This is a genomic window from Frateuria flava, assembly GCF_017837635.1.
GTDB lineage: Bacteria > Pseudomonadota > Gammaproteobacteria > Xanthomonadales > Rhodanobacteraceae > Frateuria_A > Frateuria_A flava.
This window is the reverse complement of the sequence record NZ_JAGJRS010000017.1, coordinates 56208-112407: the sequence shown is the minus strand read 5'-3', so window position 1 is coordinate 112407 and position 56200 is coordinate 56208. Positions and strand designations below refer to the sequence as shown.

The following is a 56200-nucleotide window of genomic DNA, read 5'->3' as shown; positions in this document are numbered from 1 at the left end:
TTCGGGCTGGCCGACACCCCGCGCGTAGCGGCCGGCCGCGTGCCCGCCACCCTGCATCTGCTCTCGCCTGCCGGGCGACCGATCCAGGTGACGCAGGACCTGAAGGGCTTCTGGGAGCGCACCTACCCGGAAGTGAAGAAGGAACTGAAAGGCCGCTATCCGCGCCACCCGTGGCCGGACGATCCGTGGTCGGCCACGCCGACCCACCGGGCCAAACCGCGCGGAACGTAGGCCGGATTAGGCCGACAAAAAAAGCGCCCTGACGCGCATGGATCCTTCCCCCGTTCCACGGGGGAAGGTGCCCGAGGGGCGGATGGGGGCAATCGTGCGGCAAGCCCCCTTCCTTCGCCCGCCATCGAAAGATCCCCATCAGCGCCGGTACTAGACTTCGCGCATGCCCCCCACCTCGCTCACCCCGTACCAGCTCGCTGAAATCGGCGCCCTGCTTGCCGAGCCCGCACGCGCGGCGATGCTGCTCGCCCTGGTGGACGGCACCGCGCGCCCCGCCGGCGAACTTGGCCGGATGGCCGGCGTCGGCGCACCGACCGCCAGTGCGCACCTCAAGCGCCTGCTCGAAGGCGGCCTGCTCGCCGTGCAGGTGCAGGGACGCCATCGCTACTACCGCCTGGCCAGCGACGAAGTGGCCGGCTGGCTCGAAGCGCTCGCGCTGCCGCGCCGGCCGATCGCGCCGCCGACCGGGGACACCGCGCTGCGGCGCGCGCGCAGCTGCTATCGCCACCTTGCCGGCGAGCTGGGCGTCGCGTTATGCGCCCAGCTGCTTCATCGCGGTCACTTGGAGACCACCAGCGAAGGTCTCGCACTGCGCCCGGCGGGGGCCGCGGCGTTGATCCAGGCGGGGCTCGACCCGCAGGCCACGGCGCGCTTGCCGACGCTGCGCGGCCGCGGTTGCCTGGATTGGACCGAGCGGCGCCTGCACGTGGGCGGGCCGCTGGGCGTGGCGCTCACCGGCGCCATGCTCGACGCGGGCTGGCTGCGTCATGCGCCGCACGGACGTGCGCTGCTGCCCAGCGTGGAAGGGCTGCGGCGGTTCGGCCTGCTGGGGGTGCGCTTGTCCGGCTGAACCGGTCGCGGCTTGGCACCCTCTCCCCTCCGGGTGCTGGAGCATGCGGCAGCATGGCGGGTGGGTCGGGTTGGCCGGGCCGGTTGGCAAGGAGAACTCCTCGTCCGGTTGAGGCGGTCGAAACGCTCCTCACCGCTGAGCGCCCCCCCCCCCGGAGGGAGGGACCAAGGCGAGCAGCGGTCAGCGCCCCAGCACGAACCCGGTCAGCACCTGTGCGGTGGCCTCGGGCTTTTCCATCATCGGCATGTGGTTGCAGCCGTTGAGCAGGCTGGAGCTGATCGCCGGCGCCTGGACCAGGCCGTTGCGCAGGCTGTCCAGCGCGGAGGGATCGGCTATCCGGTCACCGCTGCACCAGAGCCCCAGCACCGGCATGGTCAGCTGGGCCAGCCGCTGCTGCAGCGAAAGGTAGTTTTCCGGTTGGCGCAATTGGGCGAGCGTGCGCTCGATGAAGGCGCGGTCGCGGCGGTTGCGCGCGACAAAGACGTCCTCGATCCGGCCGGGCACTTCAGGCGGGTGCACGAAGGCGAGCGCGAGCGCGCGTTCGAAACCCGTGCGGTCCTCGTAGACGAACGGATCCTTGCCCGCCGCGACGGCGCGGTCGAAATCGTTCGGCTGGGCCTTGAGGCCGTACGCGTCGACCAGCGCCAGTGCCGCCACGCCCTGTGGGTGTTCGGCCGCATAGACGCCCGCGATCGCGCCGCCCATGGAGTGGCCGACCAGCACGAACCGCTGCAGGTCCAGTGCGGCGAGGAAGGCCTGCAGGCGCTCAACCTGCGCCTGGACGCCGTAGCTGGCGTCCGGGTTGCGCGAGGACTCGCCCCAGCCCGGCAGGTCCGGGATCACCACGTGGAAGTGCGGCGTCAGTTGCTCGGCCAGCGGCAACCAGATCGTCTTGTCCGCGGCGAAACCATGCAGCAGCACCAGCGTCGGCCCCTGGCCGCCTTCGTAGTAGCTCCACGTGGTGTCGCCCGCGCGCAGCGTGTGCGATTCCACGTGCGCGGTCATGGCCTGGCGCATCACGTGTGCCCGCAGCAGCCATTGCGGCGCGAACAGGTAGCTGCCGCCGAGCACGATGACCACCAGGGCCAGCAATACGCCGAAGAACTTCAGGCGACGAAACAGCATGCGCTGCCAAAGGGGGCGGGTGGCGGGTGGGTTCATGCGTGGATTCCTGGCGTTTCCGAAGCCGGCTCTACCTGCGTGGAGGGGGGGGGGAGGGCGGCGCCTGTTCAGGACAGAGCGCACCCCTCCCGATCCCCCGCGCGGCAGGGGAGGGTCGCAGGCTACTTCTTGCCCTGCCTGGCCTTGCGCAGGATCGACTCGATCGCGCCCTGGGTCATCGGGTGATAGCCATCCTTGGCTTTGGCGTAGGCCGCCTCGGCGTAGGCCAGGCCCTCGGGGGTGGCGGCGAAGGCCTTGTACACCGGGAGGGTCAGGTACATGCGGCCGATCCGGGTCATGTGCTCGCGCGCGTCCTCCCAGACGTTCCTGTCACCCGCGGCGATGGCGTGGCTGTACCAGCGCATGCCGATCTCGGCGTTGGGCGTGCCAGTGAGGTGCCAGGCGGCGTCGAGCTGCTTCATCTTCGACAGCGGTGGCGCGTCGGGCAGGCGGTCGAGGAAATACATCCACTCCTGCGTGTTCCAGCCCTTGGCGTCGAGCTGCGCGGCATCCAGCGTGCCCTCCAGGAAGGACGCGCGCTCCTCGTCGATCTTCTGGAAGCGCGCCGACGTCGGCAGCGGCGCGTCCTTGGGAATGCCCGGCTCGTAAACCCACGCCTTGGCCTCGTCCCAGCTCATCTTGCCCGGGTGCGGATCGAACAAATGGGCCTTCATGTCGGCGAGCATCTGCTCGGTGGTGATCGAGGTGAAGGCGTGGCGATGGAAGTAGGCCTTCAGCCACTGATCGAAGGTGGCGCGGCCGAAGCGCTGCTCCAGCGTGCGCAGGAACCAGGAGCCCTTGTCGTAGGCGACGTCCGAGAGCGAATCGTCCGCACCGACGCCGCGCGGATCGGGTGCAAGCTTCTGCGAGTTCTCCGGCATCTTCCCGATCGACTTCTGCAGCGCGCGCGCCGAAAGCAGCGCTTCCTCGTCGGCCAGCGTCTTGCCGTAGACGGCCTCGGTGATGCGGCCCTGGACGTAGGTGGTGAAGCCCTCGTTGAGCCAGATGTCGCGCCAGCTCGCGGCGGTCACCAGGTTGCCCGACCAGGAGTGCGCGAGCTCATGCGAGACCAGCGAGACCAGGCTCTTGTCGCCGACCAGCACGGTCGGCGTGGCGAAGGTCATGTCGGGGTTTTCCATGCCGCCATAGGGGAACGAGGGCGGCAGCACCAGAATGTCGTAGCGGCCCCAGGCGTAGGGGCCGTAGAGCTTCTCGGTCGCTTCGATCAGCTTCTCGGTATCCTCGAATTCGTGCGCCGCCTTGCCGACCACGGACGGTTCGGCATACACCGCCGAACGCGGGCCGGTCTCCTTCACCGCGATGTCGCCGGCGGCGATCGCGAGCAGGTAGGACGGGATCGGGTGCGGCTGGTCGAAGCGGAAGTCGCCATCGAGCGGATGCGTTGCCTCGTTGAGCGCGCTCATCACCACGCGCACGTCCTTCGGCGCGGTCACGTGCGCCTTGTAGGTGAAGCGGATCGCCGGGGAGTCCTGCAGCGGCACCCACGAGCGGGCGTGGATCGACTCGGACTGCGAGAACATGAAGGGCAGCTTCTTGTCCGCCGTCTGCGCGGGTGTGAGCCACTGCAGGCCCGAGGCCTGTGGCGAGGTGGCGTAGACGATGCGCACCTTGCCCGGATGCTTCGGCGCCTGGATGGTGAGCTTGCTGCCCAGTTCCTTGTCGCGCGGCGCGAGCGCGAACTTCAGTGCGGTGGCGCGGCCGGCGGCATCCAGGCCCTCGACCTTGGCGATCTTGAGGTCGCGGGTGTCCAGCACCAGTGCGGGCGCCTTCGGATTCTTCCAGTCCAGGCTCAGCGTGGCGGTACCGTCCAGCGCCTTGTGCGGGAAGTCGATCGCCAGGTCGAGATCCAGATGGGTCACGCGGACCTGCTCCGGCTGCGCGTACGAGTGCGGGTCCGCGGCGAGCGCGGACAGTGGCAGGACGAGGGCGCCGAGGGCGAGGGCGGGGATTGCACGCATGCGGACATCTCTGCGGGGATGGAAGCGGCGAGTATGCCATCCGCTCGGGCAGCGGCGCCCGTGACGGAAGGGCAGGGAGGCGCGTCCTCCGAGCGGAGAGAGCGTGAGTGAGGGGCGATGTTCGCAAGAAAGGCGGCGGGCGCGAGCGCCGAATCGGGATCGTGGCAAGCCCCGGCCCCAGCCCTCTCCGCGGAGGCGAGGCAGCAGAGTGGGGCCGACGTAGACAATCGCGCGCGCTTCCTGCCCCAGCTCCCGAGCGCCCGCGGTAAAGCGGCGGCAGCTCATCCTTAGAGCAAGCGACCCAACAAGCATGCCGAGAAGGCGCCTGGCTCTTATGCCTTGCCGGGCTTAGCCAGGCCACACGGAAAGTGACCCGAGCGTCGTCAGGCGATCGGAAGCCCGCCGCAGGCGAGTCCAGTCGCGGTCAGCCCAACGAAACCATCTCCTCAAGCTCCGTCACTCATAACCGTCTCCCCGGAAGGGAAGAGCGCTCAGGCGTCCTTGTTCGCGTCGTGCTCATGCTCATGGTGCTCGGCCTCGACGTGGCGCCGGTGCAGGTCTTCGCTGCTGCTGTCCTCGGGCACGTGGTTGACCGCTTTGGGCGGCGCGGCATCCATGTCGCCGTCCACGCCGGTGATCTTGAGGATCGAATGGCGCACCTCGCGCGCCAGGATCACCCGCGCATCGCGCACCATGTCCTCCAGTGCGCGGTCGTAGTCGAGCTTGCCGCCCTCGTCCGTCCACACGATCTTCTGTTCGCGCAGCTTCTGGATGAAGCCGCGGAACAGCGCCTTGTCGAAGAACTCCGGCGCCGACTGCTCGTTGAGCAGCGACAGCCGCTGCGCGGTGAGCGCGCAGGCGTTCTCCAGCTCCGCGGCGCTGGTGGTGTGCGGCCCGTTCTTGGCCAGCGCGGCGATGGTGATGTAGTAGCGCTCGAAGGCCTGGATCAGGCTGCGTGCGATGGTCTTGAGCTGGAAGGCGGCATCGTCCTGGCCGGGCCCACGCTCGAGCACGCGCCCGTCACCGGAGGCCTCCAGCAGGCCGCGCCTCACGAAGAAGTCGATCGTGCCCTGCATCTGCGCCACGAAGCCGTCGGTATCCCACGGCAGGAACAGCTCGCCCTGGATGAACGGGTAGATGATCCGGCCCAGGCGCAGGATCGAGGCGCGCGTCATGCGCCGGTTGTTGAGGAAACAGCACGACACCCACGCCGCGGTGGCGGTCAGGTGCAGCACGTTGTTGCGGAAATACGAAAGCAGCACCGCTGGCTCGTCGTCGGCCTTGAGCACGTCGCCGAGCGAGTGGCGAACGCGGCGGATCCAGCCCATCTGTTCGCCGTAGGCGATGATCGCCGGCGGATCCATGGGGGTGACGGTGATGCGGTCGGAGTAGGGCAGCTCGACCAGCAGCGCGCGGGTCAGCTCCAGCTGGGCGAGCAGGTCGCTCTCGGCCATGGCGTGCTTTGGGGTTGCCAGCAGCGCCAGCGCGAGCAGGTTGATCGGGTTGACGTCCGCGGCGCGGTTGATGTTCACCTGGATGCGTTCGGCCAGGTCGTCGACCGCGCGGCCCAGCCACTCCGGCTTGGCGTCCGGATCGCCGGCGGCGGCGCGCCAGTCGACACTGGCCGCGTCCAGCAGCGGGGTGAGCTCGATCGGTTCGCCGAAGTTGAGCGCCACGTGGCCGTAGCGCTGGCGCAGCACCTTCAAACCTTTGAGCAGGCCGAGCAGGGATTCCTTCTCCTTCGGCTTGCCGGACAGCTCGCCGATGTAGCTCTTGCCTTCCATCAGCTTCTCGTAGCCAATGTAGACCGGCTGGAATAGCACCGGCCGGCGCGGCGCGCGCAGGAACGCGCGCACGGTCATCGCCAGCAGGCCCGCGCGCGGCGCCAGCAGGCGTCCGGTGCGCGAGCGGCCGCCTTCGATGAAGTATTCCATCGGCACGCCGCGATCGATCAGCTGCGCCATGTACTCGTTGAACACCACCGAGTACAGCGCGTTGCCCTTGAAGCTGCGGCGCAGGAAGAACGCGCCGCCGCGGCGCAGGATCGGCCCGATCACCGGCAGGTTGAGGTTCACGCCCGCGGCGATGTGCGGCACCACCACGCCGGAGACGTGCAGCTGGTAGCTCATCAGCAGGTAGTCGGCGTGGCTGCGATGGCTGGGTACGTAGACCACTTCGAAGCCTGGCGCGGCGGCGCGCGCCTTGTCGAAGTGATGCATCGCGATGCCGTCGTACAGCTTGTTCCAGAAGTTCGACAGCAGGAACGAGGCCGAGCGCACCACCGGGTGCGAGTAATCCGCGGCGATCTCCATCACCAGCTTGTGCGCGCGGCGCCAGGCCTTGGCGTAGGAGATGTGCTCCTTGGTCGCGGTGGCGGTGATCGCGGCGCGCACCGGCTCGGCGTTGAGCACGGCATCGGCCACCGTGCGCTTGTGCGACAGGTCCGGCCCGATCACCGCGGCGCGGATGCGGTGGAAGTGCGTGCGCAGCACCCGCGCGATCTTGCGCGCGAAGCGTTCCGGACGCGCCTCGCCGGCGTCGTCGAGCACCTGCCGCAGCGACACCGGCGCGGAGAAGTGCACCACCGTGTCACGGCCGTTGAGCAGCAGCGCGAGCAGCCGGCGGAAGCGGCCGACCATGACCCAGTTTTCGGAAAACAGCACGCGGAACCAGCCGGTGTCGCGGCTCGGTGCGCGGCCCACGTAGATCGACACCGGCACGATCTGGATGTCGCGCTCGGGCTGCTCTTCCAGCGAGCGGACCAGCTGGTCGAGCGTCTCGTACGGTGCGCGCTGGCGGCTGCGGCCGAACAGCCAGCCGTCGCGCCTGGCCAGCGCGAACACCGAGCGACGGCGCCGGGTGCCGGAAAGGGGCTGCATGGGCGAGGGCAGGCCGGCCTCGCGGCAGGCGCGTTCCAGGATCAGCGCGTCGGAAAAGCCGTCGCGCTCGATCACGTAGCACACCGGTGCGCCGGCCTTCAGCAGGCTGGCCGGTTCGGCCGGGTCGCGCCGGATGCGCACCCAGGGTTCGAGCAACTGGCCGGCGAGGCTGAACCACCAGGGCGCGCGGCTGCGGGCGGGGGAATCCGCGGTCATGTTCTGCATCGGCGGATTGTAGCCGGTGGGCCGACGGGACCGCTCAGGGCGCCGCGGCGACCGTCCCGGCGGCGGCCGGCGCCGACAGGCGGCGATGTGCCTGGCGCACACTTTCGAGCAGGTCCTGGTCGTACCAGTGGCCGTTCTGCTGCACCATTGTCGATTCCATCGCCAGCGGCTTGCCCAGCAACAGGTATTCCACGCGCACGCGCGCATACGGCGGGTGGTATTCCAGCGGCACTACCCGCGCGGAGGCCAGCGCCTCGTCCAGCGGCAACCCGTAGAGCCCGAGCATGCGCTCGAGGCCGTGGAAGGCAATGGCATAGCTGCGCATGGCCTGGTCGAAATCCATCGTGCGCAGACTTTGTGCGTCCTGCAGGTCCAGTTCGCGCGCGGTGGCCACCACCACGCCGACCGCCTGGCGCGCCCTGGCGGGGTCGAACCACGGCGCCTGCTGCGCCCATGGGCCGAGCGCATCGACCAGCGCCGTGGCATGGCGTTTCTGGGTGTCGGTGAGGCGCGCATCCTCCTCGATCGCCTTGCCGGCCAGCGCGCGGCCGATGCCGACCAGAAGCGGCAGCTGATCGCCGTAGCGGGCCTGGGCGTCGGCCAGCCAGGGTTGCAGCTGGGCATCGAGGGCGGCCGCGGCGTCCGGCGCGGCCAATTGCTGCAAGGCGCCGTCGATGCGCGCCCGTTCGGCGTCGGTCAGCGGCGTCTCGCCGGCGTGCGCCCGGCCCCAGTCCTCGCGCAGCATCGCGTAATCGTGGGGAGGCAAGGCGTGCTGCCAGAAGCCGGCAAAGTCGCCGGCCCGCACCAGCGCGATCGATTGCTGCACGGCCGCCTCGGGTGACGGGTTGGCCGCGGCGGCAGGCGTGGGCTCACCCGACCGGCAGGCGGTCAGCGCGAACAGGGCAACACAGGGCAGGAGGAAACGGAACAGGGACGGGCGCATGGACCTCAGCTGGCGGAGGGCGTGGGGCGGGAGGCACAAGCATGGCCCCGCAGGCGTACTCGACCTGTCGAACTGGCGGCAAGCGGATGTCTGTTGGCCAGAGTCGCAAAAGAAAAACCCCGCGGGCCTGGAGCCGCGCGGGGGAAATCCGGCCGGGCCGGAAGGGAAATGGCCTTGCCCGCGATTAAGGAGGTCAGCAGGTTTCGGCGGGACAGAGCTTACGCGGGCCCAGCTTCTAAGGCAATGGTTTTGTTTTGTCTCTCAAGTCCTTGATTTTTATCTCAGTCCACACGCAGGCTCTCGATCTTGCGCTCGCGCCGCTCCTGCGGCGAGAGCTGCCAGTCGTTGCCGAACAGCGCCGGCTCCCAGCTGCCGTAGCTGGGGTTGGGCAGCACGAACCAGCGCTGGCCGATCCATTCCAGATACGGCTTGATCGCCGCCTCGCGGCCCGCGGGCGTGTTCTGCGCGATATCCAGGAAATCGCCCAGCTGGTCGCCGAACTGCATCAGCACGCGGTAGTGCCGGCTGACCCACTGCCGCCGGCAGCCCTTGTCCGAACCGTGCGCGGTGCATCCGGGCACGCTCGTGCCCAGGCCGAGCAGGACGTCCGGCCCGGCCACCGGCACGCCGACCTGGCGCAGGTTGGCCAGGGTCGCCTCATCCAGCGCCTTGTCGCGATTGGAAATGAAGATCACCTTGACGCCGTGCGCGGCCGCGTCACGGGTGAAGGCCACCACGCCGGGTACGGCGCGGGCACGCGCCTGGAGGCACCATGCGTTCCAGCTGGCCTGGTCGAACGCGGCATGGGCGCGGACCAGGCGCGCCTGGTAGGGGGAGTTGTCCAGCACCGTCTCGTCCACGTCCAGCACCACCGCGGGCGGCAGGCCGCGGGCCGGCCAGGTGCGGTCGGCCGCGGTCAGCGCATCCCATTGGGCGTCGTCCAGCGCGGCGGCCAAATGCTGTTGGGCATCGCGGTAGGTCTGCAGGTAGATCAGGTCGTGCTCGACCGCGTTCTGCACCCAGGCGGTGGCATTGAGGTTGTCGTCGGCGGGCACCATCGCGGCCAGCGGCCGGGGCGGCGGCGCGGCCGTGCAGCCGGCGAGCAGGAACAGGGCGGCCAGGGCGGGCAGGCGCGAGGTCATCGCTGGGGTCCTTTTGCGCACGAACGGCCCGCCAGTGTACGCCAGGCTGGCAGGCGGGCCGGCCTGCTGCGAGACTGGGGTCCCCTCCCCGAAGCCGTGGCCCATGGCCCCCAACCCGTCCCTGTTGCGCGAACCCTCGCGCACCACCCGGATCGCCAGCTATGTGCTGGCCGGCATCGCGCTGGTGCTGGTGATGGAGCTGCACCTGCTCTCGGCGCTGCTGGCCGGGCTGCTGGTGTACGAGCTGGTGCAAACGATCAGCCCGTTGCTGGAGCGGCGCCTGTCCGGCCGGCGCGCGCGCGTGGTGGTGGTGGCGCTGATCGGCGCGGTGGTGGTGGGGTTGCTGATCCTGCTGGCGCTGGGCGCGATCAGCTTCTTCCACAGCGAGATCGGCAACCCGCAGGAGCTGTGGGACAAGCAGTTGATGCCGCTGGTGGAGAAGGCGCGCGAGCAGCTCCCGGCGGCGCTGGTCGGCTCGCTGCCGGACAGCGTGGACGAGCTGCGCGTGATGGCCGGCGAGCTGACCCGCAAGCACGCGGCCAGTTTGCAGCTGGCCGGCAAGGACACCGCGCGCGGCTTCGCCCACATCATCATCGGCCTGGTGCTTGGCGCGATCGTCGCGCTCAGCCACAGCGCCGGGCCGAGCCAGCAGCCCGGTCCGCTGGCCGCTACCCTGGGCCAGCGCTGCAACCGCCTCGCCGATGCGTTCCACAACATTGTGTTCGCGCAGATCAAGGTCTCGCTGATCAACACCCTGTTCACCGCGATCTTCCTGATCGGCGTGCTGCCGCTGATGGGCATCCACGTGCCGTTGGCCAAGACGCTGGTGGTGGTGACTTTCGTGGTCGGTTTGCTGCCGGTGATCGGCAACCTGATCTCCAACACCGCGGTGACCATCGCCGGCCTGTCGGTATCCCTGGGCGTGGGCATCGCCGCGCTGGTGTTCCTGATCCTGATCCACAAGCTGGAGTACTTCCTCAACGCGCGCATCGTCGGCACCCAGATCCGCTCGCGCGCGTGGGAGCTGCTGATCGCCATGCTGGCGATGGAAGCGGCGTTCGGCCTGGCCGGCCTGGTCGCCGCGCCGATCTACTACGCCTATCTGAAGAGCGAGCTGGAAGGCGAGAATCTCTTGTAGGAGCCCGCTTGCGGGCGATGCGCTCGCGGCAGTCGGCCAGGAGCACCGCCCGCAGGCGGGCTCCTACAACGTCGGTCCGCCTATTTGCCGGCCAACATGGCCGCGATCTTCGCCATGTGCGATTCGGCCGTCTCGCGCACGATCTCCTTGTCCGCCTCCGGATCCTTGCCCTGCCAGTGCAGGTCGGCCTGCGGCAGTTCATGCAGGAAGCGGCTGGGCTGGTTGGTGTGGATCTCGCCGTAGCGTTTGGTGCGCGCGGACCACGACAGCGTGAGCAGCTCCTTGGCGCGGGTGATGCCGACGTACATCAGGCGCCGCTCCTCGTCGATGCGGCCCTCGTCGATGGCACCCTCGTGCGGCAGCGTGCCGTCCTCGCAGCCGACGATGAAGACGAAGCGGAACTCCAGGCCTTTGGCCGCGTGTAGCGTCATCATGCGCACGGCATTGCCGGGTTCGTCGCGGTCGGCATGGCTGAGCAGCGCCAGCTGGGCGGCCAGGTCGCCGGCGCTGTTGCCCTTCTGCATGGCGCGGAACCAGTCGGCCAGTTCCTGCAGGTTGGCCAGGCGGCGGTCGCGCAAGCTCGCGTCGGGTGTGCTGGCGGCGATGTGTGCGGCGTAGCCGGTGCGCTTCAAGATGCGCTCGACCAGATCCGCGGCGCTTTCGTGCAGCGACGCGCTGCGCAGCTCGTCGAGCAGCTCTGAAAAACCCGCCAGCGCGGCGGCCGGTCGCGGCGTGAGCTGGCGCAGCACGGCATCGCTGCGGGTCGCTTCCAGCAGCGAGCAGTGTTTCGATTGCGCGAGCTGGCCGAGCTTCTCCAGCGTGGTGGCGCCCACTTCCCGCCTGGGCACGTTGACCACGCGCAGGAGCGCCGCGTCGTCGCTGGGGTTGGTCAGCAAGCGCAGGTAGCAGAGCAGGTCCTTCACTTCGGCGCGGTCGAGGAAGGAGAGCGCGCCGGTGAGGTGGTAGGGAATGCGCGCCAGGCGCAGCGCCTTCTCCAGCGGACGGGCCTGGAAGTTGCCGCGATACAGGATGGCGATGTCGTGCCAGCGCGCCTTGTGCTTCTCCGCCAGCGTGGTGGCGATGGCGGCGACCTTCTCGGCCTCGTGCTCGGCGTCCTTGCACTCGAGCACACGGATCGGCGCGCCCTCGGGGTGCTCGCTCCACAGCTTCTTCTCGTGCAGGTGCGGGTTGTTGGCGATCAACTGGTTGGCCGCGCGCAGGATGCGCTTGCCGCAGCGGTAGTTCTGTTCCAGCTTGATCACGCGCAGGTTCGGCCAGTCGCGACCGAGCTGGTCGATATTCTCCGGATTGGCGCCGCGCCAGGCATAGATCGACTGGTCGTCGTCGCCCACGCAGGTGATCCCGCCGCGCTCGCCGGTCAGCGCCTTGAGCAGCCGGTACTGCGCGTCGTTGGTGTCCTGGTATTCGTCCACCAGCAGGTAGCGCAGGCGCTCGCGCCACGCGTCGCGGCACTCGGTATCCGACTCCAGGATGCGCAGCGGCAGCCGGATCAGGTCATCGAAGTCGACCGCGTTGAAGGCAGCCAGGCGCTGCTGGTACATCTGGTAGATCGTCGCCGCGTCCAGCTCGCGCGGCGCGCGCGCGGCGGCCAGCGCTTCCTCCGGCGACAGACCCGCATTCTTGGCGCGGCTGAGCAGATTGCGGATGCCGAACAGCACGTCCGGCTTGGCCCCCTTGGGCGCCAGCTCCTTGACGATGCCCTCGCTGTCGTCGGCGTCCAGCACCGAGAAGCCGCGGCGCAGGCCCGCGCGCGCGTGCTCGATCTGCAGGAACTTCAGTCCCAGCGCATGGAAGGTGCAGACAGTGAGTGCCGCGGCGTCCTCGCTGCTGACCAGCTTGCCCACGCGCTCGCGCATCTCGCGCGCGGCCTTGTTGGTAAAGGTGATCGCCGCGATGCGGTTCGCCGCGAGCTTCCGCCGCTGGATCAGGTGCGCGATCTTCTGGGTGATGACGGAGGTCTTGCCGGAACCGGCGCCGGCCAGCACGAGCAGTGGGCTGTCGCAATGTTCGACGGCGGCCAGTTGTTGCGGATTGAGCATGGAGCGGGCGGCGGTACGGGCGAAAGGCCGATGGTAGCAGAGGCCTCTGCCGGTCCCGGGACGGCGCCTGGTTGGAGCATGTCGCCGGTGGGTGACCCGCCTCGGTTCGGCGAACCTGCCGCCTTCTGCCGCATCGGCCATAATCGGAACGCAGGTCAAACGCCGGGGGAGCGGATGGAGCGGGAAAAGGCAATCGAATCGTGCGACGTGGCGATCATCGGCGGCGGTCCGGCGGGCAGTACCGCCGCCGCACTGCTGGCGCGGCGCGGCTACAAGGTCATCGCGCTGGAGAAGGAGCGTCACCCGCGATTCCACATCGGCGAATCGCTGCTGCCGATGAACCTGCCGGTGTTCGAGCGCCTGGGCGTGCTGGACAAGGTCCACGCCATGGGCGTGTTCAAGGCCGGCGCCGATTTCGAGACCGACAACGAGCGCGGCTACAACGTCTTTTCGTTCGGCCGCGCGCTGTGCAAAAGCCCGCCGCACAGCTACCAGGTATGGCGGCAGGATTTCGACAAGATGCTCTACGACCACGCGCGCGAGTGCGGCGCCGATGCGCGCGAAGGTCAACAGGTGGTGGCCGTCGATCTGGTCGGCCCGCGGCAGACACGTCTGGAGGTAAAGACCGACGAAGGCGAGCGCTACACCATCGAGGCACGCTATCTGGTCGACGCCAGCGGCCGCGACGCGTTCGTGTCGACGAAGAAGAAGCTCAAGCGCAAGAACCGTCAACACCAGAGCGCGGCGCTGTTCACCCGCTTCAGCCATGCCGCGCGCCGTCCCGGCGAGGACGCAGGCAACGTCAGCATCTACCGTTTCGAGCACGGCTGGATGTGGATGATCCCGCTGCCGGACGGCAGCATGAGCGTCGGCGCCGTGTGCTGGCCGGAGTACCTCAAGCGCCGCCGCGGCGACACGCGCGAGTTCCTGCTCGACACGCTCAGGCAGAACGCGCAACTGTGGCAACGGCTGGAGGGTGCCGAACTGATCGACGAGGTGCGCGCAGCGGGCAACTATTCGTACGATTCTCGGGCGATGGCCGGTCCCGGCTGGGTGCTGGTCGGCGATGCGTTCGCCTTCCTCGATCCGGTGTTCTCCTCCGGCGTGTTCCTGGCAATGGATGCGGCCGAACGCGCGGTCGAGGTGGTCGATGGCGCATTGCGCGAACCGAAGCGCGAGGCGGCGCTGCAGCGCGCGCTGGAGAGGCGCCTGCGCAAGGGCATGGCGCGCTTCGCCTTCTTCATCTACCGCTTCAACGAGCCGGTGATGCGGCGCATGTTCGCCTCGCCGCGCAACACCTGGCAGCTGGAGCAGGGCGTGATCTCGATGCTGGCCGGCGACTTGTTCGATCCGCTGCCGGTGCTGCTGCGGCTGCGCGTGTTCAAGTTCGTCTATGGCGTGAGCGTGTTGAGAAACCTGCGCCAGTGGTGGGCTGGCCACCGCTACCGCATCGCCCAGGCGCGCGCCGAATAGTCGCCTACAATGCGCCGTTTCCGCTGACCGGCTTCGCCGCCTCATGGCCAAGTTCTACTTCTATTACTCGGCAATGAATGCCGGCAAGACCACCACGCTGCTGCAGAGCGCGTACAACTATCACGAGCGCGGCATGCGCACGCTGATCCTCACGCCCGCGCTGGACAACCGTTTCGGCGTGGGTGTGGTGGCCTCCCGCATCGGCCTGAAGGCCAACGCGCGCCGCTTCGGGGCCGGCGAGGACCTGCTCGCGCTGGTGGAACAGGACATCGCCGAGCGCGGCGCGCTGCATTGCGTGTTCGTGGACGAGGCGCAGTTCCTCTCCAAGGCGCAGGTGTGGCAACTCTCCGACGTGGTCGACCGGCTCAACATCCCGGTGCTGGCCTACGGCCTGCGCACCGACTTTCGTGGCGAGCTGTTCGAAGGCAGCCGCTACCTGCTCGCCTGGGCGGACAACCTGGAAGAGATCAAGACCATCTGCCATACCGGCCGCAAGGCCACCATGGTGGTGCGTGTGGACGAGCAAGGCCGCGCGGTGACCGAAGGCCCGCAGGTTGAGATCGGCGGCAATGACCGCTATGTCTCGGTCAGCCGCGCCGAGTTCAAGCACATCACCGAGGGCCGCGGCCGCATCGAACTGCAGCAGAGCGTGCTGCCGCTCGACGACACCCGCTGAAGGCCACTCCTGCTCCTACTTCCCGGCCCCGCCCGGGGGAGAGGGGTCGGGGAGGCCTTTGAAGCTCCCGACCCGCCGAACCCAAGGAAGCCCATGAGCGCCACTCCGGAAGCCTGGCCCCGCCCGTACTGGCAGCCAAGCGATGAAACCATCGTGCTGCACTTCTACGTGTTCGGCCGCTTTGCCGACGAGCTGGCGATTCCCGCCGCGCGCTACGCCAGTGCCGGCCTGCCCGAGGGCGTCCAGTTGCAGCGCTTCGCCCATGCCGCGCTGCGGGATTGGGAGGGTTATCCCCTGAAGGGCGCGCTGGGCGAGTTGCTGAAGGAGGATGCGCCCGCCGCCTTCGACCTGGCCCACGCCGCGCCGGACGTACTGGTGGTGCGCGGCGAACTGGCCGACCGCGACAGCCTGGACTACCTGCGCGACACCCTCGGCGTGCTCGCCGGCCTGCTGGACGTGGGCGGGCGCGCGATCCTCGACCCGCAGATCCTCACCTTGTTCGACCCCGATGCCTGGCGCCGCCACTACCTGGTGCCCGGTGGCGCGCCGCCGCGCAACCACGTGCTGATCCTGCGCCATCCGGACGAGGGCGAAGGGCGCTCGCATGTGCGTACCCGCGGCCTGCGCAAGTTCGGCCGTCCCGACCTGAGCCTGCGTCACGTGCCCGACGCGCATGCCGGCCAGGCCGGCATGCTGTGCGAACGGCTGGCGGAACTGCAGGCGCTCGGCGCACGCTTCGTCGAGGGGCAGCCGATGGAGGTCGAAGGGCTGCCCGGTGAGTTGGTGGCGCATCCGGGCGGCGGCCGGGACGATCCGCAGTTCAACAACACGCACGTCGCCTTCGACTGGCCGGTATGAAATTTATCCAGGGCGGGCTTCAACCCGCCACCCCGGTCAACGATGTGTGCTGAAGCCCCTGCGCCGCATGCGGCTCAACGCTGGCAGCGTGGGCACCAGAATGTGGAGCGCTGCCCGAGCACGGCCTGGCGGATCGGCGTACCGCACACCTTGCATGCTTCGCCGGCGCGGCCGTAGACGTTGAGCTCGCGGAAGAAATAACCGGGCGCACCGTCGGGATTGAGAAAGTCGCGCAGCGTGGTGCCGCCCCGCTCGATCGCCCAGCCCAGGATCCGCTTCACCTCCGCCGCGAGCCGCGCGTAGCGCTCGCGCGAGATCTTGCCGGCCGCGCGGCGCGGATCGATACCGGCGGCAAACAGCGCCTCGCTGGCGTAGATGTTGCCCACGCCGACCACCACGGCGTTGTCCATCAGGAACAGCTTGACCGCGGCGCTGCGGCCCCGCGACAAGTGCCACAGCACATCGCCGTCGAAGGCGTCGGTCAGTGGTTCGGGGCCCAATGATGCGAGCAGGGCGTGGGTCTGACCCGGCGGTTGCCAGAGCAGGCAGCCGAAGCGGCGTGGATCGGTGAATCGCAGCACGCGCGCGGGACGGCCGGCTTCGGGGGCGAGCGCGATGTCGACGTGGTCGTGTACGCCCAGCGGTGCATCCGGCGGCAGCACGCGCAGCATGCCGCTCATGCCCAGGTGCATCAGCGCGCTGCCGGCCTGGGTGTGCAGCAGCAGATATTTGGCGCGGCGCTCCACCGCCTCGATGCGCTGGCCCGGCAGCAGCTCGCTCACCTCGCGCGGAATCGGCCAGCGCAGGTCCGGGCGACGCAGCACCACGCCGGCGACGCGGCGGCCCTCGACGTGGGGTGCGATGCCGCGGCGGGTGGTTTCGACTTCGGGAAGTTCGGGCATGGCGATGGATGTCCGGGTGAGGGCCGGGGCAAGGTTGTCCCCATCCGCCCTGCGGGCACCTTCCCCGGGTTCACGGCGGAAGGCTCGTCAATATCTGCCGGGGGCGCGCGGGAGATCGGTCTCAAGTCTGCCCATCGCGGCTCGCCCGGTCCTTCCTCCGAGCGTGCGGCAAGGTGCCCGCAAGGCGGATGGGGAAGCCTTGCTTCAGGCCTCCCAATCCACGTGGAAACTGCCGGGCCGGTCGACACGTTCAAACGTGTGCGCGCCGAAATAGTCGCGCTGCGCCTGCAGCAGGTTCGCCGGCAGGTGCTCGCTGCGGTAGCCGTCGAACCAGGCGATCGCGGAGGCCAGGCAGGGCGTGGCGACGCCGCAGGCCACGGCAGTGGCGACGACCTCGCGCAGGGCCTGCTGGTAGCGCGTGGCCGTGTCGGCGAAATAGGGGTCGAGCATCAGGTTGGAAAGGTCTGGATCGCGCGTGTAGGCCTCCATGATCCGTTCCAGGAAGCCGGCGCGGATGATGCAGCCGGCGCGGAAGATGCTGGCGATGGTGGCGTAGTCCAGGTCCCAGCCATGCGCCACGGAGGCTGTCCGCAACTGGGCGAAGCCCTGCGCGTAGGAGATCAGCTTGCCCAGGTACAGCGCGCGGCGCACCGACTCGACGAAAGCGGTGCGATCGCCGGCGAAGCTGGTCGTGGGGCCGTGCAGCACGCGGCTGGCGGCGAGGCGCTCGTCCTTCTGCGCCGACAGGCCGCGGGCGAACACCGCTTCGGTGATCAGTGGGAGCGGCACGCGCATTTCCAGCGCGTCCTGGCAGGTCCATTGGCCGGTGCCCTTCTGCAGCGCGCGGTCCAGGATCCTGTCGACCAGGTCGTTGCCGCTGTCGGGGTCCTTGCGGGTGAAGATGTGCGAGGTGATGTCGATCAGGTAGCTGTCGAGCTCGCCACGGTTCCAGTCGGCGTAGACGCGCGCCAGCTCGGCGTTGGACAGGCCCAGCACCTGGCGCAGCATCGCGTAGCTTTCGGCGATCAGTTGCATGTCGCCGTACTCGATGCCGTTGTGCACCATCTTCACGTAGTGCCCGGCGCCGTTGGGGCCCATCCAGGCCACGCACGGCGTGCCGTCGGGCGCGCGCGCGGCAATCTCGGTGAGGATTGGTTCGACTTGCGCATACGCCTCGCGCGGTCCGCCGGGCATGATCGACGGCCCGAGCAGCGCGCCTTCCTCGCCACCGGACACGCCACAGCCGATGAAGTTGAAACCGGCCGCCTGCATCGCCTGCTCGCGACGGATGGTGTCGCGGTAGTAGCTGTTGCCCCCATCGATCACGATGTCGCCTGGCTCCAGCAGTGGCTTGAGCGCCTCCAGCATGGCGTCGACCGGCGGTCCGGCCTTGATCATCAGCAGGATGCGGCGCGGGCGTTCGAGCGAGGCGACAAAGGCGGGCAGCTCGTGGAACGGCACCAGGCGGCGGTCCGGGTGGGCGGCCATGACCTGGTCGGTGAAGGCGCCGTCGTGGTCGTAGACCGATACCGCGTGGCCGCGGCTTTCGATGTTCAGCGCCAGGCTGCGTCCCATCACGCCCATGCCGAACACACCCATCACCTGCTGGCTCATTGCTGCTACTCCGGACTTGATCCAGTCCAATATGGGCCCGGCGACGCGCGCCACAAGCGGTGCCCCCGGCGACAGCCCGTGCCATCGACCCCGTAGGAGCCCACTTGTGGGCGATGCCTTGCCGGGATCAGTGAATGCGCTCGGCGTTCCGCGTGGCCGGGCGAGGCGTGTAGCGCAGTGGCACCAGCGCGATGCGCTTGCCCACGCGCACGTAACGCAATGGACCGGTCACGGCAGTCGTGCCGAAATCGAGCACTTCGCCGTCCAGCCTGAGCTGCACCACGGGTGGCGCCAGGCCGATCTTCGCCGCGTCGAAGTCCGACGCCGGCCGCCAGCTCGCGACCGGCGCCTGCGCGATCCCGGCCAGTTCCTCCAGCCGGCCGTCGTCCGCGCGCTTGCCGTCGGCCTGCCACCAGTGGCCATCGTGGCGGCGATAGCGCTCCGGCGGCTGGCCGGGCAACGCAAGCTCCACCGACGTCACGGCCTCAGGGTCCATTGCCAGCAGCGTGCCGGGCGCCTGGCGCTGGTCGTGCAGGTACTGCGCGGCGGCAAGCGCCAGCAGCGCCAGTGCGATCCCGACGACGATCCAGCGCTGGCGTGCCTTGCGCCGCATCAACGCCGGCGACGGCGCCAGGTCAGCACGCCGCCGATGAGCAGGAGCAGCAACGGCAGCGCGATCAGGAAGCCCAGGCTCACCACGTTGAGTTCGGTCTGCGAGAGCTCCAGCACGCGGTCGGGTGCGCCGCGCGGCGGCAGGCTAACCAGCGCGTCGTCGCCGAGCAGCCAGTCGAACACGCGTTCGCCCAGTGCGCGGTTGCCGCCGTTCCCCAGGAACGTGTTGGAAAGGAAATCACCGTCGCCGATCACCACCACGCGCTGCTGGCTCTTGTCCGGACTCGGCGACAGGCGCGACAAGGCCAGGCCGAAGGCCAGCGGCCCCTTCAATTCGCCCGCCGCAGCGTCGAAACGAATGGTCGAGTCCGAGGCGTTCTCGATCGGCTGGAATTCGGTCCAGCTCTGCGGCCCCGATTCGAGGAAGTCCTGTACCGCCCAGTCGTTGCGGTTGACTTGGGCCAGCGCGGCGACCTGCGGGAACAGCGTGGTGAGCAGGAAACCGCGCGTGATCGCATGCGGCGGATAGGCGCCCAGTGCGATCAGGCGCGGATCCTTCAGGCCCAATGCGGCGCCGCCGCCGTCGACCAGCACGCCGGGCAGCACGCGCACGCCCAGCGTGTCGGCGAGCGGCGCCAGGTCGAGGTCGCTGTTGGCCGGCTCGGTCAGCCACAGCAGGTTGCCGCCGTTGGCCAGGTAGTCGACCAGCGCGCGCACGGCGCCCGGCTCGAGCGCCAGCGAGGGGCTGGCCAACACCACCAGGTCGGTGTGCTGTGGAACCGCGGTGACCTGGGCGAAGTTGAGCGGCACCGCGCGCATGCCGCGGCTTTCCAGCTGCGCCATGAAGGTGCCCAGGTCGGCGTTGGCCTGGCCGTCGGCGCGGCGTTCGCCATCGCCGGTGACGAAGGCGACGATGCGCTCGCCGCCGCGTGCCAGCCGCTCCAGCGCGTTGGTCAGGCTGCGCTCGGACAACTCGTCCAGCCGCTGCTCACGGCCGCGGTAGTGCACGATGATCGCGCCGTCGACGGTGATGCCCAGTTCGCGCATCTTCGCCGGATCCTGTTGCGGATCGACGAAGCGCAGCGTCAGGTCGGGCTTGGCCCGGCGGTAGCGTTCGAGAAAGCCGGCGATCGTCGGACGCAGGTCGCCCTGGGGATTCGCATAGCTGACGATCTCGACCGGCCCGTCGAGCTGGCCGAGCACGGCGCGGCTCTCCGGCGACAGGCTGGCGCGACCGCCCGCGGTCCAGTCGGCGACGAAGACGTGCCGGGTCGTGAGGTAACCGATGGCGCCCGCGCCGACGAGCAGCGCCAGCGCGAACAGCCAGCCGTCCAGGCGTCCGAATAGCGTGCGCATCAGCCGCGCTCCCGTTCAGCGGCGACGCGGCGGATCGCCAGCGCCAGGCAGACGATCGTCAGCAGCGCGAACCACGCCACGTCGGCGCTGGTCACCAGCCCGCGCAGCAGCGGCTGCAGGTGCGAGCTCATGGCCAGCCAGTTGATCGCGCCGCCTTCCATGCCGGCCAGCTGCGCGCCCATGTTCACCGCCCACAGGCCCAGCGTGAGCACCAGCGCGGCCGCCGCGGCGAGGGCCGGATGCGAGGCAAACGCCGAACAGGCCAGCCCCAGCGCGGCGAGCGAGGCCAGCAGCAACGCCATGCCCAGCGTGGCGGCGGCGAGCTTGCCCCAGTCGATCGCGGTCGCGTGCGCCAGCGCCGAGGGCATCGCCAGCACCAGCGCCAGCCAGGCCAGCAACCACACCAGCAGCGCCGCGTACTTGCCCAGCACGATGCGCGAGGGCGACAAACCCATGCCGAGCAGCAGCGCCAGGCGTCCTTCGCGGCGTTCGCCGGCCAGGGCCGACATCGACAACAACGGCACCACCAGGAACGCGAGCTCGGCCAGCTTGGCCAGCAGCGGCACGGCCACCAGGTCGGTGTAGCCGGGGCCGTCGGGCAGCGCGGCGAGGCGGATCTGCGCGGCGAGGAAGCTGCCCAGCAGCAAGGTGAAGTTCCACGCCAGCCAGGCAAGCGTCAGCGCGCCGAGCACCCAGGCGAGCGGACGCACGAACAGCCGGCGCAGCTCCAGTCGCGTCACGGCCAGCGCGCTCATGCGGCCACCTTCGCGGTGGCGATGGCGAAGAAGCGCTGCTCCAGCGCGGCATGGTCGCCGGCATCCAGCGTGCCCGCGTGGCGCAACGTGCCCTCATGCAGGATCGCCACGCGATCGCACACCGCGGTGACTTCGGCCAGCACGTGGGTGGACAGGATCACCGCGGTACCGGCGGCCGCCTGTTCGCGGATCAGCGCGCGCAGCGCGGCGACCTGCACCGGATCGAGCGCGTTGCCCGGTTCGTCCAGCACCAGCAGCGCCGGCTGGTGCAGCAGCGCGCAGGCCAGCCCCAGGCGTTGGCGCTGGCCCTGCGAGAGCACGCCGGCGAGGCGGCGTTCGAGCGGTGCCAGTTCCAGTCGGTCGACCATGCGCGCGCATGCCTGCCTGAGCGCCGCGCCCTTGAGCCCACGCAGGCGACCGTGCGCGTCCAGATGTTCCCCCACCGTCAGTTCCTGCCACAGCGGGGCACGTTCGGGCAGCCAGCCCACCAGGCGGCGCGCGAGTGCCGGCTGCTCGGCCAGGTCCTCGCCGTCGAGCAGGATGCGCCCGCTGTCGGGCGCCAGTGCGCCGGCGATCATCGACAGCGTGGTCGACTTGCCCGCGCCGTTGACGCCCAGCAGGCCCAGCACCTGGCCGCGATCGAGCGCGAGGTCGAGGTCGCTCACCGCGGCCCGTCCGGCGCGGCGGCGGCTGGCTTTCTCCAGCGTTAACAGCGGTTGTGGCAGAGTCATTGCATGATTGTCATGGCGCCCCCACGTTTGCACAACCTGCGGGGCGCTTCACGCATGCGCGAAGTGCAAAGCGCCATGCTGGCGGGTACGGAAACCCCTCCGATAGACTGCCTTTCCACTTCCCCGGTGCTTTCCTGATGCTCGACGCGGTGCTGAACTTCCTCTCCAACGGCGTGACCCACGCCAGTTGGCTTGCCATGCTGGTCTACATGCTGGTGATGACCCAGCTCACCATCTTCACGGTGACGCTGTACCTGCATCGCAGCCAGACCCATCGCGGGGTGGATTTCCATCCGGTGCTGGCGCATTTCTTCCGTTTCTGGGGCTGGTTGACCACCGGCATGGTCACCAAGGAGTGGGTGGCGGTCCACCGCAAGCACCACGCCAAGGTGGAAACCGAGGAAGACCCGCACAGCCCGATGATCTACGGCATCAAGAAGGTGTTCTGGGACGGCGTGTCGCTGTACCGCGACGCCTGCGAGTCGAGGCAGGACATGGAGCAGTACGGACGCGGCACGCCCGATGACTGGGTCGAGCACAAGCTCTATGGCGCGCACCCGTACTGGGGCCCGACCCTGATGCTGCTGATCAGCCTGGCGCTGTTCGGCGTGATCGGCGCGGCGCTGTGGGCCGTGCAGATGATCTGGATTCCGTTCTGGGCCGCCGGCTTCGTCAACGGCATCGGCCACTGGGCCGGCTACCGCAACTTCGAAAGCGCCGACACCGCGCGCAACCTGCTGCCGTGGGGTTTCTGGATCGGCGGCGAAGAGCTGCACAACAACCACCACGCGTTCCCGAGCTCGGCCAAGTTCGCCCTGCGCAAGTGGGAGTTCGACATCGGCTGGGCGGCGATCTGCGGGCTGCGTGCGGTGGGCCTGGCCAAGGTGCTGCGCGTGGCGCCGGCGCTGGACGTGCGCCCGAACGTGAACCTGCCCGACGCCGAGACGCTCAAGGCCGTGCTGACGCACCGCTTCCAGGCGATGACCGACTACTACCGCGGCGTGATCATGCCGACCTTGCGCGAGGAAGCCACCCACGCCGGCGACAACCTCAAGGCCATGCCGCGCCGGATGCGCCGCGCGCTGGCCGACGGTGGCCGCTGGCTGGACAGCGAAGGCAGCGCGCGCCTGCAGGCCGTGCTGGCCAAGCGTCCGACGCTGCGCACCGTGTGCGATTTCCGCACCCGCCTGGCGGCGCTGATGGAGCAGCGTGGCGCCGAGCAGACCCTCAAGGGCCTGCAGCAGTGGATCGCCGAGGCCGAGCAGAGCGGCATCCGCTCGCTGCAGGAGTTCGCGGCGCGGCTGAAGGGCTACCGCGTCGCCAACGCCTGACCGACCTGACGTACGACCAAAGGCCCGCCTCCATGGCGGGCTTTTTTTGCCTTGCGCAGGGCGGGCTTCAGTCCACCGCTCTGGTCCTGCCACCGGCCGGCGGGCTGAAGCCCGCCCTACGCGACACCGGCGTTACAGCTTCGCCGGCCCACGCGCCAACCAGCGATCGATCGTGCGCTTCTCGTAGCGCAACGGGTCGGTATTGGAGAGTCCACCCGGACTGTCGTGCATGAAGCCCAGATCGGTGAGCTTGCGATCACCTTCGCGGATCACCTGCCCCCGGCTGTCGAGCAGGCGGAAGTGCAGCGTGATGCGCGGGGGATAGACGCCCCTGACGATGCGCACCGGCTGCAACGATCCCACTGTGGGCGCATAGGACCCGGCACGGTCGATGTCGGTCACGACGATGTCGAGCGTCTGGCCTTGCTCGAGCTCGGTGGAGGCCCGCTTCTCGATGTAGGTCTTCAGCGTTTTCAGATAACCCGAATCGGCACGCGAGGGCGCGAACGCACGCACCTCCTTCGTTTCGGTGAAGTTCTCGGGATGGTCATAGCGGACGCTGACGCTGCTGGCGGCCGCTGCGGCAGTGGACCCCGCAAGCGCGAGGGCCAGGCCCAGAGCGGGGCGGAATGGAAGCTTGGACATGGCGTATCTCCGATGGCGATGGGACGCCGGACTGGGGCGAGGACGCAAGCGCGGCGGGTTTTCCCGCCAGCGTGGAAACGCCCGGGCGCGCACCCGGTGCACCGGCTCGCCGCACCGATGAGCTAGTCGAGGAAGCGCCAGGCCTGCGCCGGCTCCGGCAGCCGGCAGCTCGCGCGCTGACTGAACAGCCGGTACCGGTGGCGGGCCACCCAGCGATAGGCCGGATCGCGACAGGCGCGCGGGATCGCCCGCAGCAGCGCCGCGGCCAGGCGCCAGCGCCCGCCGAAGCCTCGCAGGACGCGCGCGATGGCATCGGTGTCGGTATGCCCGCATCCGTCCTGCACCAGCAGGAACGACACCGGGTCATCCACCGACAGGCCATGCGCCTGGAGCAGCGCACGCCCGTGGGCGCCCTGCATCGCGGCCAGGCGGAAGCGGCCCGCGCGGTCATGCCGCAGCACGAAGTCGACCCAGCGGCTGCACAGCACGCAGACACCGTCGAAAACGATGACCCCGGCCGGCTCAGCCATCGACCGGCTCCAGCCAGCCGCGGTAGGCGACCAGCCGTCCCAGCAGCGGCAGGTGCGTGTCGATGTCGAAGACGTAGCGCCCCGCCTGTGCGCTGCTGCACGAGCGCACCGCGCCGAAGCAGCCGCGCGGCAGCGGCAGGCCCAGCAGGCGGCCACCGCGCAGTTGCCAGTCGATCGCGTCGTCCGTGCGGCGCAGTTCGAAGTGCAGCGTCACCGGGCCGAGTCGTTCGTGCAGCTGGCCACCGCGCGGGTGCTGGTACAGCCGCGAGTGCATCCGGCCGTGGGCGAAGCGCCGCGTCCAGGCCTCATGGCCCGGATGCCGTTCGATCGACACCTCAAGCGGCTGCGCCAGACCCGGCTCGGGCAGGCGAAGCAGCCGGCGCAGGAGCCGGGCCGGCAGGTGCATCGCGCCGGTCACGTCGGCCTGGCCGATCGCCCGCACGCGCAAGCCGTCGCCATGCATCCGCCGCACCGGCGCCGCCAGCGCGTGCCATTGCTCGCCGAGCAGCGCAGGGAACAGGGCGTCAGCCATGGCGCGCATCATAAGCGGGCGGCGGCTTTCGTGCGGGCAAAAGAAAACCCGCCGTGGGGCGGGTTCTCCTCGAAGATCACTTGATCTTGCCTTCCTTGTAGATCACGTGCTTGCGCACGACCGGATCGTACTTCTTGAACTCGAACTTTTCCGGCGTGTTCTTCTTGTTCTTCTGCGTGGTGTAGAAGTGGCCGGTGCCGGCCGAGGAGATCAGGCGGATCTTGTCTTGGGTCTTGTTAGCCATGGTTCAATCCTCAGACCTTCTCGCCGCGGGCACGCAGCTGGGCGATCACGGCCTCGATGCCATTCTTGTCGATGGTGCGCAGCGCGGCGTTGGAGACGCGCAGCTTCACCCAGCGGTTCTCGCTGGCGACCCAGAAGCGGCGCTCGTGCAGGTTCGGCAACCAGCGGCGACGGGTCTTGTTGTTGGCGTGCGAGACGTTGTTGCCGGTCTGCACACCCTTTCCGGTGACTTGACATACACGGGCCATGAGGACCTCCGTAATCGGTATTTGACCGCCCGTTGGCCAGGACGGCATCGGCCCAGCGGCGCTTGCGGCGCCACGCGATGCTGGAGGGTGTTGCGCTTCGAGAGGGGCCGGCTTGCGTTTCCGCATCGCGTCGCGGAAAGCCCGGAAGGCCGGGACGACCCTGGATCGAGCCGCGTATTCTCCCGGAAAAACAGCATCCTGCGCAAGTCACCGGGGCTGCCGGGCGATGGCGGGGCGGCCGGATGTATGGAACAATCGCCCTCTTTGCCCGCCCGCACTCACGAATTCGAGGGATTCCAAGATGGCTGAAGTCACGCCCGCCAACGACCAGGCCGCCGGCCAGGCCATGCCGCAGCTGATGCTGCAGAAGATCTACGTCAAGGACGTGTCCTTCGAGGCGCCCAACGCGCCGCAGATCTTCCAGGACATCGGCGAGAACGACCAGGCCCAGCCACAGGTCCAGCTGAACCTGGGCCAGCGCGCCACCGACCTGGGCAACAGCCTGTATGAAGTGGTGCTGAGCCTGACCCTGACCTGCACCATCGGCGAGCGCACCGCCTATCTGGCCGAAGTGCACCAGGCCGGCGTGTTCGGCATTGCGGGCTTCAATGAGCAGGACCACGCCGGCATCATCGGCAGCTACTGCCCGAACCTGCTGTTCCCGTACGCCCGCCAGGTGATCTCCTCGCTGGTGCTGGAGGGTGGCTTCCCGCCGTTCCTGCTGCAGCCGATCAACTTCGACGCGCTGTTCGCCGAGCAGCAGCGCCGCATGGCCGGTGGCGGCGAGGCGCCGACGCTCAACAGCTGACGCCGACCATCCATGCGGGACCAACCGATCCTCGCGGTGCTCGGCGCCGGCTCCTGGGGCACCGCGCTGGCTGCGCTGGCCGCGCGCAACGGTGTCACCACGCGCCTGTGGGGCCGCGACCGCGCGGCGCTGGCCGCGATGGCGCAAAGCCGCCGAAACCAGCGTTACCTGCCCGACCTCGAGCTGCCGGCCGCGCTCGCCTATGAGCCCGAGCTGCCGGCGGCCGTGCGCGATGCCGACATCGTGCTCATCGTCGTGCCCAGTCACGCCTTCGCCGCGATGCTGGACGAGCTCGCGCCGCTGCTCGGCCCCGACACCGCAATCGCCTGGGCAACCAAGGGTTTCGAGCCGGGCACCGGCCGCTTCCTGCACGAACTGGTGGCGCAGAAGCTGCCGGGCCGCGCGGCCGCGGTGGTGACCGGTCCGTCGTTCGCGCGCGAGGTCGCCGCGGGGCTGCCCAGCGCGGTGACCGTGCACTCGGACGACGAGGCGTTCGCCAAGATGCTGGCCGCGCTGCTGCACGCGCCCAACTTCCGCGCCTATTCGGGCAACGACGTGCTGGGTGCGGAGCTCGGCGGTGCCATGAAGAACGTGCTGGCGGTGGCCACCGGCGTGGCTGACGGCATGCAGTTGGGCCTCAATGCGCGCGCCGGGCTGATCACCCGCGGCATGAACGAGATGCTGCGCCTGGGCCTGGCGCTCGGCGCCCGGCCGGAAACCCTGATGGGCCTGTCCGGGCTGGGCGACTTGGTGCTCACCTGTACCGGCGACCTCTCGCGCAACCGCCGGCTGGGCCTGGCGCTGGGCCAGGGCATCGCGCTGGACGAGGCGGTACGCCAGATCGGCCAGGTGGTCGAAAGCGTGGTCACCGCCGACGAGGTGTCGCGCCTGGCCGAGCAGCACGGCCTGGACCTGCCCATCGCCAGTGGCGTACGCGCCGTGCTGCACGGCGAAGTCACCCCGGTCGAGGGCGTGCGCATGCTCATGGCACGCGAGCAGAAGCCCGAATACCCGCAGGGCCTGTTCGGCAACGCCTGACCGTTATCTGCTCCTCTCCCTCCGGGGGAGGCGAGCGGGGGAAGGAGCGGGATTCGCCCGAAGCCCCCTTCCCGCATTCAGGCCGGGTGAATCGCCTGCGTCGCGCGCCGCGCCAGCCACCCCGTCATGAACTTGCGCCCTCGACGCGCACACCACCCATCCCCTTGCTAAGCTCGTTGTTTTGGCCGGCGAGGCGGACCGCACGCGCATGCAGCAACCGGACGAAAAGCAGCCTGCCGATCGTGCCTCCCCTGCGGAGGACATGGCCGGAGGCGGCTTGCCGCCGGCCTGGCGCCGCCTGTTCAAGCCGGTCGCCCCGCCCGTCACCGAAACCCAGGTGCTGGGCTTCTTCCTGGAAGTCATGCCCGAGGACGGCGCCGCCTGGGCCCATCTGGACGTCGCGCCGGTGGCGCTGGCCGTGGCCGAGGCCGGCCGCTACGTGCGCCCGGTCCCGCTGGACAGCCGCCACCTCGCCCAGGCGCCGCTGCAACCGCACGAACAGCATCTGGCCGCCGCCCTGCTCGGCCTGCCGCAGAGCGTACGCAAGGGCCGTACCTACGTGCGCCTGGCTGGCCACATCGGCGACGCCCTGCTGGCCCAGATGCTCGATACCGCGCCGTGCTTCCTCGGCGGCCTGGCCGGCTTGCGCCTCTCGCGTGGCAAGGCGCATCCGCTCAACTGGCACTGGCAGCTGGAACAGGACGGCAGCCAGCGCCTGCTGCCTACGCTCGGGCACAACCAGCGCCTGCTGCGGCTCGATTGCCTGTGGTACCTGGACGCCGAACGCGCCACGCTGGGCCTGCTCGAGGCGGACAAGCGCGAAAGCCACTGGCTGGACCTGCCGCCGCTCAAGCACGAAGCCGGCCGGCCGCTGCTCAGAGCCCTGAAGAACAGCCCGCTCGGCCACCGCCTGCCTGCGCCCCAGGTGTTCGACGAACTGCGCCGCGCGGAGCTGGCGCCCAAACCGGTGCTGACCCTGCACGCGCTGACCCGCCATGCGCGCCTCGCCGCCGGCACCCCGCCGCTGGCCTACGCGCGGCTGGCGTTCGATTACGCCGGCGAGCGCCTGCCCGGCCGCGGCGGCGAGCCGCTGGTGCGCCGCGTGCGCAATGGCCATCTGGTCGAGATCACGCGCCGGCGTGCCGAAGAACTCTCGGCGATGGAGCAGCTCGAACGCGCCGGCCTCACGCCGGGCGTGGATACCGAAGGCCTGCCCTGGGACCTGGCCGACACGCTGCCCGAGGACGCCTGGCTGTTCCCGGGCAAGGGCTACGCCGGCGCACTGGAAGTGAACACGCCCGCGCGCTGGCTGGCGCTGCGCGGCAAGCTCGAGGCCGAAGGTTTCCAGCTCGACTACGCGCCGAGCTTCCCGTTCGAGGTGCTCGAGGGCCCGGTGCGCTGGTACGGCAACGCCACCGAGGATGCCGACGACCACGCCTTCGACCTGGAGATCGGCATCGAGGTCGAGGGCAAGCGGCACAACCTGCTGCCCGCGGTGGCACAGGCGCTGGCCGAGCACCAGTTGAACCTGAGCCCTGCGCCGAACGAACCGGAAGATGCGGTCTGGTATGCGCCGGTAGACGAGCGCCGCCGCGTACCGGTGCGCCTGAAGGAACTGCGCGGCCTGCTCGCGCCGCTGGCCGAATACCTCGAACGTCCGAAGAAAAAACTGCACCTGCCGCGCGTGCAGGCCGGTCGCCTGGAGGAGCTGGTCGAGGCGCTCCCCAGCGGTGGCGAGCTGCGCGCGCCCGAGGCGCTGCGCGGCTTCACCGCACGCCTGCGCGATGCCGCCGAGCGCGCCAGCGATGTGGTGCCCGAAGGGCTCACGGTGGAACTTCGGCCGTACCAGCGCGAAGGCCTGCGCTGGCTCAATGCGCTGGCCGAGGCTGGTGTCGGCGGCGTGCTCGCCGACGACATGGGCCTGGGCAAGACGCTGCAGCTGATCACCCACCTGCTCGCGCTCAAGCAGCGTGGCGCGCTGGCGCAACCGGCCCTGGTGGTGGTGCCGACCAGCCTGATCCCGAACTGGCAATCGGAGATCGCCCGCTTCGCGCCGGACCTCACGGTGCTCGCGCTGCACGGTCCGCAACGCAGCGGCGACTTCTCGCAGCTGGGCGCGCAGGACATCGTGCTGACCAGCTACGCGCTGTTGCCACGCGACGTGGTGACGCTGCGCAAGCAACCGTTCGCGTTGATCGTGCTGGACGAGGCGCAGCAGGTGAAAAACCCGCGCACGCAGGCCCGCCGTGCCGTGCTCAGCCTGCGCGCGCCGCGCTGCATCTGCCTCACCGGCACGCCGCTGGAGAATCACCTGGGCGAGCTGTGGTCGCAGATCGACCTGGCGGTGCCGGGCCTGCTCGGCGACGAGGGTGCCTTCCGGCGCCACTACCGCGTGCCGATCGAGAAGCAGCGCGACGAGGATTGCCAGGAGCGCCTCAACCGGCGCCTGGCGCCCTTCATCCTGCGTCGCACCAAGGCGCAGGTCGCCGCCGAGTTGCCGCCCAAGACCGAGATCACGCGCCGCGTGGTGCTCGACGGTCGCCAGCGCGAGCTGTACGAAAGCCTGCGCCTGACCCTGGCCGAGGAGCTGCGCGAGGTGATCGCGCAGCGCGGCATCGCGCACTCGGGCATCGTCGTGCTCGACGCGCTGCTCAAGCTGCGCCAGGTCTGCTGCGATCCGCGGCTGGTCAAGCTGGAGGCCGCGCGCGGCGTGCGCGAGTCGGCCAAGTTCGAGTTGCTGATGGACATGCTCCCGGCGCTGCTCGCCGAGGGCCGCAAGGTGCTGCTGTTCTCCCAATTCACCGAGATGCTCAAGCTGATCGCCGCGGAACTGGATCGCAAGCGCATCCGCTACGTCATGCTGACCGGCGAGACGCGCGACCGCGCCGCGCCGGTGCAACGCTTCCAGGACGGCGACGTGCCGCTGTTCCTGCTCTCGCTCAAGGCCGGCGGCGTGGGCCTGAACCTCACCGCGGCCGACACCGTGATCCACTACGACCCGTGGTGGAACCCGGCCGCCGAGGCGCAGGCCTCCGACCGCGCGCACCGCATCGGCCAGGACAAGCCGGTCTTCGTGTTCCGCCTGATCACCGCCGACACGGTCGAGGAACGCATCGAGGAACTGAAGGCGCGCAAGGCCGAACTGGCCGAAGCCGTACTGGAAGGCGGCGGCACGCGCGAGAAGCTCAGCTTCGACCAGGACGACCTGGACGCGCTGCTGGCGCCGGGCTGAGCCGGTCGCGCCGGCAAGGGGTATCAGCCCTTCGCGTGCGCACCCGAGGGGGCATCGGCCCCTTGCTGGAATACCCGTTGCATGACGAACTCCGGCGTCACCGGCTCGCCGGAGAGCAGCATCGCCAGCAGCTCGCCTCCAAGCACCTGTGGTGCGATGACCACGTCCGGCTGCACCAGCTTCACGCGGCTGAGGTGGCGGGCATCGTTGACGGCCGCGACCGTTCGCGCGGTGCCGGCCAGTTCCTTTACCGCAAGCACGACGAAGGCGTTCTCCGAGTCATCCGCGTGCATTGCCAGCACCGCTTCGGCACGGTGCGCCCCGGCCTCGCGCAGCACGTTGAGGTCGCTCGGATCGCCCACCACCAGGTCGGCACCATGCAGGTCCGCGGCCTCGGGTGACTCGCGCAACAGGCGCGTCACCGGGCGGCCCCGACGCGCCATCTCGCGCCATGTGTTGATCGCCAGGGGCGTGTTGCCGATCACCACGAAGTGGTTCTCCCGTTTCATGCGCGATCCTCCGCGATCGACAATGCGTTTCAGGCTGCGGCTGACCATCGGCGCGATGACCGCGGTCAACGAGGTGGCGAACACCGCCACGCCCAGCACGATCACCGAGACGGTGAACAGCTTGGCCTCGGACGTCTGCGGTGTGATGTCGCCGTAACCGACGGTGCTCATGGTCACCATGGCGAAGTACAGCGCGGTCACCAGATCGCCAATGGCTGGCCGGAAGTCGCCGCCCAGATAGAGCGCGCCGAATGTTGCGTAGGCCAGCAACATCGCCACCGAGGTAAACGCGAACAGCGTGCCGGCGGCCATGCTGCTGCGGTCGAAATGACGCCAGGCCGCCAGCAGCGCGACCGTCACCACGCCGAAATAGGCCAGCAACGCCCAACCGTGTCCGGCAGTGCCGCTGGCCAGCAGGCTGGTGGCACCCACCAGCTCCAGCAGCAGCGCCATCGTCCACGCCAGGCGCGAGCGCCACAGCAGGCCCAGCGCCATCACCAGCATGCCGCCGCCGATCAGCAACGGTGGCAGCAGGCGTGTCTTCAGCTGTGCATCGAGGGAAAACAACGCCACGGCGCGGCTTGGCCAGTGTGTACCGAAATCCATCTGCAAAAGCTGCAGGCCGCCCAGCGCCAGCAGCAGCGCCAGCGGCGCGTGTGGAAACCAGTAGCGCGCAGCGGACTTCAGAAGCAGCCGGTGCCACTGCGCACGCAGGCGTTGGGCGGGAACGAGCTTCACAATGGCCCCATGAGGCAGCGGGAGTGGCACCTTAACAAGCGCGCGGGACCGGGTCACCTGCATCAGTCGCGCGCGGCCACCTCGTCGATGTGATGGAGCAGGTCGGCGGGGTCGTCATACACGCGGAAGGCGCCGGCCTGTTCCAGCTCCTCCTGGCCGTAGCCGCCGGAGAGCAGGCCGACGCCGAGGGCGCGGCAGCGTTGCGCGGCCAGCATGTCCCAGATGCTGTCGCCCAGCACCAGTGCATGCTGGATGTCCACGCCCAGGCGGTCGGCGGCGGCCAGGAACAGGTCGGGGTCGGGCTTGGCGTGGCGCACGTCGTCGCGCGTGATCACCGGAACCTTCGCCGGGTCGACACCCAGCGCCTGGAGGTTGTGCGCGGCGGTCTGCATGCGTCCACTGGTGGCGATCGCCCACGGCAGGCCAGCCTCGGTCAGCCAGGCCAGCAGTTCGTGCGCGCCCGGCAACGGTCGTACGCCGCCGGCCTCGGCACGGCGCGAGAATGCCTCCGCATGCCAGCGCCGCAGCCGTGCCACCCGCTCCTCGGTGATCTCGATGCCGGTCTCGCGCAGCAGCATGCGCGTGAACAGTCCGCCGCTCATGCCGATCTTGCGATGGATGCGCCACACCGCCAGCTCGATGCCTTCGCGGTCGAGCGCCTCCTTCCACGCCAGCACGTGCTGGTAGACGCTGTCGACCAGCGTGCCGTCGAGGTCGAACAGGAACGCGGTACGTGGGCGGGTCATCGGTGTCCTCCTCAGCTTGCAGGGAGGGTACCGGCCGGTCCGTTAGGCGGCGTCTACGGCCTGGGCAGCAATGGCCGGCCGGCTTCCATCACCGCCAGTGCGGCGGCGCCGAGCAGGCCCGGTTCCGGATGCAGCACGGCGATGGTGGGAACCTGGCGCATGGTGTCGCTGAAGCGGCCCTTGGCCTCGAAGCGCTGGCGGAAGCCGCCCCGCTGCAGCCACGGCAGCAGGATCGGCAGCAGGCCGCCGGTGAGGTAGACGCCGTCCCAGCCGCCCAGGGTCAGCACCAGGTCGCCGGCGACCGAGCCGAAGATGCCGGCCAGCGTTTCCACCGTGCGCACGCACAACGGATCGGTGCCCGCGCCGGCGTGCGCGGTGATGTCCTCGGGGGTGTACTCCTGCGCGCGCTCGCCGGCGATGTCGGCCAGCGCGCCGTAGAGGTTCACCAGGCCGTTGCCGCAGATCAGCCGTTCGTTGGAGACGCGGCCGAAGCGTTCGTTGAGCCGGTGCAGGATCTCGATGTCCTCGCGGCTGTGCGCGGCGAAGCCGGCGTGGCCGCCTTCGCTTTCCAGCACGCTGCAGTGGCCGTCGCGGCGCAGCAGCCCGCCCACGCCCAGGCCGGTGCCCGGGCCCATCACCACGAAAGTCTGGTGGTCGCAACGGTCCAGTCGCGGCAGCGGCAGGTCGCCGACGGCCTTCAGGTGCTCCGGCTGCAGCAGCGGCACGGCCATGCTCTGCGCAGCAAAGTCGTTGACCAGCCGCACCGACGCCATTCCCAGGTCCGTCTGCAGCGCATGCGCCGCGACCGCCCAGGGGTTGTTGGTGATCTTCACCGTTTCGCCGTCGGCGATGCGCCCGGCGGCGGCGATGATTGCGCGCGGCGCGGTCAGCCCGGTGTCGGCGAAGTATTGGCGGATGGTGTCGGCCAGCGTGGCGAAGTCGCGAACGCGGTAGCGGCGCACGCTGTCGGCCACCAGTGGCTGGGCGGCGTCGACGTCGGCGAGCGCGAAGCGCACGTTGGTACCGCCGAGGTCGGCAAGCAGGGTCGGGGGTCGGGTGTCGAAGCTCATCGGGTCGTTCTGTGGGCGCAGCGTCGCGGGCGCGGCGGCAATCGGGCGAAGGTATCGGAAACCGGCCGGACTGGCTACTTGCGAGGGCCTGCCGTGGTTGCCACACTCGAGGGAAGTGTGATGCAAGGGGAGCATGCATGGTCTGCATGGAGGCAGTGACCCGGCACTACCGGGTCGGCGACCAGACGATCGCGGCATTGGACGGGGTGAGTTTCACGGTGCCGCGTGGGCAGTTCACGGCGATCGTCGGGCCGTCGGGCTCGGGCAAGTCGACCCTGCTCAACATGCTCGGTTGCCTGGACCGGCCCGACAGCGGGCGCTACCTGCTCGAGGACGTGGACGTCTCCACCTTCGACGACGAGCGCGCCAGCGAGTTCCGCAACCGGCGCATCGGTTTCGTGTTCCAGTCCTTCCACCTGCTGCCGCGGCTCTCGGTGCTGGAGAACGCGATGCTGCCGGCGCGCTTCCTGCGCGGGTCCGGCGAGGGCCTGGCCGCGCGTGCGCGCGCGTTGCTCGAACGCATGGGGCTGAGCCGTCATCTGGAGCATCGGCCGGGCCAGCTCTCCGGCGGCCAGATGCAGCGCGTGGCGATCGCCCGCGCACTGTTGATGAACCCCGCGCTGCTGCTCGCCGACGAACCCACCGGCAACCTCGATTCGAAGAGTGCCGCCGACGTGCTGTCGCTGCTGGATGAGGTGCATGCGCAGGGCCAGACCGTGGTGATGGTCACCCACGACGCCGACGTCGCCGCGCGCGCCCAGCGCCAGGTCGGCATCCGCGACGGGAGGGTCGAGTTTGATTCGGCCGCGTGAGTGCCTGTGGCTCGCGCTGCTGGCCTGGCCGGTGCTCGCGACTGCCACCGTGTTCAGCGGCGAGGTGCAGATGGCCGACGCACAGGGCATCTACACCCCGCCGTCGATGAGTTCGCCGGTGGTGCTGCGCTACTACGTGCCCGACGGGGCGCATGTGGGCAAGGGCGACGTGCTGCTGCGCATCGATGCCGGTCCGGCCGAGGCGCAGCTGCGCAAACTCAAGGCGCAGCTGGTGCAGACCGAAGCGAAGAACGCCAAGGAAATCGCCGAGCTCGAACTCAAGCATTCCGACGCCCAGCTCGCGCTGGCCGATGCGCAGGCCGAGCGCGATACCGCGGCGCTGGATGCGGCGGTTCCCAGAAGCCTGATTTCCGCGCTCAACTACGACCGCTACCAGAGCGAGATGGAGCGCACCGGGCGCGCGCTCGCGGTCAAGCGCGAAGCGGCGAGGCAGGCTGCCGAGGCGGTCGCGCGCCGGCGTCGCGACAGCGAACTGGAACTCGCGAAACAGCGTCTCTCGCTGGGCTTCTACCAGGACCAGGTCACCCAGGCGGAAGTCCGCGCCACGCGGACAGGCACGGTCATCCATGGCTTCGACAACGTCTTCGGCAACGGCGGGCGATTCGAGGAAGGCTCCTCGTCCTACCCGGGCAACAAGGTCGGCGAGGTCGTCGGGAAGGGCGACGACTACACGGTGACCGCCTGGGTGCTGGAGCCCGACCGCGACGGGCTCAAGGTCGGCCAGGCCGTCCACCTGGCGATCGATGCCTTGCCGGGCAGCCGCGCGGCGGGACATATCAAGGCCATCGCCGGCGCCTCCATCGACCGCAAGGAGTGGGGCGATGGCCGCTATTTCGAGATCGCCGTCGCCTTGGACAAGGGCCCCTGGCTGGCACTGCGCCCGGGCATGAGCGTGCGCGTCGATACCGAAGCGGAGCCCGCAGAAACAGCACCCGTCGCGCCGCCGGACGCGCCGCTGGCGATCACCGGCGAGCTCTTCGCGCAAAGCAGCCTGGCCATCTCACCGCCCGCGGTCGACGGTCTGTGGCAGCTCACCGTGACGCGGATGGCCGATGATGGCGCGAAGGTAAGGAAAGGCGAGCCGTTGGTGGTGTTCGACGGCAGCGAGGTCACCAAGAACCTCACCGCCAAGCGCAGCGAGCTGGCCGAGAAGCAGCGCAGGCAGGAGCAGCTCAAGCTCGACCTGGCCGACCGCGCGCGCGAGGCAGAACTGGCCACCGCGCAGGCCCGCGCCGATGCGGAGAAGGCGCGTCGCAAGGCCAGTGTGCCGAAGGACTACGTGGCCGGCATCGAATACCGCAAGCTGGTCGTCGCTCGCGCCAGGGCCGAGCAGAAACTTCGCCTGACCGTCGAGCGCGAGCGGATCGCGAAACTGGCGCGCGCCGCCGAGCAACGCCTGGCTGACGCGGAAGTCGATCAGCTCAGCGACGAGGTGGCCGAACTCAATTCCTCGCTTGGCGCGCTGACGGTCAAGGCGCCGCGTGACGGCATCCTGCTGCACGAAGCGAAGTGGAACGGCGAGAAGATCGACAACGGCTCCCAGGTCTGGCGCGGCCAGTCGGTGGGACAGATGCCGGACCTGTCGACGCTGGCCGTGCGCGCGGCGCTGCCCGAGCGCGAGCTCCCGCGCGTGCGGGTCGGCCAGGGCGTGCAGGTGCGCGTCGCCGGCGGCGGCCGGCAGCGCCTCGACGGCACGGTGACGTCGATCGGCAACAACGTGCACAGCAAGTCGCGGGTCGAGGCCATCCCGGTCGTCGACGTGCTGATCCAGCTGCAGGGCGGCCAGCATGCGGGGCTCAAGCCGGGGCAATCGGTGCAGGTGGCGATTGCGCCGGCCGGGGAGGGCGCCTGATGCGTCGCGTGCATGCACTCCTGCCGGCGCTGCTGGTGCTGGCCGCCTGCGGCAACGCGCCGAAGGCGGATTACATCGTGCTCGAACAGGCCCATGCCGGCCCGCTCCAGTTCAGCGTGCTGGCCGAGGGCGAGCTGCGCGCAGTCACCGCCACCCCGCTGCTGGTGCCGGGCCAGCAATGGACGCCGCGCCAGCTGGCCTGGATGCTGCCCGACGGCAGTCATGTCACCCGGGGCGAAGTGGTGGCGCGCTTCTCCGCCACGCAGAGCGTGCAGGACCTGGCGCAGGCGCGCATCGACCTCGAACGCAACCTCCTCGCCCGCGCCGGCAAGCAGGACGACCTGGCCGGCAAGCGGGGGCAGCTGGGCGTGGACCTGATCCAGGTCGACGGGCAACTGGCCATCGCCCAGCGCTACGCGCATGCCACGACGGCGGCGATCGCGCGCAACGACATCCTGGACGCCGTGCAGGACGCGGCGTACCTGGGCGTGCGGCGACAGATCCTGCGGTGGCGCGAGCAGCAGTCCAGTGCCCGCGGCAAGGCCGAGCTGGCCGTGCTCGACGCGCAGCACGACACCTACGCCACGGTGGCGAAGCAGAAGAAGGACGACCTGGACGCGCTGGAACTGCGCGCACCGCACGATGGCGTGCTGGTGCTCGAACGCAACTGGTCCGACGAGCTGCCGCACGTGGGCAGCAGCATGTGGGCCGGTTTCAGCTTCGCCAGCCTGCCGGACCTGGACGCCCTCGAAGTGCAGCTGGCCGTGCCACAGATCGAAGCGCAGGGCGTCGCCGTGGGCGAGGCGGTGGAACTGCATCCATGGGGGCGCCCGCAGCAACAGGTCACGGCCAGGCTCAGCTGGATCGCCGCCGCCGCGCAGCCGCGCGATCGCGACAGCCCGGTCAAGTACCTGCTGATGAAGGCACGCGTGCCGGCCGATGCCGCGCGACGCTACGGCTGGACGCCGGGCCAGCGCTTCGTCGGCAAGATACTGCTGCTGCAAACGCCGCACGGCATGAGCGTGCCGAACCTCGCGCTGGGTGGCGACGATGGCGCGGCGGTGCGCGTGCTGAGCGAGGGGAACGAAGTCGTACGCAAGCTCAGGCTTGGTGTGCGTGGTGCCACGCGCACGCAGGTGCTCGATGGCCTGCACGAGGGCGACCGCATCCTGCTCGATGCCGGCAGCCACGGAGCCGGCGCATGAACGCCGGTCCCTGGCGCGAGGCGATCGAGGAGCTCTCGCGGCGCAAGCTGCGCACCCTGCTCACGCTACTGGGCATGATCTTCGGCGTGGGCGCGATCGTCGCGATGCAGGGCGTGGGCGCCGGCAGCCGGCGCGAGGCCCTCAGGCTGGTCGAGAGCCTGGGCCTGCACAACCTGATCGTCGAGGCGCACAGCGCCGATGGCGATGCCCTGAAGGAAGCCCGCGCGCGCAGCCTGGGTCTGACCGAGGCCGACGCGCGCGCGGCATTGGCCGTGGTGCCGACCGCCGAGCGCTACGCGGCGCAGAAGCGGATCAAGACCTGGGGCGTCTTCAGCGATGCGGGAACGAGCCAGGCGCAGGTCAGCGGCATCAGCCCCGGCTACTTCGCTCTCGCCTCGCTGCGCGTGGCGCAAGGCCGCCCGCTCAGCTTGGAGGACGACGCCCGCCTGGCCGCGGTGGCGGTGCTCGGCGCGCAGGCGGCGCACGAGCTGTTCCCCGGCGGCAAGCCGCTCGGCCGGCTGGTCAAGGTCAACCAGGTGTGGCTGCGCGTGGTGGGCGTGCTGGCCGATCGCGACCTGGACAAGGACCATTTCGAAGGCGTGGCGCTGGGCGCCGACAGCAACCGCATCTTCGTTCCGCTGGCCAGCGCCCGCGCGCGGTTCCGCTTCCAGCCGATGGAAGACGAGATCGACCGCTTCCTGCTGCGCGTGGCCGACCCGGACCGGCTGGGTGACGGCGCACGCGTGCTCGGCCAGGTGCTCGACCAGCGCCACGCCGGCGTCGACGACTACCAGCTGGTGGTGCCGCAGCAGCTCTATCGGCAGAACCAGCAGACCCAGCGCATCTTCTCCATCGTGATGGGCTCGATCGCCGGGGTCAGCCTGCTGGTCGGCGGCATCGGCATCATGAACATCATGCTGGCCAACGTGCTGGAGCGGCGCCGCGAGATCGGCCTGCTGCGCGCGATCGGCGCACGGCGGCAGGACATCGTGGTGCGCTTCCTGCGCGAGGCGGTGGTGATCTGCACGGCCGGCGCGTTGATCGGGCTGCTGTTCGGCGCGGCGCTGGCGTACGCGATCGCGCTGTTCGCCGGCTGGCAGGTGGCGTGGGAACCGATCGGGATCCTTGCCTCGGTGGTGGCCTGCCTGGCGATCGGCCTGGTGTTCAGTTTCTATCCGGCACGCCAGGCCGCGGCGCTGGACCCGATCGCGGCGATCCGCGACGCCTAGGCGCACGGCCCTGGACTCCGGTCGACGTGGGGCCCTTCGGTAGGAGCCCACGTGTGGGCGATGCCTGTCGCCGACGGACGATCGCCCACACGTGGGCTCCTGCGAAGATCGGTGCAATGGAATCGGAGGGCCCCTGGAGCCCAGGCGTACAATGGCCGCCTTCCGCACCACCGCAGGATTCCCCATGAGCTTCCCCGCCATCCGCATGCGCCGCATGCGCCGCGACGCCTTCTCCCGCGCGCTGATGCGCGAGCACACGCTGCTGCCGAGCGACCTCATCATGGTGGCGTTCGTGATCGAGGGCGAAGGCCAGCGCGAGAGCGTGCCGTCGATGCCCGGCGTGGCGCGGCTTTCCATCGACGAGCTTGTGAAGCTGGCCGGCGAGTGCGTGCGCCTGGGCATCCCCGCGCTGGCGCTGTTCCCTTCGCCGGACCCGTCGGTCAAGAGCGAGGATGCCGCCGAGGCGTGGAACCCGGACAACCTGATGCACCGCGCCACCCGCGCGCTGAAGGCGACGTACCCGCAGCTGGGCCTGATCGGCGACGTCGCGCTCGATCCTTACACCACGCATGGCCAGGACGGCCTGATCGACGCGCATGGCTACGTCATGAACGAGCCCACCGTCGAGGCGCTGGTGAAGATGTCGCTGGCGCAGGCCGACGCCGGCATGGATTTCGTGGCGCCCTCGGACATGATGGACGGCCGTATCGGAACCATCCGCGATGCGCTGGAAGCGGCCGGCCACATCCACACCCGCATCCTCGCCTACTCGGCCAAGTACGCCTCCAGCTTCTATGGCCCGTTCCGCGATGCGGTCGGTTCGGCGGCCAACCTGGGCAAGGGCAACAAGCACACCTACCAGATGGACGTGGGCAATTCGGACGAGGCGCTTCGCGAGGTGGAACTGGACCTGGCCGAGGGCGCCGACGCGGTGATGGTCAAGCCCGGCATGCCGTATCTGGACGTGCTGCGCCGCGTGAAGGACGCCTTCGGCGCGCCGACGTTCGTCTACCAGGTGTCCGGCGAGTACGCGATGCTCAAGGCTGCCGCGCAGAACGGCTGGCTGGACGAGAGGGCGGTCGTGCTCGAGTCGCTGACCGCGTTCAAGCGCGCCGGCGCCGATGCCATCCTGACCTACTACGCCATTGATGCCGCGCGCTGGCTGCGCGGCGAATGAGGCACCGGCAGGCGCGCACCAGGTGCGCGACCGCCGGTAACGTGATGCCTGGCGCAAAGGCGCGCCGGATAGCAGGAACACGAGCATGGATGCATCCGACCCGAATGCCCGCGACCTGGCCGCCCTGCAAGGCGTCTGGCGGCAGGTCGCCTTCGAGGAGAACGGCGATTCGGCTGCCATCGACAGCACCGGCGCACCGGACGCGCTGACGATCATCGACGGCGACCATTTCGCCGTGCGCACGCTGCAGGGCGCACTCCTGCTGGAAGGCCGCTTCACGCTGGATGCCTCGGTCACGCCCAGGGCGATCACCTGGATCGACGCGATCGGCCCCGATGCGGGTGTGCCGCTGCCGGCCAGCTACCGCCTGGAGGGCGATGCCTTCGTGTTCATCGCCGCCGATGCCGGCGCGCCGCGGCCGACGACCTTCCGCACCGTGCCCGGCCTGACCATGCGCGCCTTTGTGCGGCACGTTCCCGCCTGAGCAGCCGGGAGTCTCCGGCCAGCCCTCGACCGCCACCACGCGGTCGGCAGGAGACGTTTCTTCGTTGTGCGTGGACGCCGTGCTTTCAGGGGCTGGCCGGCCGTAATCGAGCCTTCTCCATGGCATGGTGCGCCTGACCATCGTGGTGCGCCGGCAGCAGCCGGATCTCGTACACATGCGGCCAGCGCTTGCCGGTGACAAACAGGCGGTCATGTGCGGCGTCGTAGGCGATGCCGTTGAGCACGTCGTTCACGGGGTCGGCGCGTGCGTCTTGCGCGGGGCCCAGGCCGGACAGGTCGATCCAGCCGACCACCTTGCCGCTCGCCGGATCGATCCGCGCGATGCGGTCGGTCAGCCAGATGTTGGCATAGAGCTGGCCCTTGACCCACTCCAGCTCATTGAGGTTGGCCAGCGGCTCGCCCCCGGCGGTGACGTCGATACGCCCGACCTGCTGCAGGCTGTCCGGATCGAGGATGCGGATGGTCGGCGTGCCGTCGCTCATCAGCAGGCGGGTGCCGTCGGTGGTCAGGCTCCAGCCTTCGCCCGGGTAGGCGAATCTGGCACGTGGGGTCAGTGTGGCCAGGTCGTACAGGAAGCCCTCGTGGTTCTGCCAGGTCAGCTGGATCAACCGATCCTTCCACGCCACGATGCCCTCGCCGTAGTCCGGCCATGGCGTGGGTGCCTGCTGCACCACCTTGCCGCTGGCGAGCTCCACCTTGCGCACCGATGAGGCTCCGATGGTGCCGGTGGCCTCGTAGAGATAGCCGTCCAGGTAGAACAGGCCTTCGGTGTAGGCCGAGGGATCATGCGCAAAGGCGTGCACCACCGCGTAGCCCTGCACCGGGATGGAGGTGGCGAAGGCCAGGCACGGCAACAGCAGGCTGGCGACGGCAAGCGTGACGGCTTTCATGCGCGCATGATCCCATGCACGCGCGGGCCGGCGATGAGGTCAGGGTGGGCGTGGAATAATCGGGCATCCCCATCAAGGCGTCGCGCGCGTGGAAAGCCATCACTACCTCGAGACCGCGCTGGTGTTCCTGCTGGCGACGGTGATCGCCGTGCCGCTGACCAAGCGTTTCCGGCTCGGTTCGGTGCTGGGCTATCTGCTGGCCGGCGTGGTGATCGGCCCGCAGGAACTGGGCCTGGTCAGCGATACCGCCGGCGTGGCCACGATTTCCGAGTTCGGCGTGGTGCTGATGCTGTTCGTGATCGGCCTGGAACTGTCGCCGCAGCGGCTGTGGGTGATGCGCCGCGCGGTGTTCGGCACCGGCCTGATGCAGGTACTGGCCTGCGGCATCGCGATCGGGGCGATCGCTTTCACCTGGTTCGGGCTCAAGGGTCCGGCGGCGGTCATCGTCGGCGGCAGCCTGGCGCTGTCGTCCACCGCGTTCGGCCTGCAGATCCTGGCCGAGCGCAAGGAGGCCGGCTGGGCTTACGGCCGCCAGGCGTTCGCGATCCTGCTGTTTCAGGACCTGGCGGCGATCCCGTTGATCGCGATGGTGCCGTTGCTGGCCAGTTCGAGTGGACACGGCGTGGATCTGGCGAGCGCGCTGCGTACGGTGGGCGCCATCGTGGCGGTGGTGGTCGGCGGCCGCTATCTGTTGCGGCCGGTGTTCCGCTTCGTCGCCAAGGCCGATGCGATCGAGGTGTCCACCGCCACCGCGTTGCTGGTGGTGATGGGCACGGCATGGCTGATGGAGCAGGTGGGCGTGTCCTCTACACTGGGCGCCTTCCTTGCGGGCGTGCTGCTGGCGGATTCGGAATACCGGCACGAGCTCGAATCGCACCTGGAGCCATTCAAGGGCCTGCTGCTTGGACTGTTCTTCATCAGCGTGGGCATGTCGATGGACCTCTCGCTGCTGCTGCACGAGCCGTTGCGGGTGCTGGCGCTGGTGATCGGGCTGCTGCTGGTCAAGGGCGTGCTGCTGTGGCCGTTGGGTCGGTTGATGGGCGGCCTCGACCGTGGCGAGTCGCTGCGCCTGGCCGTGCTGCTGGCCAGCGGCGGCGAGTTCGCGTTCGTGGTGCTCAACCTCGCGGCAGGGCAGCGCATCCTCGACGGCAACCTGCACAGCCGGCTGGTGCTGGCGATCACCTTGTCGATGGCGCTGACGCCGCTGCTGGTCGCGCTGACCGGGCGGTTGCTCGGCGCACGACCGAAGAAGGCGGTGCGCGAATACGACACCATCCAGACGCAGACGCCCAAGGTGATCATCGCCGGCTACGGGCGCATGGGGCAGATCGTGGCCCGCGTATTGCGCGCGCAGGGGATTCGCTTCGTGGCGCTGGACCATTCGGTCGAACAGATCGACCTGGTGCAACGCTTCGGCGGCTGGAACGACATCTTCTACGGCGACCCGGCGCGGCCGGAGCTGCTGCGCGCGGCCCAGGCGGACAAGGCTGAGGTGTTCGTGCTGGCCAGCGACGACCCGGAATCCAGCCTGCGCGTGGCACGGCTGGTGCGTCGGCAGTATCCGCACCTGAAGATCGTGGCGCGTGCGCGCAACCGCCAGCACGTGTGGCGGCTGATGGACCTGGGCATCGACGATCCGGTGCGCGAGACGCTCTGCTCCAGCCTGCAGATGACGCAGATGACGCTGGAGGCGCTGGGCATGACCGCCGACGTCGCCCACGCCCGGGTGGAGCGCTTCCGCCAGCAGGATGCCGAACTACTCAAGCGCCAGTACCTGGTCTACGACGACGACGCGCGCATCGTGCAGACCACACGCGAGGCGCTGGCGGACCTGGAGCAACTGTTCGAGGCCGATGCCCAGCGGGAGCGGCCGGAGTCGTCCCCGCCATCGGCTTGAGGTTCCTGCTCCCCTGCCTCGGCGCAAGGTCGGGCAAGACGGATCGTAGGGCGTCCAGGTATTGCGCTTCCGGGTCCGTGCCGTCCTCGGGTGAGGCGGTTTGGAGCGTCAAGCATGAGCACGGTCCGCGGCCTTCCTGCCCAGTCCGCGTACCGGCGTGGAACTGGTTGGCAAGGAGAACGCCGCAATGTGGGCGCCTCGATTCTGCTGGCGTCATTGCCGCGAAAGCGGGAACCCATCTCGCGCTGGTGAGCCAAACCAAAAGGATGATCATTCACCTGTTGAACGGCGCGCCTCCCTTTCGAGGGAACGATCCGATCACTCGTCGGCGCAAATCAGGCGGCGGGCAAAGGGCCGTTTCGTTCCCGAAAGGCTCTCCAATGGAGTGCACGTTCACCAGTGCGCAGCTGCCCTCGCTGCGGCGCGCAGGCGCGGACCGGGCAGGGCGGGCTTGAGCCCACCGCATGCCTGCGGGGAACGCGGTGGTGGGCCGAAGCCCGCCCTGCGACGTCCGGCTCTGCCCCGGATTCCGTACGCGCCTGGGCTACTCCGCCGGTTGTGCCGGCTGGCGCAGCATCTGCCGCACGCTGGGCACGGCGTTGCTGCGCGCGGCCAGCTCGTGGGCGATGTCGATCAGGCCAAGGTGGCGGGCCACGTCGGCCGGCGTGCGGCCGAAGGCGTCGGCGGCCTGGCGGTCGGCGCCTCGGGCGAGCAGCACGCGGGCGGCCGGCAGCAACGCGTGCATGGCGCAGGCGTGCAGCGCGGTGACGCCGCGCTGGTCGGCGTGTTCGAGCTGCGCGCCGGCGTCGAGCAGCACCGGCAGCAGCGCAGCCAGGTGGGTGGCGTCGCAGGCTGTGCCTGGTTTGAACTGTGCGCCCAGCAGCAGCAGCAGCGGGGTCTTGCCCTCGTTGTCGGCGCGGTTGACGTCGGCACCGTGCTTGAACAGCACGTCGAACAAGCGCCGTGCGCGCAGGCTGTCGTTGTGCTCGAAACCGAACTGCGCAGCGGCGTGCAGCGCGGTACGTCCGCGCATGTCCACCGAGTGGATGTCCGCGCCGCCGGCCAGCAGGTGTTCGACGATGTCCGGATAACCCAGCGCCGCGGCCACCATCAACGCGGTGGTCTCGCCCGGCAGCCGTTGGTCCACTGCCACCCCGTGGCCGAGCAGCACGCCGACCAGCGCATCACGGCGCGCACCCACAGCCGCCGCTAGCGGCGTGACGCCGGTGCCGGCGGCCAGCGCAGCGTCCGCGCCTGCGTCGAGCAGGCGCTCGGCGATCTCGCGATGGCCTGCACCGCAGGCGTGCAGCAGCGCGGTCGCACCCTGCGCGTCGCGGGTGTTCACGTCGAAGCCGAGTTCCAGCAGGCGTTCGACCGCGGTCAGCGCGCCGGTACGGGTGGCGGCCGGCAGGTCCGCGGCGGTCAACGTGCGGCGCGGGCGCGTCCAGTCGCCCCAGTCCAGCCAGTGCTGGATGGCGCCGTGTTCCAGCGCCAGGCCCAGTGGCGTCTCGCCGTTGGCATCGGTGGCCTCGGCGTCGGCACCTTGGGCGATCAGTGCGCGCACCAGGCCCAGCCCGCGTTCGCCGTGTTCGATCGCGGCGAACAGCGGCGTGCGCCCGGCGGCGTCGCGCGCGTTCGGGTCGCAGCCGCGTGCCAGCAGCGCATCGAGCAGCGCATCCTGGTGGTGTACTGCGGCCAGATGCAGTGGCGTGCGCCCGCGCGCGTCGCGACCGAACGCGTCGGCGCCGGCGTCGAGCAGCTTGAGTGGCAAGGCCACGCCTTGGGCGCTTTCACCGGCAGCAACCAGCGCCTGCGCGAGCAGGCCGGCGCCAGCAGGCGTGGCGCCGGCTTTGAGGAGGTCGTCGATCGCTTCGGTGGAGGCCGGCAGCTGCGCCAGCAGCGCATCGAACAGGCGTCGGCCGGTTGCGGGCGTCGCCCCATCCGCGTCGATCGACGCCACAGGCAGACGCGCTTCGGCGGCTAGCCCGTGTTCCAGCAGCCAGCGCCGCGCCGCGCCGAGGCCCGGCGCGGACAGGTCCAGGAAGAGCTGTGCAAGCTGCGCCTGCGGCCACTGGCGCGCGCGTTCGGCAAACGCGGCGATCACCGCCCACTGGCCCTGGCGAAGCGCTTCGAGCAATCGGGCCGGGGTGTCGTCGTCTTCCGGCGCCTCGCCGCCCAGGCTTGCGGGCAGCGGCGACTCCGGATCGAGCAGCGCGACCAGGTCCCAGCGACCGGCAGCCGCGGCATGGTCCAGCGCGCTGCGACCGTCGCTGCCGTGGCGCTTGGGCTCGGCGCCGAGCGCGAGCAGGGCGCGCACGGTATCGGCCTGTGCGTGGGGCGACTGGCAGGCCAGGGTGAGCGCGTCGCGTTCGTGGCTGTCATGGGCGCGGGCGTCCGCGTGTGCGTCGGCCAGCACCTGCACCAGCTCGCTGGCGCCGCAGCGCGCGGCCTCCATCAGCGCGGTGCTGCCGTGGCGGTCGGCCAGGTTCGGATCGGCGCCGGCGGCGAGCAGGGCGCGGGCGATCTGCAGGTGGCCCTCGGCGGCGGCGGCCATCAAGGCGCTGCGGTGGTGCGCGTCGGTGGCGTTGACGTTCGCGCGATGCTTGAGCAGCAGCTTGACGCCGGCCGGGTCGTCATCGGCAATGCCGGCGGCGGCGACCAGCGCCGGTTCGCCCTCGGCGGGCGCGGGCTTGGCGCCGTTTTCGAGCAGGTACTTGGCGAGTGGCCAGTTGGCTGCGCGGCAGGCGGCGGCAAGCGGACTGACGCCGGCCTTGTTGAGCGCATTCACGGGCGCCGCCGCATCCAGCAACATGGCCGCGACGATCGGCTCCTCGCTCAACGCAGCGCCGTGCAGCGCGGTGTTGCCCTCGCCGTCGGTGGCCAGCGGACTGGCGCCGTTGGCAAGCAGGGTCATTACCGCGTCGGCGCGACCGTGCCAGCTGTCGCGGGTGGCCGCGAGCAGGGCGGTGAGGCCACCGCTGGCGCGGTTGACGTCAGCGCCCTTGGCGATCAGGGCGCGCAGCAGGCGTGTGTCCGGCAGCAGCGCGGCCAGGGTCAGCACCGGGCGCTGGTCGCGCTCGCCCGGTGCGGGGACCGCATCGGGTGCGGCGCCGGCCTCGAGCAGGGCGAGTGCGCGCTCGATGTCGCCATCGCGGGCCGCGGCGAGCAGCGCGGGACCCTGCTCGGGCGCGCCGGCGGTGCGTTCCTGCTCGCTTAGCGGAGCCGGGCGTGGTGCGGGCGGTGCGGGGAAGCCGGACGGCAGCGCCATGTCATCGGCGCGGCGGCGTGGGCGCGTGCGCTCGCAGAGCAGTGCACGCAGGGTGCGATTGGCGATCACCAGACAACCCAGCGGCAGCACGGCCAGCCCGTAAATCACGAGCGCGGCCGTGCGCAATTCGGACGGAAGCACGCCGTACAGACCGGTCAGTGCGATGGCGCCGTAGGCCAGGACCAGCAATGCAAACGCCGCTGGCAGGAAATGGCTGAAAAACCGCTCCTCGCGTGCCAGGTGGCGCCCAAAGGCGAGGCTGCGCGCGGTCGCGGTGAAGATCCATGAGCCGTCGCTCTGCGCCGGATAGGCATCATCCCAGACGAACACCAGGCCGAACGCGGGCCACACCCGCCATAGCGATACCAGCGCCACCACCAGCGCGGCCGCCAGCATCAGCACCCCGCCCAGCGTCGGCTGCTGGCGCAGTTCGAGCATCGGCCAGGCGATCAGCAGGAATACCAGCGCCACGTAGCCGGTGAACATCACCAGGTGCGCGGCGCCGCGGCGCAATACGGTGCGGCCAAAACGCGGCTCCGGATCGAAGCCGATCGCATGGCACACCGCCGCCATCGTCAATGCGTTGGCCGCGAGCAGAGGGATCAGCGCCAGTGGGTGCGCGCCGAGCGCGGCGATCGCCACGGCAATCCATCCAGGCAGGAACCAGGCCGCCCCCTTGAGCAGGGGCGGTGGGCGGCGGCGCGATCGGGGCTCGTTCATGGCGGGAGTATAGGAAGCGTGGGCGCCACAGACGGTAACGGTACGTTAACCCCCGCACCACAGATCATTCGTCGCGATCGTCCGGGGTACTGCGCTGCATCTGGTTGGCGACCGCGAGCGTCTCCTGCGGCGGCAGTTGCAGGTGCCAGCCCTGACTGCGCAGGTGTTCGAGCACCAGTTCGGTGTCCTCGTGCGGCAGGCGGCGCTGCTCGTCCAGCTGCACTTCGAGCACGAAGCGAAGGTCGCCGAGCAGCATCGACAGCGATTCGGGGATCACGCCGAATTCGTCGCGCGCGGCGAGCCACACGTAGGTATCGGATTTGCGCTGGCTGGCATAGACGAAACAGTGCATGGGACGACTCCGACGGCAGTGGCGTGGGGCAATGGACGCGCAGGGTAACAGTGCGTCGCCCAAATGCTGCGGTCGCACTTGCAAGGCCCCGGATGGCTGGGCAGAGTGTCGCGCGGGGGCCTCAAACGCGCGTATGAAAATTGCCGCGACGGTCTCCGTTGCCACCCCGAGCCGCGTCTTAAGATAAGCAGGAGCTTAGCGATGCCTATGTCTTTTCGTTCCCTTCCGGGCACTGCCCGGCCCCTGGCGCTGGCTGCGCTGAGCCTTGCCGTCGCTGGCGCGCTGGCGCTCCCGCAGGCCGCCGATGCGAGTGCCTTCCAGCTGAAGGAAAACAGTGCCAAGGCCATGGGCCGCGCCTATGCCGGCTCGGGCACCGCCGGCGGCGACGCCTCGGTGGTGGTGAACAACCCCGCGGCGATGACCGACCTGGACGGCACCTACTTCCAGGCCGACGTCACGGCCATCAATTTCAGCGCCCGCTTCAAGGGCACCGCCACCGACGCGCTAGGCCGTCCGATCAGCGGCGGTGACGGCGGCGATGCCGGCACCACCTTGCCGGTGCCGGCGCTGTTCTTCGCGACCAAGGTTTCCGACCGCGTGCACCTGGGCTTCGGCTTCTCCGTGCCGTTCGGCTTCCAGACCGAATACGGCAACAACTGGAAAGGTCGCTATCACGGCGTGAAGTCGAAGTTCCAGTCGCTGGACGCCACCCTGTCCGGCTCGTTCGACGTCACCGACAACTTCGCCCTCGGCGCCAGCGTCATCGCGCAGAAGACCTCCGCCGAACTGACCTCGGCGGTCAACTACAACGCCATCGGCCTGAGCGTCCAGCAGGGCATCCAGGCGCAGACCGCCGCCGGCGTCGCGCAGATCCAGGCTGCCGCCGCGGCTGGCCAGATCTCGCCCGCGCAGGCCCAGGCCATGATCCAGGCGGCCGTGCAGCAGGGCCAGGCCGCCGCGGCCGGCGTCGCCGCCGCCACGCCGATGGGCGTGGATGGCTACGCCCGCATCAAGGGCGACGACACCGCCTACGGTTGGCAGGTGGGCGCGCACTGGAAGCTCACCCCGAACGACAAGCTGTCGCTGAACTATCGCTCGAAGATCTCGCACACCCTGGAAGGTACCGGCAACTTCACCCGCACGCCGGGCTACGACATGCTGCTGGCCAATCCGCAGCTGGCTGCCTCGTTGCCGCCCTTCGAACACACCACCGGCCGTGCCGACTTCACCACCCCGGCCACCGCCACCGCCAGCTACTGGCACCAGGGCGAGAAGTTCGGTCTGGGTATCGACCTGGCCTGGACCAAGTGGGACGTATTCAAGGAGCTGCGCGTGCAGTACGGCAACACCCAGCCGGACAGCGTGGAAACCTACAACTGGCGCAACACGTTCTATGCAGCGATCGGCGGCGACTATTACGTCAACGACAAGCTGACCCTGCGTGCCGGCATTTCGGTCGACACCACGCCGACCTACAACGCCACCCGCACGCCGCGCGTGCCCGATTCGACCCGCAAGTTCGCCGCGGTCGGCCTGGGCTACAAGGCCAGCGAGCATTTCGAGATCAACGCCTCGTATGCGCATATCTTCGTCAACCAGGCGCACGTCAACGCCACCAGCAGCACGGGTGACCGTCTGACCGGCAACTTCGACGACTACGGCAACCTGCTGAGCCTGTCGGCGCAGTACAAGTTCTGATCGCCCGACCGACGAAAACCTCCCCGCGCGAGCGGGGAGGTTTTTTTGTGCCCGGTGGCCGGCGCGGGGTCGCTCAACCGTTGCGCAGGGGCTTGTCGCCGCGGTCGGTGGCGAGATAGTTGCCCTCGCCCTGTGGCTCGCGGAAGGTCGAGGCGAGGTCGTCCTGCTCGCCCATGCCGCTTTGCCCGGCGGGGCGGGCGCGGTAGCCCGGTTGTGCCTTGTCCGAGCTGTGTTCGGGGCGATGGCCGTGTTTGCCAACCGATAGACCGCCCGGGGAGCCCTCGCGCGCCTGGGCGTTCAGCCGCGCGCCTTTGGGCTCGCCGCCCGCTCCGACCGCGCCGCTCTGCGGTCCGGCGTTGACGCCGGCAGGCGCGGGGGTGTGCTCGTCGTTGGGAAGGTTCGGGTTGGCCATGGCGACTCCTCCGATGCGATGCCTTCTGCGCAGTGTCATGGCCTGGCCGTAAGCAGCACGTGCATGTAGCAGCCCGCCTGCGAGTGATGCTCCCCGACCAAACGGGAGAGCATCGCCGCGAGCGGGCTCCTGTGAAGAGTCCCTGCCGTGGCGCCGCCGCAGTTCCAGCGGGCGCCGGAAGCACTGTCGCAGGGCGGGCGCGGCAGGCGCGCGCCGGCACCGCAAGCAGCACCTGCATGTGAGAGCCTCAGCCGTGGCGCAGCAGCAGTTCCAGCAGGCGCCGGAAGCGCGGGCCGTAGGGCGGGCGCAGCAGGCCCGCGCCGTTCCAGCGCGACTGCGCGAACACCGGCTTCAGATGCGAGAACGTCTCGAAACCGGCCTTGCCGTGGTAGCCGCCCATGCCCGAAGCGCCGACGCCGCCGAACGGCAGGCCGTGCTGGGCGATGTGGTAGAGCGTGTCGTTGACGGTGACGCCGCCGGCCTGCGTGTGGGCGAGCACCGCATCGATGGTCGAGCGGTCACGCTCGAACAGGTACAGCGCGAGCGGGTGTGGCCGGGCGTTGACGTAGTCGACCGCCTGCGCGACCGAGTCGCAGGCGACCAGCGGCAGCAGCGGGCCGAAAATCTCCTCGTGCATCACCCTCGCATCGTCCGGCACGTCGAGCAGCAACTGCGGTGGGAACAGGCGGCGTGCGGGATCGGCGGGGGCGTCGTCCAGCGGCTCGACCCGCGCGCCGGCATCCGCCGCCTCGTTGCGCAGCGCCGCCATGCGTTCGAAGTGGCGGTCGGAGATGAGGCTGGTGTACTGCCGGTTGCGCGCCAGGTCGGGGTACAGCCGCGTCATCGTGGCGCGCGCCACGGTTACGAACTCTTCCACTCGCGCGCCCGGCAACAGTACGTAATCCGGTGCGATGCAGGTCTGGCCGGCATTGACCAGCTTGCCTACCAGGATGCGTTCGACCGCCCGTCTCATGTCCGCGCCCGGCCCGATGATCGCTGGCGACTTGCCGCCAAGCTCCAGCGTCACCGGCGTAAGATGGGCCGACGCGGCACGCATCACGTGGTGTCCGACGGCGGTGGAGCCGGTGAACAGCAGATGGTCGAAAGCCAGGCCGGAGAAGGTCTGTGCCACTGCCGCGTCGCCGGTGACCACGACGACCTCGTCGTCGGCGAAGTACGCCGCCACCTGCCCGGCGAAAAGCGCCGAGAAGCGTGGCGTGAACTCGCTCATCTTGACCATGGCCCGGTTACCCGCGACCAGCGCGTCCACCAGCGGGCCGACCGCCAGGAACAGCGGGTAATTCCATGGCACGACGATGCCGACCACGCCGCGCGGTTGCGGCAGCAGGCGATTGTGCCCGGGCAGGAAAGCCAGCGCCGTCGGCGCGCGTCGCGGACGCATCCAGCGCTTGCCGTGGCGTAGCGCGTGGCGGACGGCCGAGAGCGAGGGAAACAGCTCCAGCAGCTCGGTTTCCTCGGCCGGGCGCTGGCCGAAGTCGGCGTCGATCGCCGCGGCAAAGGCGGCGCGCTGTTCGCGCAACATGCGCTCAAGACGCTGCAACCGGTCGGCACGCACCGACCAGGCCGGCAGCGGATCGCACGCCTGCGCGGCGCGCATGCGATGCAGGGTGGCCTTCAGTTCGAGGGTGTCCGCCATAGCGTGCGCCTGATGGAGATTAGACACATGGTTGCACGGCACTACAGCGAATACTGTTGCGTGGCTGCTCTGCGCCCTCTCCCTCAAGGCTGGGGAGAGGGGAGCACCGCGCGACACCCCTCCACCGCCCCCTTAAGCGACTTGGCGACGAAATTCGTCAAAGAATGCGTGATCGATTTCGTAGACAGTTTTTGGCTTGACACCGATGCCTGCGCTCTGGAACAACTCGACCAGCTCTTCGCCGTCGATGAGCTCGATGGGAACCACGCCGCCCCTCGTCGCCTCAGCGGCCGCATCCGCAGTGAAACGGCCTGTCGTAATGAAAACCCCTTTTTCGGCACGCCCCAAGAGTGCGTTGCGAAACTCTCCCACCGCACTACGGGAAACTACGTCTTTGTAGCGCTTGGCCTGGAAGGCCACGCGCAAGCTGACGAAAGGGCTCAGGCGCAGCAATCCGTACCCATCGATGCCTCCGTCGCGGGAACGTTGTGTGACTTCCACGTCTTCAAAACCATGTTCACGAAGCAACCTGCCACAGATCAGCTCGAAGCCGTAGGGCGGCAGTTCGCGAAGCACACCAAGAAGGCTGAGCTCTTGGACTTCGTCTGGAGGCACGGTGTCCGCTACTTCTTGGGTGGAAGCTTTTGGTAGCGACTGGTCCCGCATGGATCTGCCGACTTTGACTCGTTCGAGGAAAATCGTGCGCGCCAATCCATCATTGATCTGAGTTTTCCAACCTAAAGGGCTAAGCGTCCAAACGCCGCGTTTGCTGTCGTCCAGCAAACCTTCCCACACAAGGTATTGGCGAGCCCACTGCACCTGATTGTGAAAGCGGTTGGCGCCCGACTTAATGGTTGCTTCGGTTATCTCCGGCGGCAAACCAAGCTTGCGGGCAATCCAACTGGATACTTCTTTTGGCTTCGCGGAGCCCCCCAATGCGCGAAGGCAATCCAGCAATGGCCCCATCCACTGCACGAATTCGGTTTGGCCTTTCTTGCGCGTAGGCATGCTTCCCCCTCGTTGGTTCAAGGCCAGCATGACCCCTCACCCCAACCCTCTCCCCGGAGGGGAGAGGGAGCAATATACCTGCCGCTTTCCGCTTACTCGCCGATGGTCAGCAACGAAGCGTTGCCGCCGGCGGCGGTGGTGTTGATGGTCAGCGTGCGCTCGCTGGCGAAGCGCAGCAGGTAGTGCGGACCGCCGGCCTTGGGGCCGGTGCCGGAGAGGCCTTCGCCGCCGAACGGCTGCACGCCGACCACCGCGCCGATCTGGTTGCGGTTGACGTAGCAGTTGCCCACGCGGGTGTGGCGGGCGATGTAGTCGATGGTCGCGTCGATGCGGCTGTGCACGCCCAACGTCAGGCCATAACCGGTCTCGTTGATCTTCTCGATCACCTGCGGCAGCTCGCTGGCCTTCCAGCGCAGCACGTGCAGCACCGGACCGAAGATTTCGCGGTCGAGGATCGACAGCGTCGGGATCTCGTAGGCCCGTGGCGCGAAGAAGGTGCCGTGCGCCGTCGCGGCCGGGTCCATCGGCGCTTCGGCGATCTTCTTCGCCTCCTTGTCCATGCGCTCGGCGTGGGCGACCAGGATCGCCTTGGCGTCCTCGTCGATGACCGGGCCCACGTCGGTGGAGAGCAGGGCCGGGTCGCCGACCTTCAGCTCGGCCATCGCGCCGGCGAGCATGGTGATCACCTTGTCGGCGATGTCTTCCTGCACGTACAGCACGCGCGCGGCCGAGCAACGCTGGCCGGCGGACTGGAAGGCCGAGGCCATCACGTCCTTGACGATCTGCTCCGGCAGTGCGGAGGAGTCGGCGATCATCGCGTTCTGGCCGCCGGTCTCGGCGATCAGGATGGCGATCTGCGCCTTGCGCGCGGCCAGCGCGCGGTTGATCGCCCAGGCGGTCTCGGTCGAGCCGGTGAACACCACGCCGGCCACGCGCGGATCGCGGGTCAGCGCGGCGCCGACGGTCGGGCCGTCGCCGGGCACGAACTGCAGCACGTCCTTCGGGATGCCTGCGTCGTGCAACAGCTGGGTGGCGACGTAGCCGATCAGGCTGGTCTGCTCGGCCGGCTTGGCGATCACCGTGTTGCCGGCGGCCAGCGCGGCGCTGACCTGGCCGATGAAGATCGCCAGCGGGAAGTTCCACGGGCTGATGCCGACGAACACGCCGCGGCCTTCCAGGAACAACTGGTTGGTTTCGCCGGTCGGGCCCGGCAGCGCGATCGGCTCGCCGAACAGGCGCTTGGCCATGGTGGCGTAGTAGCGCAGGAAGTCGGCTGCCTCGCGGATTTCGGCGATCGCGTCGGGCAGGCTCTTGCCGGCTTCGCGCACGCACAGGGCGATGAACTCGCCGCGGCGGGCTTCGAGCTGCTCGGCGGCGTACTCGAGCATGGCGGCGCGGTTGGCGACCGGGAAATTGCTCCAGCGGTCCTGCGCGGCGTGCGCGTTGGCCAGCGCCTGCTGCACGGTGGCCTCGTCGGCAGCGACGTAGGTGCCCAGCCTGCGGCGGCGGTCGGACGGGTCGGTGACCTCGACGGTCGGGCCCTGGCTGGTGGCGCCGGGCACGAGGGGACCTGCGGTCCACGGACCCTGGTGGGCGTTGGCTTCGTCGGCCAGCGCCTTCAGTTCGTTGTCGTTGGCAAAGTTCACGCCCATGGAATTCTTCCGTAGTTCACCGTAGAGGTTGGCCGGCAGCGGGATGCGCGGGTGCGGGATCGACTCGAACGCACGCACCGTCTGGCAGGGGTCGGCGACCAGTTCGCGCGCCGGCACGTCCTCGTCCACCACGCGATTGACGAAGCTGGTGTTGGCGCCGTTCTCCAGCAGGCGGCGCACCAGGTAGGGCAGCAGGTCCTCGTGCGTGCCCACCGGCGCGTAGACGCGGCACGGCGCGCCGAGACCGTTCGCGCCGATCACTTCGGCATACAGGTCCGCGCCCATGCCGTGCAGACGCTGGTATTCGAACGGTCGACCCTGCGACAGATGGTGTACCGCGGCGATCGTGTGCGCGTTGTGCGTGGCGAACTGGGGGTAGATCAGCGTCGGGCCGGCATTGAACAGTCGACGAGCGCAGGCGATGTAGGAAACGTCGGTGCTCGGCTTGCGCGTGTACACCGGATAGCCGGCCAGGCCGCCTTCCTGCGCGCGCTTGACCTCGGCGTCCCAGTAGGCGCCCTTGACCAGGCGCACGTACCAGCGCCGGCCGTGCGCCAGCGCCATCTCCACCAGCCAGTCGATCACGAACGGGGTGCGTTTGGAGTAGGCCTGCACCACGATGCCCAGGCCGTTCCAGCCGGCCAGCGACGGGTGCGCGAACACCTCGCCGATGATGTCGAGCGAGAGCTCCAGGCGGTCGGCTTCCTCGGCGTCGACCGACAGGGCGATGCCGGCCTTCATCGACAGCTGCGAAAGCTCCAGCAGCCGCGCAACCAGCACCTTGCGGGCGCGCTCGCGCTGGCCGGGCTCGTAGCGCGGATAGAGCGCCGAGAGCTTGACCGAGATCGACGGTGCGTCGGTGTGGTTGGCAAACGGGCCGCGCTGGCCGATCGCACCGATCGCGTCGCGGTAGGCCTGCTGGTAACGCTCGGCATCGGCGGCGGTCAGCGCGGCCTCGCCCAGCATGTCGAACGAATAGCGGTAGGCCGCGTTCTCTTTCTTCTTCGCCCGGTCCAGCGCCTCGTCGATGGTGCGGCCCATCACGAACTGGTGGCCCATCAGGCGCATCGCCTGGCGCACCGCGGCGCGGATCGCCGGCTCACCCAGGCGCGCCACCAGTCGGCGCAGCGAGCCGGTGAAGTCGTCGCGGGTGGTGTCGGCCAGGTTGACCAGCCGGCCGGTCAGCAGCAGGCCCCAGGTCGAGGCGTTGACCAGCGCCGATTCGCTCTGGCCCAGGTGCTTGCGCCAGTCGGCGTCGCCGAGCTTGTCGCGGATCAGCTTGTCGGCGGTGCGCTGGTCGGGGATGCGCAGCAGCGCCTCGGCCACGCACATCAGCAGCACGCCTTCCTCGCTGGACAGGTCGTACTGGCGCATGAATGCCTCGACCATGCTCTGGTCCTTGGCGCGCGCACGCACGCGGGTGACCAGGCCGGCCGCCCGGTCGACCACCGCCACGCGCTCTTCCGGCGGCAGGTCGGCCTGGTCGAGCAGGTCGAGCACCGCCTCGGTCTCGTCGCGCAGCCAGGCGGCGGTGATGCGGGCGCGAGCGGGCTCGTCGACCGCGGGGATTTCGGGGCTCAGGATAGATTGCGTCACGTGGGGGATCTGCTGGCTGAGAACCGCCCGGGGCGGCGGCGAAGCCCGCGATTGTACGCCCCGTGCGCAGGCAGGCGCATCCGTGCGCGGGCGCATCGACGGCCACGGCTGAACGCGCGGCACGGGCGTGCTGGTTCCACGCCATGCGCCACGGGCCCGGCGCGCAGCCAGAGGGGTTGCGCGGTCCGCGCAGGCGCGCGCCCAACCGCGGGTTTCCGGTTCGCCGTGCCAGCTCTGCCGCGGCATGATCCAGGTCATGGGGGTGCGACATTCTTGCCTCGCAGCGATTCAGCGGCCTATCATTCCCCGGTTCCAGGCACGCCGGATTCCCATGATCGTGCTTCGACCAGCTGGCGCCGGCCTGCCGTGCGTGACGATGTGGCTCCGGCCCAATCGCGCACTCAGCCGACGCGGACTGCGTCGTCTGATCATGGTGCTGGCGGCTCTGGCGCTGACGACGGCCGGGTTGGGCGCGTGGCAGGGGAATGTGTTTGCTCCGCTGTTTGCCCTGATCGAGTCCTGCGCGATGGCCCTCGCCCTGTGGCGGGCCTGGCGCGCGGGCGACCGCAGCGAACGCATCCGCCTCGACGAATCGTCGCTGGAGGTGCGCTCGCTGCCTGGGCGACGGCGCGCGTGCTTCCAGTCCTACTGGGTGCGCGTGCGGCTGGCGCCCGGCAACGGGCACGGGCGTCTGCTGCTGGGGTCGCACGGACGCGAGCTGGAGATCGGGGCGTTCCTCGCCGAAGAGGAACGCCTGGAGTTGTCGAGAAAACTCAAGGTGCTGCTGGCGGACGTGCGAGGCCAGCAGCGCAGGTAGCTACAACAAAGGTGCAGGACATGACATCTGGCGGCATCAGGATCAAGGCATGGGCAGCGGCAGCGGCCTTTGCGCTGTTCAGCGGCGCGGCATGGGCCAACCCCCAGCCGGGCCAGCTCAACATGACGCGCGGCGTCAGCGAGTGGTCGCCCGAGGCCTACTTCCTCAACAACGTCGC

47 protein-coding genes (2 of these 47 only partly in view) are annotated in these 56200 nt (G+C 69.5%); 20 read left to right on the top strand and 27 right to left on the bottom strand.

Features of this window, described 5'->3' with window-relative positions; translation table 11 throughout:
- Both hrpB and J7I44_RS08775 read left to right on the top strand, forming a co-directional pair.
- On the top strand, positions 1 to 231 hold the 3' portion of the coding sequence (gene hrpB / locus J7I44_RS08780; RefSeq protein ID WP_209619106.1) for an ATP-dependent helicase HrpB. The gene continues 2361 nt to the left of window position 1, outside the view; only the last 231 of its 2592 coding nucleotides appear in the window; the start codon falls outside the window, past its left edge; the stop codon is at positions 229 to 231.
- A gap of 163 nt (positions 232 to 394) precedes the next feature.
- A complete protein-coding gene (locus tag J7I44_RS08775; protein WP_209619104.1) occupies positions 395 to 1081 on the top strand; it encodes an ArsR/SmtB family transcription factor in 687 nt (228 codons plus the stop codon).
- A 180-nt stretch (positions 1082 to 1261) separates the two neighbouring features.
- On the opposite strand, the gene J7I44_RS08770 is transcribed toward J7I44_RS08775, so the two are convergent.
- The 5 genes from J7I44_RS08770 to J7I44_RS08750 form a co-directional block, all read right to left on the bottom strand.
- Positions 1262 to 2206: an alpha/beta fold hydrolase gene (locus tag J7I44_RS08770; protein WP_245188065.1), complete on the bottom strand. Its 945-nt coding sequence runs from the start codon at positions 2204 to 2206 to the stop codon at positions 1262 to 1264.
- A 158-nt stretch (positions 2207 to 2364) separates the two neighbouring features.
- The gene (locus J7I44_RS08765) at positions 2365 to 4221 is read right to left on the bottom strand and encodes a M1 family metallopeptidase (protein WP_209619096.1); all 1857 of its coding nucleotides are present in this window, start codon (positions 4219 to 4221) and stop codon (positions 2365 to 2367) included.
- 491 nt (positions 4222 to 4712) lie between these two features.
- Positions 4713 to 7325 carry a glycerol-3-phosphate 1-O-acyltransferase PlsB gene (plsB, locus tag J7I44_RS08760; protein WP_245188054.1) on the bottom strand — a complete coding sequence of 871 codons (2613 nt, stop codon included), beginning with the start codon at positions 7323 to 7325 and terminating at the stop codon, positions 4713 to 4715.
- Positions 7326 to 7359: 34 nt separating this feature from the next.
- Complete coding sequence (locus tag J7I44_RS08755; RefSeq protein ID WP_209619090.1) at positions 7360 to 8268, bottom strand: hypothetical protein; 909 nt, start codon at positions 8266 to 8268, stop codon at positions 7360 to 7362.
- A gap of 281 nt (positions 8269 to 8549) precedes the next feature.
- Complete coding sequence (locus J7I44_RS08750; protein WP_209619087.1) at positions 8550 to 9410, bottom strand: 5'-nucleotidase, lipoprotein e(P4) family; 861 nt, start codon at positions 9408 to 9410, stop codon at positions 8550 to 8552.
- 103 nt (positions 9411 to 9513) lie between these two features.
- Between J7I44_RS08750 and J7I44_RS08745 the strand changes: the two genes are divergently transcribed.
- Positions 9514 to 10548, top strand: a complete 1035-nt coding sequence (locus J7I44_RS08745; RefSeq protein ID WP_209619083.1) for an AI-2E family transporter — start codon at positions 9514 to 9516, stop codon at positions 10546 to 10548.
- Between the two features lie 80 nt (positions 10549 to 10628).
- Here J7I44_RS08745 and J7I44_RS08740 read toward each other — a convergent pair whose 3' ends face one another.
- Complete coding sequence (locus J7I44_RS08740; RefSeq protein WP_209619080.1) at positions 10629 to 12608, bottom strand: UvrD-helicase domain-containing protein; 1980 nt, start codon at positions 12606 to 12608, stop codon at positions 10629 to 10631.
- A 174-nt stretch (positions 12609 to 12782) separates the two neighbouring features.
- Here J7I44_RS08740 and J7I44_RS08735 point away from each other — a divergent pair, with 174 nt between their 5' ends.
- The 3 genes from J7I44_RS08735 (at position 12783) to J7I44_RS08725 (ending at position 15615) form a co-directional block, all read left to right on the top strand.
- Positions 12783 to 14081, top strand: coding sequence for an NAD(P)/FAD-dependent oxidoreductase (locus J7I44_RS08735; RefSeq protein ID WP_209619076.1), 1299 nt, complete (start codon positions 12783 to 12785; stop codon positions 14079 to 14081).
- 43 nt (positions 14082 to 14124) lie between these two features.
- Positions 14125 to 14757 (top strand): thymidine kinase, encoded by a 633-nt coding sequence (locus tag J7I44_RS08730; RefSeq protein WP_209619073.1) that lies wholly within the window; start codon positions 14125 to 14127, stop codon positions 14755 to 14757.
- 93 nt (positions 14758 to 14850) lie between these two features.
- Positions 14851 to 15615, top strand: a complete 765-nt coding sequence (locus J7I44_RS08725; RefSeq protein WP_209619072.1) for a hypothetical protein — start codon at positions 14851 to 14853, stop codon at positions 15613 to 15615.
- A gap of 74 nt (positions 15616 to 15689) precedes the next feature.
- Here J7I44_RS08725 and mutM read toward each other — a convergent pair whose 3' ends face one another.
- The 6 genes from mutM to J7I44_RS08695 all read right to left on the bottom strand — a co-directional run bounded on the left by mutM (position 15690) and on the right by J7I44_RS08695 (position 21585).
- Positions 15690 to 16517 carry a bifunctional DNA-formamidopyrimidine glycosylase/DNA-(apurinic or apyrimidinic site) lyase gene (mutM, locus tag J7I44_RS08720; RefSeq protein ID WP_209619069.1) on the bottom strand — a complete coding sequence of 276 codons (828 nt, stop codon included), beginning with the start codon at positions 16515 to 16517 and terminating at the stop codon, positions 15690 to 15692.
- 204 nt (positions 16518 to 16721) lie between these two features.
- Positions 16722 to 18131, bottom strand: coding sequence for an NADP-dependent phosphogluconate dehydrogenase (gene gndA / locus J7I44_RS08715; RefSeq protein WP_209619066.1), 1410 nt, complete (start codon positions 18129 to 18131; stop codon positions 16722 to 16724).
- A gap of 127 nt (positions 18132 to 18258) precedes the next feature.
- Complete coding sequence (locus J7I44_RS08710; protein WP_209619063.1) at positions 18259 to 18744, bottom strand: hypothetical protein; 486 nt, start codon at positions 18742 to 18744, stop codon at positions 18259 to 18261.
- Complete coding sequence (locus tag J7I44_RS08705) at positions 18744 to 20099, bottom strand: GldG family protein (protein WP_209619061.1); 1356 nt, start codon at positions 20097 to 20099, stop codon at positions 18744 to 18746. The genes J7I44_RS08710 and J7I44_RS08705 overlap by 1 nt, the downstream gene beginning before the upstream one ends.
- The gene (locus J7I44_RS08700) at positions 20099 to 20854 is read right to left on the bottom strand and encodes an ABC transporter permease (protein ID WP_209619058.1); all 756 of its coding nucleotides are present in this window, start codon (positions 20852 to 20854) and stop codon (positions 20099 to 20101) included. Before J7I44_RS08700 ends, J7I44_RS08705 begins: the two co-directional genes overlap by 1 nt.
- Positions 20851 to 21585: an ABC transporter ATP-binding protein gene (locus J7I44_RS08695; RefSeq protein ID WP_209619055.1), complete on the bottom strand. Its 735-nt coding sequence runs from the start codon at positions 21583 to 21585 to the stop codon at positions 20851 to 20853. Before J7I44_RS08695 ends, J7I44_RS08700 begins: the two co-directional genes overlap by 4 nt.
- Before the next feature lie 137 nt (positions 21586 to 21722).
- Between J7I44_RS08695 and J7I44_RS08690 the strand changes: the two genes are divergently transcribed.
- A complete protein-coding gene (locus J7I44_RS08690; RefSeq protein WP_209619052.1) occupies positions 21723 to 22916 on the top strand; it encodes a DesA family fatty acid desaturase in 1194 nt (397 codons plus the stop codon).
- A gap of 132 nt (positions 22917 to 23048) precedes the next feature.
- Here the strand turns inward: J7I44_RS08690 and J7I44_RS08685 are convergent, their stop codons facing one another.
- The 5 genes from J7I44_RS08685 to rpmB form a co-directional block, all read right to left on the bottom strand.
- A complete protein-coding gene (locus tag J7I44_RS08685) occupies positions 23049 to 23561 on the bottom strand; it encodes a DUF3016 domain-containing protein (protein WP_209619048.1) in 513 nt (170 codons plus the stop codon).
- A gap of 122 nt (positions 23562 to 23683) precedes the next feature.
- Entirely contained in the window at positions 23684 to 24091 is a 408-nt protein-coding gene (locus J7I44_RS08680; RefSeq protein WP_209619045.1) for a thiol-disulfide oxidoreductase DCC family protein, read from the bottom strand.
- Positions 24084 to 24623, bottom strand: a complete 540-nt coding sequence (locus J7I44_RS08675; protein ID WP_209619042.1) for a DUF4166 domain-containing protein — start codon at positions 24621 to 24623, stop codon at positions 24084 to 24086. Before J7I44_RS08675 ends, J7I44_RS08680 begins: the two co-directional genes overlap by 8 nt.
- Positions 24624 to 24699: 76 nt before the next feature.
- Complete coding sequence (rpmG, locus tag J7I44_RS08670; protein WP_017463578.1) at positions 24700 to 24867, bottom strand: 50S ribosomal protein L33; 168 nt, start codon at positions 24865 to 24867, stop codon at positions 24700 to 24702.
- A gap of 10 nt (positions 24868 to 24877) precedes the next feature.
- The gene (gene rpmB / locus J7I44_RS08665; RefSeq protein ID WP_209619039.1) at positions 24878 to 25114 is read right to left on the bottom strand and encodes a 50S ribosomal protein L28; all 237 of its coding nucleotides are present in this window, start codon (positions 25112 to 25114) and stop codon (positions 24878 to 24880) included.
- Positions 25115 to 25415: 301 nt separating this feature from the next.
- Here rpmB and secB point away from each other — a divergent pair, with 301 nt between their 5' ends.
- The 3 genes from secB (at position 25416) to J7I44_RS08650 (ending at position 30192) form a co-directional block, all read left to right on the top strand.
- On the top strand, positions 25416 to 25922 hold the full coding sequence (gene secB / locus J7I44_RS08660; protein ID WP_209619034.1) for a protein-export chaperone SecB: 507 nt from the start codon (positions 25416 to 25418) through the stop codon (positions 25920 to 25922).
- Positions 25923 to 25934: 12 nt separating this feature from the next.
- A complete protein-coding gene (locus tag J7I44_RS08655; protein WP_209619031.1) occupies positions 25935 to 26960 on the top strand; it encodes an NAD(P)H-dependent glycerol-3-phosphate dehydrogenase in 1026 nt (341 codons plus the stop codon).
- A gap of 208 nt (positions 26961 to 27168) precedes the next feature.
- Positions 27169 to 30192, top strand: a complete 3024-nt coding sequence (locus J7I44_RS08650) for a DEAD/DEAH box helicase (RefSeq protein WP_209619028.1) — start codon at positions 27169 to 27171, stop codon at positions 30190 to 30192.
- 23 nt (positions 30193 to 30215) lie between these two features.
- Here J7I44_RS08650 and kch read toward each other — a convergent pair whose 3' ends face one another.
- The 3 genes from kch to glk form a co-directional block, all read right to left on the bottom strand.
- On the bottom strand, positions 30216 to 31439 hold the full coding sequence (kch, locus tag J7I44_RS08645) for a voltage-gated potassium channel protein (protein WP_209619024.1): 1224 nt from the start codon (positions 31437 to 31439) through the stop codon (positions 30216 to 30218).
- Between the two features lie 62 nt (positions 31440 to 31501).
- Positions 31502 to 32185 (bottom strand): HAD family hydrolase, encoded by a 684-nt coding sequence (locus tag J7I44_RS08640; protein WP_209619021.1) that lies wholly within the window; start codon positions 32183 to 32185, stop codon positions 31502 to 31504.
- A 53-nt stretch (positions 32186 to 32238) separates the two neighbouring features.
- Positions 32239 to 33255, bottom strand: a complete 1017-nt coding sequence (gene glk / locus J7I44_RS08635) for a glucokinase (RefSeq protein ID WP_209619017.1) — start codon at positions 33253 to 33255, stop codon at positions 32239 to 32241.
- 137 nt (positions 33256 to 33392) lie between these two features.
- Here glk and J7I44_RS08630 point away from each other — a divergent pair, with 137 nt between their 5' ends.
- The 6 genes from J7I44_RS08630 (at position 33393) to J7I44_RS08605 (ending at position 40035) form a co-directional block, all read left to right on the top strand.
- Positions 33393 to 34067 (top strand): ABC transporter ATP-binding protein, encoded by a 675-nt coding sequence (locus tag J7I44_RS08630; RefSeq protein WP_209619014.1) that lies wholly within the window; start codon positions 33393 to 33395, stop codon positions 34065 to 34067.
- The gene (locus tag J7I44_RS08625) at positions 34051 to 35940 is read left to right on the top strand and encodes an HlyD family secretion protein (RefSeq protein WP_209619011.1); all 1890 of its coding nucleotides are present in this window, start codon (positions 34051 to 34053) and stop codon (positions 35938 to 35940) included. Before J7I44_RS08630 ends, J7I44_RS08625 begins: the two co-directional genes overlap by 17 nt.
- Positions 35940 to 37145 (top strand): efflux RND transporter periplasmic adaptor subunit, encoded by a 1206-nt coding sequence (locus tag J7I44_RS08620; protein ID WP_209619008.1) that lies wholly within the window; start codon positions 35940 to 35942, stop codon positions 37143 to 37145. Before J7I44_RS08625 ends, J7I44_RS08620 begins: the two co-directional genes overlap by 1 nt.
- On the top strand, positions 37142 to 38374 hold the full coding sequence (locus J7I44_RS08615; RefSeq protein ID WP_209619005.1) for an ABC transporter permease: 1233 nt from the start codon (positions 37142 to 37144) through the stop codon (positions 38372 to 38374). The genes J7I44_RS08620 and J7I44_RS08615 overlap by 4 nt, the downstream gene beginning before the upstream one ends.
- Positions 38375 to 38558: 184 nt before the next feature.
- A complete protein-coding gene (gene hemB / locus J7I44_RS08610) occupies positions 38559 to 39551 on the top strand; it encodes a porphobilinogen synthase (protein WP_209619002.1) in 993 nt (330 codons plus the stop codon).
- 85 nt (positions 39552 to 39636) lie between these two features.
- The gene (locus tag J7I44_RS08605) at positions 39637 to 40035 is read left to right on the top strand and encodes a TIGR03067 domain-containing protein (RefSeq protein WP_209618999.1); all 399 of its coding nucleotides are present in this window, start codon (positions 39637 to 39639) and stop codon (positions 40033 to 40035) included.
- Positions 40036 to 40120: 85 nt separating this feature from the next.
- Here J7I44_RS08605 and J7I44_RS08600 read toward each other — a convergent pair whose 3' ends face one another.
- On the bottom strand, positions 40121 to 40945 hold the full coding sequence (locus J7I44_RS08600; RefSeq protein ID WP_209618996.1) for a glutaminyl-peptide cyclotransferase: 825 nt from the start codon (positions 40943 to 40945) through the stop codon (positions 40121 to 40123).
- Between the two features lie 88 nt (positions 40946 to 41033).
- Between J7I44_RS08600 and J7I44_RS08595 the strand changes: the two genes are divergently transcribed.
- A complete protein-coding gene (locus tag J7I44_RS08595; protein WP_209618994.1) occupies positions 41034 to 42842 on the top strand; it encodes a monovalent cation:proton antiporter-2 (CPA2) family protein in 1809 nt (602 codons plus the stop codon).
- Positions 42843 to 43386: 544 nt separating this feature from the next.
- Here J7I44_RS08595 and J7I44_RS08590 read toward each other — a convergent pair.
- Entirely contained in the window at positions 43387 to 46830 is a 3444-nt protein-coding gene (locus J7I44_RS08590; protein WP_209618992.1) for an ankyrin repeat domain-containing protein, read from the bottom strand.
- 64 nt (positions 46831 to 46894) lie between these two features.
- Positions 46895 to 47182 (bottom strand): YcgL domain-containing protein, encoded by a 288-nt coding sequence (locus J7I44_RS08585; RefSeq protein ID WP_209618990.1) that lies wholly within the window; start codon positions 47180 to 47182, stop codon positions 46895 to 46897.
- A gap of 201 nt (positions 47183 to 47383) precedes the next feature.
- Between J7I44_RS08585 and J7I44_RS08580 the strand changes: the two genes are divergently transcribed.
- On the top strand, positions 47384 to 48880 hold the full coding sequence (locus J7I44_RS08580; RefSeq protein ID WP_209618988.1) for an OmpP1/FadL family transporter: 1497 nt from the start codon (positions 47384 to 47386) through the stop codon (positions 48878 to 48880).
- Positions 48881 to 48953: 73 nt separating this feature from the next.
- On the opposite strand, the gene J7I44_RS08575 is transcribed toward J7I44_RS08580, so the two are convergent.
- The 4 genes from J7I44_RS08575 to putA form a co-directional block, all read right to left on the bottom strand.
- Positions 48954 to 49292: a hypothetical protein gene (locus J7I44_RS08575; protein WP_209618969.1), complete on the bottom strand. Its 339-nt coding sequence runs from the start codon at positions 49290 to 49292 to the stop codon at positions 48954 to 48956.
- 247 nt (positions 49293 to 49539) lie between these two features.
- Positions 49540 to 50949, bottom strand: a complete 1410-nt coding sequence (locus tag J7I44_RS08570; RefSeq protein WP_209618965.1) for a coniferyl aldehyde dehydrogenase — start codon at positions 50947 to 50949, stop codon at positions 49540 to 49542.
- A gap of 132 nt (positions 50950 to 51081) precedes the next feature.
- Complete coding sequence (locus J7I44_RS08565) at positions 51082 to 51957, bottom strand: restriction endonuclease (RefSeq protein WP_209618962.1); 876 nt, start codon at positions 51955 to 51957, stop codon at positions 51082 to 51084.
- A 92-nt stretch (positions 51958 to 52049) separates the two neighbouring features.
- The gene (gene putA / locus J7I44_RS08560) at positions 52050 to 55205 is read right to left on the bottom strand and encodes a bifunctional proline dehydrogenase/L-glutamate gamma-semialdehyde dehydrogenase PutA (RefSeq protein ID WP_209618951.1); all 3156 of its coding nucleotides are present in this window, start codon (positions 55203 to 55205) and stop codon (positions 52050 to 52052) included.
- Between the two features lie 376 nt (positions 55206 to 55581).
- On the opposite strand from putA, the gene J7I44_RS08555 reads away from it, so the two are divergent.
- Both J7I44_RS08555 and coxB read left to right on the top strand, forming a co-directional pair.
- Positions 55582 to 56022, top strand: coding sequence for a DUF2244 domain-containing protein (locus J7I44_RS08555; RefSeq protein WP_245188061.1), 441 nt, complete (start codon positions 55582 to 55584; stop codon positions 56020 to 56022).
- Between the two features lie 20 nt (positions 56023 to 56042).
- Positions 56043 to 56200, top strand: the 5' portion of a protein-coding gene (gene coxB / locus J7I44_RS08550) for a cytochrome c oxidase subunit II (protein WP_209618949.1). It continues 808 nt past the right edge of the window; 158 of the gene's 966 nt are visible here — the first part of the coding sequence; it begins with the start codon at positions 56043 to 56045; its stop codon lies off the right edge, out of view.

Excerpts from the sequence above, each read along its gene's own strand:
- J7I44_RS08730 (WP_209619073.1), top strand. The coding sequence starts at position 14,125 with ATGGCCAAGTTCTACTTCTATTACTCGGCAATGAATGCCGGCAAGACC.
- rpmB (WP_209619039.1), bottom strand. The coding sequence starts at position 25,114 with ATGGCCCGTGTATGTCAAGTCACCGGAAAGGGTGTGCAGACCGGCAAC.
- J7I44_RS08765 (WP_209619096.1), bottom strand. The coding sequence starts at position 4,221 with ATGCGTGCAATCCCCGCCCTCGCCCTCGGCGCCCTCGTCCTGCCACTG.
- J7I44_RS08630 (WP_209619014.1), top strand. The coding sequence starts at position 33,393 with ATGGTCTGCATGGAGGCAGTGACCCGGCACTACCGGGTCGGCGACCAG.
- mutM (WP_209619069.1), bottom strand. The coding sequence starts at position 16,517 with ATGCCCGAACTTCCCGAAGTCGAAACCACCCGCCGCGGCATCGCACCC.
- J7I44_RS08620 (WP_209619008.1), top strand. The coding sequence starts at position 35,940 with ATGCGTCGCGTGCATGCACTCCTGCCGGCGCTGCTGGTGCTGGCCGCC.
- J7I44_RS08775 (WP_209619104.1), top strand. The coding sequence starts at position 395 with ATGCCCCCCACCTCGCTCACCCCGTACCAGCTCGCTGAAATCGGCGCC.
- glk (WP_209619017.1), bottom strand. The coding sequence starts at position 33,255 with ATGAGCTTCGACACCCGACCCCCGACCCTGCTTGCCGACCTCGGCGGT.
- J7I44_RS08655 (WP_209619031.1), top strand. The coding sequence starts at position 25,935 with ATGCGGGACCAACCGATCCTCGCGGTGCTCGGCGCCGGCTCCTGGGGC.
- J7I44_RS08700 (WP_209619058.1), bottom strand. The coding sequence starts at position 20,854 with ATGAGCGCGCTGGCCGTGACGCGACTGGAGCTGCGCCGGCTGTTCGTG.
- secB (WP_209619034.1), top strand. The coding sequence starts at position 25,416 with ATGGCTGAAGTCACGCCCGCCAACGACCAGGCCGCCGGCCAGGCCATG.
- plsB (WP_245188054.1), bottom strand. The coding sequence starts at position 7,325 with ATGCAGAACATGACCGCGGATTCCCCCGCCCGCAGCCGCGCGCCCTGG.
- J7I44_RS08590 (WP_209618992.1), bottom strand. The coding sequence starts at position 46,830 with ATGAACGAGCCCCGATCGCGCCGCCGCCCACCGCCCCTGCTCAAGGGG.
- J7I44_RS08680 (WP_209619045.1), bottom strand. The coding sequence starts at position 24,091 with ATGGCTGAGCCGGCCGGGGTCATCGTTTTCGACGGTGTCTGCGTGCTG.
- gndA (WP_209619066.1), bottom strand. The coding sequence starts at position 18,131 with ATGAGCCAGCAGGTGATGGGTGTGTTCGGCATGGGCGTGATGGGACGC.
- J7I44_RS08675 (WP_209619042.1), bottom strand. The coding sequence starts at position 24,623 with ATGGCTGACGCCCTGTTCCCTGCGCTGCTCGGCGAGCAATGGCACGCG.
- J7I44_RS08690 (WP_209619052.1), top strand. The coding sequence starts at position 21,723 with ATGCTCGACGCGGTGCTGAACTTCCTCTCCAACGGCGTGACCCACGCC.
- J7I44_RS08605 (WP_209618999.1), top strand. The coding sequence starts at position 39,637 with ATGGATGCATCCGACCCGAATGCCCGCGACCTGGCCGCCCTGCAAGGC.
- J7I44_RS08600 (WP_209618996.1), bottom strand. The coding sequence starts at position 40,945 with ATGAAAGCCGTCACGCTTGCCGTCGCCAGCCTGCTGTTGCCGTGCCTG.
- J7I44_RS08750 (WP_209619087.1), bottom strand. The coding sequence starts at position 9,410 with ATGACCTCGCGCCTGCCCGCCCTGGCCGCCCTGTTCCTGCTCGCCGGC.
- rpmG (WP_017463578.1), bottom strand. The coding sequence starts at position 24,867 with ATGGCTAACAAGACCCAAGACAAGATCCGCCTGATCTCCTCGGCCGGC.
- J7I44_RS08705 (WP_209619061.1), bottom strand. The coding sequence starts at position 20,099 with ATGCGCACGCTATTCGGACGCCTGGACGGCTGGCTGTTCGCGCTGGCG.
- J7I44_RS08685 (WP_209619048.1), bottom strand. The coding sequence starts at position 23,561 with ATGTCCAAGCTTCCATTCCGCCCCGCTCTGGGCCTGGCCCTCGCGCTT.
- J7I44_RS08740 (WP_209619080.1), bottom strand. The coding sequence starts at position 12,608 with ATGCTCAATCCGCAACAACTGGCCGCCGTCGAACATTGCGACAGCCCA.
- hemB (WP_209619002.1), top strand. The coding sequence starts at position 38,559 with ATGAGCTTCCCCGCCATCCGCATGCGCCGCATGCGCCGCGACGCCTTC.
- J7I44_RS08565 (WP_209618962.1), bottom strand. The coding sequence starts at position 51,957 with ATGCCTACGCGCAAGAAAGGCCAAACCGAATTCGTGCAGTGGATGGGG.
- J7I44_RS08650 (WP_209619028.1), top strand. The coding sequence starts at position 27,169 with ATGCAGCAACCGGACGAAAAGCAGCCTGCCGATCGTGCCTCCCCTGCG.
- J7I44_RS08640 (WP_209619021.1), bottom strand. The coding sequence starts at position 32,185 with ATGACCCGCCCACGTACCGCGTTCCTGTTCGACCTCGACGGCACGCTG.
- J7I44_RS08735 (WP_209619076.1), top strand. The coding sequence starts at position 12,783 with ATGGAGCGGGAAAAGGCAATCGAATCGTGCGACGTGGCGATCATCGGC.
- J7I44_RS08770 (WP_245188065.1), bottom strand. The coding sequence starts at position 2,206 with ATGCTGTTTCGTCGCCTGAAGTTCTTCGGCGTATTGCTGGCCCTGGTG.
- J7I44_RS08695 (WP_209619055.1), bottom strand. The coding sequence starts at position 21,585 with ATGACTCTGCCACAACCGCTGTTAACGCTGGAGAAAGCCAGCCGCCGC.
- J7I44_RS08615 (WP_209619005.1), top strand. The coding sequence starts at position 37,142 with ATGAACGCCGGTCCCTGGCGCGAGGCGATCGAGGAGCTCTCGCGGCGC.
- J7I44_RS08555 (WP_245188061.1), top strand. The coding sequence starts at position 55,582 with ATGTGGCTCCGGCCCAATCGCGCACTCAGCCGACGCGGACTGCGTCGT.
- J7I44_RS08710 (WP_209619063.1), bottom strand. The coding sequence starts at position 18,744 with ATGCGGCGCAAGGCACGCCAGCGCTGGATCGTCGTCGGGATCGCACTG.
- J7I44_RS08755 (WP_209619090.1), bottom strand. The coding sequence starts at position 8,268 with ATGCGCCCGTCCCTGTTCCGTTTCCTCCTGCCCTGTGTTGCCCTGTTC.
- J7I44_RS08575 (WP_209618969.1), bottom strand. The coding sequence starts at position 49,292 with ATGGCCAACCCGAACCTTCCCAACGACGAGCACACCCCCGCGCCTGCC.
- J7I44_RS08585 (WP_209618990.1), bottom strand. The coding sequence starts at position 47,182 with ATGCACTGTTTCGTCTATGCCAGCCAGCGCAAATCCGATACCTACGTG.
- J7I44_RS08570 (WP_209618965.1), bottom strand. The coding sequence starts at position 50,949 with ATGGCGGACACCCTCGAACTGAAGGCCACCCTGCATCGCATGCGCGCC.
- J7I44_RS08745 (WP_209619083.1), top strand. The coding sequence starts at position 9,514 with ATGGCCCCCAACCCGTCCCTGTTGCGCGAACCCTCGCGCACCACCCGG.
- J7I44_RS08725 (WP_209619072.1), top strand. The coding sequence starts at position 14,851 with ATGAGCGCCACTCCGGAAGCCTGGCCCCGCCCGTACTGGCAGCCAAGC.
- J7I44_RS08580 (WP_209618988.1), top strand. The coding sequence starts at position 47,384 with ATGCCTATGTCTTTTCGTTCCCTTCCGGGCACTGCCCGGCCCCTGGCG.